This window comes from Ruegeria sp. HKCCD6604 (assembly GCF_013110635.1).
In the GTDB taxonomy this organism is placed as follows: Bacteria; Pseudomonadota; Alphaproteobacteria; order Rhodobacterales; family Rhodobacteraceae; genus Ruegeria.
On the sequence record NZ_WVQW01000001.1, the window covers coordinates 396003 to 452743 of the forward strand.

General features: G+C 58.0%; 56 protein-coding genes and 1 tRNA gene (2 of these 57 cut by a window edge). 20 read left to right on the plus strand and 37 right to left on the minus strand.

What is annotated here, in order from left to right:
• The 9 genes in view from GS614_RS01975 to GS614_RS02015 are tightly spaced (at most 50 nt apart) and all read right to left on the minus strand, a layout consistent with a single transcriptional unit that may run on beyond the window.
• Positions 1-538, minus strand: the beginning of a protein-coding gene (locus GS614_RS01975; protein ID WP_152458008.1) for a cysteine desulfurase. The gene continues 683 nt to the left of window position 1, outside the view; 538 of the gene's 1221 nt are visible here — the first part of the coding sequence; it begins with the start codon at positions 536-538; the stop codon falls past the left edge of the window.
• Positions 539-550: 12 nt separating this feature from the next.
• Entirely contained in the window at positions 551-1117 is a 567-nt protein-coding gene (locus GS614_RS01980) for a YIP1 family protein (RefSeq protein WP_171362847.1), read from the minus strand.
• Entirely contained in the window at positions 1114-1599 is a 486-nt protein-coding gene (locus tag GS614_RS01985; RefSeq protein WP_171328358.1) for a YIP1 family protein, read from the minus strand. The genes GS614_RS01980 and GS614_RS01985 overlap by 4 nt, the downstream gene beginning before the upstream one ends.
• Positions 1599-2879, minus strand: a complete 1281-nt coding sequence (locus tag GS614_RS01990; RefSeq protein WP_152458011.1) for a SufD family Fe-S cluster assembly protein — start codon at positions 2877-2879, stop codon at positions 1599-1601. The genes GS614_RS01985 and GS614_RS01990 overlap by 1 nt, the downstream gene beginning before the upstream one ends.
• The gene (gene sufC, locus GS614_RS01995; protein WP_152458012.1) at positions 2879-3634 is read right to left on the minus strand and encodes a Fe-S cluster assembly ATPase SufC; all 756 of its coding nucleotides are present in this window, start codon (positions 3632-3634) and stop codon (positions 2879-2881) included. Before sufC ends, GS614_RS01990 begins: the two co-directional genes overlap by 1 nt.
• Before the next feature lie 50 nt (positions 3635-3684).
• On the minus strand, positions 3685-3888 hold the full coding sequence (locus GS614_RS02000; protein ID WP_152458013.1) for a hypothetical protein: 204 nt from the start codon (positions 3886-3888) through the stop codon (positions 3685-3687).
• A complete protein-coding gene (gene sufB / locus GS614_RS02005) occupies positions 3888-5408 on the minus strand; it encodes a Fe-S cluster assembly protein SufB (RefSeq protein WP_171725382.1) in 1521 nt (506 codons plus the stop codon). Before sufB ends, GS614_RS02000 begins: the two co-directional genes overlap by 1 nt.
• Positions 5409-5426: 18 nt before the next feature.
• Positions 5427-6470, minus strand: coding sequence for a cysteine desulfurase family protein (locus GS614_RS02010; protein ID WP_171725383.1), 1044 nt, complete (start codon positions 6468-6470; stop codon positions 5427-5429).
• Positions 6471-6520: 50 nt separating this feature from the next.
• Complete coding sequence (locus GS614_RS02015) at positions 6521-6979, minus strand: Rrf2 family transcriptional regulator (RefSeq protein WP_152458016.1); 459 nt, start codon at positions 6977-6979, stop codon at positions 6521-6523.
• Positions 6980-7160: 181 nt separating this feature from the next.
• Here GS614_RS02015 and GS614_RS02020 point away from each other — a divergent pair, with 181 nt between their 5' ends.
• The 6 genes from GS614_RS02020 (at position 7161) to GS614_RS02045 (ending at position 12774) form a co-directional block, all read left to right on the plus strand.
• On the plus strand, positions 7161-7814 hold the full coding sequence (locus GS614_RS02020) for an alpha/beta hydrolase (protein WP_152458017.1): 654 nt from the start codon (positions 7161-7163) through the stop codon (positions 7812-7814).
• Entirely contained in the window at positions 7814-8059 is a 246-nt protein-coding gene (locus GS614_RS02025) for a hypothetical protein (RefSeq protein ID WP_171725384.1), read from the plus strand. The genes GS614_RS02020 and GS614_RS02025 overlap by 1 nt, the downstream gene beginning before the upstream one ends.
• Positions 8056-9219 carry an HD family hydrolase gene (locus tag GS614_RS02030; protein WP_171725385.1) on the plus strand — a complete coding sequence of 388 codons (1164 nt, stop codon included), beginning with the start codon at positions 8056-8058 and terminating at the stop codon, positions 9217-9219. The genes GS614_RS02025 and GS614_RS02030 overlap by 4 nt, the downstream gene beginning before the upstream one ends.
• Before the next feature lie 379 nt (positions 9220-9598).
• Complete coding sequence (locus GS614_RS02035; RefSeq protein WP_152458020.1) at positions 9599-9934, plus strand: multidrug efflux SMR transporter; 336 nt, start codon at positions 9599-9601, stop codon at positions 9932-9934.
• 76 nt (positions 9935-10010) lie between these two features.
• Entirely contained in the window at positions 10011-11828 is a 1818-nt protein-coding gene (gene typA / locus GS614_RS02040; protein ID WP_152458021.1) for a translational GTPase TypA, read from the plus strand.
• A 463-nt stretch (positions 11829-12291) separates the two neighbouring features.
• Complete coding sequence (locus tag GS614_RS02045) at positions 12292-12774, plus strand: hypothetical protein (protein WP_171725386.1); 483 nt, start codon at positions 12292-12294, stop codon at positions 12772-12774.
• A 74-nt stretch (positions 12775-12848) separates the two neighbouring features.
• Here GS614_RS02045 and GS614_RS02050 read toward each other — a convergent pair whose 3' ends face one another.
• From GS614_RS02050 to recA, 4 genes are all read right to left on the minus strand, one after another.
• The gene (locus GS614_RS02050) at positions 12849-13472 is read right to left on the minus strand and encodes a transglutaminase-like cysteine peptidase (protein ID WP_171362843.1); all 624 of its coding nucleotides are present in this window, start codon (positions 13470-13472) and stop codon (positions 12849-12851) included.
• 371 nt (positions 13473-13843) lie between these two features.
• Positions 13844-14131, minus strand: coding sequence for a DUF1330 domain-containing protein (locus tag GS614_RS02055; protein WP_171362842.1), 288 nt, complete (start codon positions 14129-14131; stop codon positions 13844-13846).
• A 1-nt stretch (position 14132) separates the two neighbouring features.
• A complete protein-coding gene (gene alaS, locus GS614_RS02060; protein ID WP_171362841.1) occupies positions 14133-16805 on the minus strand; it encodes an alanine--tRNA ligase in 2673 nt (890 codons plus the stop codon).
• 175 nt (positions 16806-16980) lie between these two features.
• Positions 16981-18048, minus strand: a complete 1068-nt coding sequence (gene recA, locus GS614_RS02065; protein ID WP_152458025.1) for a recombinase RecA — start codon at positions 18046-18048, stop codon at positions 16981-16983.
• 192 nt (positions 18049-18240) lie between these two features.
• Between recA and GS614_RS02070 the strand changes: the two genes are divergently transcribed.
• Positions 18241-18834, plus strand: coding sequence for a sulfotransferase family 2 domain-containing protein (locus tag GS614_RS02070; RefSeq protein WP_171362840.1), 594 nt, complete (start codon positions 18241-18243; stop codon positions 18832-18834).
• A gap of 5 nt (positions 18835-18839) precedes the next feature.
• On the opposite strand, the gene GS614_RS02075 is transcribed toward GS614_RS02070, so the two are convergent.
• From GS614_RS02075 to guaB, 3 genes are all read right to left on the minus strand, one after another.
• Complete coding sequence (locus GS614_RS02075; RefSeq protein WP_171725387.1) at positions 18840-21131, minus strand: ATP-binding protein; 2292 nt, start codon at positions 21129-21131, stop codon at positions 18840-18842.
• Between the two features lie 109 nt (positions 21132-21240).
• The gene (locus GS614_RS02080) at positions 21241-22398 is read right to left on the minus strand and encodes an RsmB/NOP family class I SAM-dependent RNA methyltransferase (RefSeq protein WP_171725388.1); all 1158 of its coding nucleotides are present in this window, start codon (positions 22396-22398) and stop codon (positions 21241-21243) included.
• Between the two features lie 92 nt (positions 22399-22490).
• Positions 22491-23939 carry an IMP dehydrogenase gene (gene guaB, locus GS614_RS02085; protein WP_171168056.1) on the minus strand — a complete coding sequence of 483 codons (1449 nt, stop codon included), beginning with the start codon at positions 23937-23939 and terminating at the stop codon, positions 22491-22493.
• Between the two features lie 216 nt (positions 23940-24155).
• Here guaB and GS614_RS02090 point away from each other — a divergent pair, with 216 nt between their 5' ends.
• Entirely contained in the window at positions 24156-26201 is a 2046-nt protein-coding gene (locus GS614_RS02090) for an ASKHA domain-containing protein (RefSeq protein ID WP_171725919.1), read from the plus strand.
• Between the two features lie 52 nt (positions 26202-26253).
• Here the strand turns inward: GS614_RS02090 and GS614_RS02095 are convergent, their stop codons facing one another.
• The 11 genes from GS614_RS02095 to GS614_RS02145 all read right to left on the minus strand — a co-directional run bounded on the left by GS614_RS02095 (position 26254) and on the right by GS614_RS02145 (position 35269).
• Positions 26254-27360 (minus strand): alpha-hydroxy acid oxidase, encoded by a 1107-nt coding sequence (locus tag GS614_RS02095; protein WP_171725389.1) that lies wholly within the window; start codon positions 27358-27360, stop codon positions 26254-26256.
• Positions 27360-27914, minus strand: a complete 555-nt coding sequence (comE, locus tag GS614_RS02100; protein WP_171228302.1) for a sulfopyruvate decarboxylase subunit beta — start codon at positions 27912-27914, stop codon at positions 27360-27362. Before comE ends, GS614_RS02095 begins: the two co-directional genes overlap by 1 nt.
• Positions 27911-28417 carry a sulfopyruvate decarboxylase subunit alpha gene (comD, locus tag GS614_RS02105; RefSeq protein WP_152458032.1) on the minus strand — a complete coding sequence of 169 codons (507 nt, stop codon included), beginning with the start codon at positions 28415-28417 and terminating at the stop codon, positions 27911-27913. Before comD ends, comE begins: the two co-directional genes overlap by 4 nt.
• 49 nt (positions 28418-28466) lie before the next feature.
• Positions 28467-28877, minus strand: a complete 411-nt coding sequence (locus tag GS614_RS02110; RefSeq protein WP_171115849.1) for a universal stress protein — start codon at positions 28875-28877, stop codon at positions 28467-28469.
• A gap of 23 nt (positions 28878-28900) precedes the next feature.
• Complete coding sequence (locus tag GS614_RS02115; protein WP_171725390.1) at positions 28901-29881, minus strand: zinc-binding dehydrogenase; 981 nt, start codon at positions 29879-29881, stop codon at positions 28901-28903.
• Complete coding sequence (locus tag GS614_RS02120; protein WP_171725391.1) at positions 29878-30639, minus strand: SDR family NAD(P)-dependent oxidoreductase; 762 nt, start codon at positions 30637-30639, stop codon at positions 29878-29880. Before GS614_RS02120 ends, GS614_RS02115 begins: the two co-directional genes overlap by 4 nt.
• On the minus strand, positions 30632-31939 hold the full coding sequence (gene hisD, locus GS614_RS02125) for a histidinol dehydrogenase (RefSeq protein ID WP_171725392.1): 1308 nt from the start codon (positions 31937-31939) through the stop codon (positions 30632-30634). The genes GS614_RS02120 and hisD overlap by 8 nt, the downstream gene beginning before the upstream one ends.
• Positions 31940-31951: 12 nt before the next feature.
• On the minus strand, positions 31952-33280 hold the full coding sequence (locus GS614_RS02130; RefSeq protein ID WP_171725393.1) for a TRAP transporter large permease: 1329 nt from the start codon (positions 33278-33280) through the stop codon (positions 31952-31954).
• 11 nt (positions 33281-33291) lie between these two features.
• Positions 33292-33804 carry a TRAP transporter small permease gene (locus GS614_RS02135; RefSeq protein ID WP_171115839.1) on the minus strand — a complete coding sequence of 171 codons (513 nt, stop codon included), beginning with the start codon at positions 33802-33804 and terminating at the stop codon, positions 33292-33294.
• 110 nt (positions 33805-33914) lie between these two features.
• Entirely contained in the window at positions 33915-35060 is a 1146-nt protein-coding gene (locus tag GS614_RS02140) for a TRAP transporter substrate-binding protein (RefSeq protein ID WP_171168041.1), read from the minus strand.
• Between the two features lie 23 nt (positions 35061-35083).
• On the minus strand, positions 35084-35269 hold the full coding sequence (locus GS614_RS02145) for a hypothetical protein (RefSeq protein WP_171115836.1): 186 nt from the start codon (positions 35267-35269) through the stop codon (positions 35084-35086).
• Between the two features lie 134 nt (positions 35270-35403).
• Here GS614_RS02145 and GS614_RS02150 point away from each other — a divergent pair, with 134 nt between their 5' ends.
• Positions 35404-36426 carry a LacI family DNA-binding transcriptional regulator gene (locus GS614_RS02150; protein ID WP_171231604.1) on the plus strand — a complete coding sequence of 341 codons (1023 nt, stop codon included), beginning with the start codon at positions 35404-35406 and terminating at the stop codon, positions 36424-36426.
• A 126-nt stretch (positions 36427-36552) separates the two neighbouring features.
• On the opposite strand, the gene GS614_RS02155 is transcribed toward GS614_RS02150, so the two are convergent.
• From GS614_RS02155 to GS614_RS02180, 6 genes are all read right to left on the minus strand, one after another.
• A tRNA-Gly gene (locus GS614_RS02155) sits at positions 36553-36626 on the minus strand.
• Positions 36627-36696: 70 nt separating this feature from the next.
• Positions 36697-37524 carry a polyphosphate kinase 2 family protein gene (locus GS614_RS02160; protein WP_171725394.1) on the minus strand — a complete coding sequence of 276 codons (828 nt, stop codon included), beginning with the start codon at positions 37522-37524 and terminating at the stop codon, positions 36697-36699.
• A 126-nt stretch (positions 37525-37650) separates the two neighbouring features.
• Positions 37651-38712, minus strand: a complete 1062-nt coding sequence (locus GS614_RS02165) for a methyltetrahydrofolate cobalamin methyltransferase (protein ID WP_152458043.1) — start codon at positions 38710-38712, stop codon at positions 37651-37653.
• A 9-nt stretch (positions 38713-38721) separates the two neighbouring features.
• Positions 38722-39648, minus strand: coding sequence for a methylenetetrahydrofolate reductase (locus GS614_RS02170; protein ID WP_171204792.1), 927 nt, complete (start codon positions 39646-39648; stop codon positions 38722-38724).
• Positions 39649-39673: 25 nt separating this feature from the next.
• Positions 39674-39970: a virulence factor gene (locus tag GS614_RS02175; protein WP_117868895.1), complete on the minus strand. Its 297-nt coding sequence runs from the start codon at positions 39968-39970 to the stop codon at positions 39674-39676.
• Between the two features lie 247 nt (positions 39971-40217).
• Positions 40218-42104, minus strand: a complete 1887-nt coding sequence (locus GS614_RS02180) for a PhoX family phosphatase (RefSeq protein ID WP_171725395.1) — start codon at positions 42102-42104, stop codon at positions 40218-40220.
• Positions 42105-42284: 180 nt separating this feature from the next.
• Between GS614_RS02180 and GS614_RS02185 the strand changes: the two genes are divergently transcribed.
• The gene (locus GS614_RS02185; RefSeq protein WP_171115826.1) at positions 42285-43397 is read left to right on the plus strand and encodes a Ppx/GppA phosphatase family protein; all 1113 of its coding nucleotides are present in this window, start codon (positions 42285-42287) and stop codon (positions 43395-43397) included.
• Positions 43397-44119, plus strand: a complete 723-nt coding sequence (locus GS614_RS02190) for an RlmE family RNA methyltransferase (protein ID WP_152458047.1) — start codon at positions 43397-43399, stop codon at positions 44117-44119. The genes GS614_RS02185 and GS614_RS02190 overlap by 1 nt, the downstream gene beginning before the upstream one ends.
• Here the strand turns inward: GS614_RS02190 and GS614_RS02195 are convergent.
• The 3 genes from GS614_RS02195 to GS614_RS02205 all read right to left on the minus strand — a co-directional run bounded on the left by GS614_RS02195 (position 44116) and on the right by GS614_RS02205 (position 47159).
• Entirely contained in the window at positions 44116-44307 is a 192-nt protein-coding gene (locus tag GS614_RS02195) for a hypothetical protein (protein WP_152458048.1), read from the minus strand. The genes GS614_RS02190 and GS614_RS02195 overlap by 4 nt on opposite strands.
• An 87-nt stretch (positions 44308-44394) precedes the next feature.
• Entirely contained in the window at positions 44395-46296 is a 1902-nt protein-coding gene (locus GS614_RS02200) for a cytochrome c3 family protein (protein ID WP_171725396.1), read from the minus strand.
• Positions 46293-47159, minus strand: coding sequence for a YihY/virulence factor BrkB family protein (locus GS614_RS02205; RefSeq protein WP_171725397.1), 867 nt, complete (start codon positions 47157-47159; stop codon positions 46293-46295). Before GS614_RS02205 ends, GS614_RS02200 begins: the two co-directional genes overlap by 4 nt.
• A 170-nt stretch (positions 47160-47329) precedes the next feature.
• On the opposite strand from GS614_RS02205, the gene GS614_RS02210 reads away from it, so the two are divergent.
• The 8 genes from GS614_RS02210 to GS614_RS02245 all read left to right on the plus strand — a co-directional run bounded on the left by GS614_RS02210 (position 47330) and on the right by GS614_RS02245 (position 55768).
• Positions 47330-48415, plus strand: a complete 1086-nt coding sequence (locus tag GS614_RS02210; RefSeq protein ID WP_171725398.1) for an AI-2E family transporter — start codon at positions 47330-47332, stop codon at positions 48413-48415.
• A 3-nt stretch (positions 48416-48418) separates the two neighbouring features.
• On the plus strand, positions 48419-49531 hold the full coding sequence (locus GS614_RS02215; RefSeq protein ID WP_171725399.1) for an acetoin utilization protein AcuC: 1113 nt from the start codon (positions 48419-48421) through the stop codon (positions 49529-49531).
• Between the two features lie 116 nt (positions 49532-49647).
• Complete coding sequence (locus GS614_RS02220) at positions 49648-50625, plus strand: MoxR family ATPase (protein ID WP_171725400.1); 978 nt, start codon at positions 49648-49650, stop codon at positions 50623-50625.
• Positions 50626-50642: 17 nt separating this feature from the next.
• On the plus strand, positions 50643-51590 hold the full coding sequence (locus GS614_RS02225; RefSeq protein ID WP_171725401.1) for a DUF58 domain-containing protein: 948 nt from the start codon (positions 50643-50645) through the stop codon (positions 51588-51590).
• The gene (locus GS614_RS02230; protein WP_171725402.1) at positions 51587-52060 is read left to right on the plus strand and encodes a DUF4381 domain-containing protein; all 474 of its coding nucleotides are present in this window, start codon (positions 51587-51589) and stop codon (positions 52058-52060) included. Before GS614_RS02225 ends, GS614_RS02230 begins: the two co-directional genes overlap by 4 nt.
• Positions 52060-53043, plus strand: a complete 984-nt coding sequence (locus GS614_RS02235) for a VWA domain-containing protein (protein ID WP_171362823.1) — start codon at positions 52060-52062, stop codon at positions 53041-53043. Before GS614_RS02230 ends, GS614_RS02235 begins: the two co-directional genes overlap by 1 nt.
• A gap of 2 nt (positions 53044-53045) precedes the next feature.
• Entirely contained in the window at positions 53046-54542 is a 1497-nt protein-coding gene (locus tag GS614_RS02240) for a VWA domain-containing protein (protein WP_171725403.1), read from the plus strand.
• Positions 54539-55768, plus strand: coding sequence for a BatD family protein (locus tag GS614_RS02245; RefSeq protein ID WP_171725404.1), 1230 nt, complete (start codon positions 54539-54541; stop codon positions 55766-55768). The genes GS614_RS02240 and GS614_RS02245 overlap by 4 nt, the downstream gene beginning before the upstream one ends.
• Positions 55769-55771: 3 nt before the next feature.
• On the opposite strand, the gene GS614_RS02250 is transcribed toward GS614_RS02245, so the two are convergent.
• Positions 55772-56452: a Crp/Fnr family transcriptional regulator gene (locus GS614_RS02250; protein WP_171204803.1), complete on the minus strand. Its 681-nt coding sequence runs from the start codon at positions 56450-56452 to the stop codon at positions 55772-55774.
• A 198-nt stretch (positions 56453-56650) separates the two neighbouring features.
• Here GS614_RS02250 and GS614_RS02255 point away from each other — a divergent pair, with 198 nt between their 5' ends.
• Positions 56651-56741, plus strand: the beginning of a protein-coding gene (locus GS614_RS02255; protein ID WP_253285273.1) for an arylsulfatase. Its footprint extends 1520 nt past the window's final position; only the first 91 of its 1611 coding nucleotides appear in the window; its start codon is at positions 56651-56653; its stop codon lies off the right edge, out of view.

The window sequence follows — 56741 nt, forward strand, 5'->3', positions numbered from 1 at the left end:
CGACGGTACCCAGAACATTGGAACATTGCGTCACGGCTACAAGTTTGGTTTTCGGGCCGATCGCATCGATCACCGCCTGCGGATCCAGCCCTCCGTCCGCGTCCACATCCACCCACTTCAGAACAACGCCCTGCCGTTCCCGCAGGAAATGCCAGGGCACGATGTTGGCGTGATGCTCCATGACGCTCAGGACGATCTCATCCCCGGCTTCCAGGCGCGGCATGGCCCAGCCATAGGCAACAAGATTGATCCCTTCGGTCGTTCCGGAATTCAGAACGATCTCATCCTCGTTCGATGCCCCCAGGAAACGGGCGATGATCCCCCGAACAGCTTCGTATTTCTCGGTCGACAGATTGGACAGATAGTGCAATCCACGGTGAACATTCGAATACTCTTCGGAATAGGCACGGGTCACCGCATCGATGACGACCTGAGGCTTTTGAGCAGACGCACCGTTGTCCAGATAGGTCAACGGCTTGCCATTCACCTGACGTGACAGGATCGGAAAGTCAGAGCGAATTTTCTGCACATCATACATGATACGGTTTTCCTAGACAGGCGCGGCCGGTGTTAAATACAGGACGAAGGGAACCGCAATCAGGGCTGACAACAGAATTACGGCGAAAGACTTCCAAAGGGATCCGAATTGATGCGCTTCGTTCAGGAAATGAAGCGTGATGTAAAGGCTCAGGATCGCCGTCGCGAACAGCATCATCATCATCAGAAACGGCATCGTCAGGCTTAGAATAAGGGTCATGACCAGGGCGACGATTTGCAGGAACTGCAACCACACCGTCAGGACCATCAGATCGTCAAAGCTTGCTTTGCCGCCTATCGCTTTTCCAACGACGAAGAACGCGAGGATGCTCAGCAGCATTGCTCCGGCGGATCGCAGCAAAACAACTGGGACACTTTCGGGTGGTGGTGCGATTTGACCTTGCGGCACAGGCACCGACAAATCGATTCCCAACTGCACGAGACAGTTCAAAACCACTGCCAGCGCAAAGGCCAACCACAACCCTTCCCGCCCCGGTTTCAGGGACAACAGCTGGCGGGCGGCTTGGTCGGGGCTTCTGATCGTCAGAACCGCCAGAGCGCCGAGGGAATTGATAGTCATGCAGCGGACCTTTGTACTTGTCTCAGACCGGATAACCAGAACCAGACAAAAACAGCAACCCAGACGATGCCCACAATTGTCAAAGCGGGCCCGGGCCCGATGAACCCGGCAACCAGACCATTCAACAAGACCAGGGGGGCGGATGCCAACAACGCCCAGAACAGGGCCAGTCGTGCGCCATAAGCAGTGCCCTGCCCGCCCGCCATCCGCGCTGCCCAATAGGAAATCAGCGCCAGCGTGTAGAAAAACAACGGCAGTATGAACACCGACCCCAGTAAAGCGCCGCCCAAAAGCATGTTCAGCTCGACGCCTTCAAGATGCGCTTTGCGGGCAAGGCTGGGCATTTGCGCGACAAAGGCCACAACGCAAAATGCCATGACAAACACCAGCGCCCTGTCTTCCCGCTGACCCATTTCAAGAAGCCGGCGCACCACGCGCCCCGGCCCCCGGTATGTGGCCAATATGTCAGACGAGACGGCCATCAGCTACGACGCGCCAGCCACCCTTCCAGACGGCTTACGATCTCTTCCGCCAAGGCGCTGTCTTCGATCTCATCCACCGCTTCGGCAAGAAAGGCCAAAGTCAGCATGTTGGTTGCGTCCTTGACCGGCACGCCACGGGACCGCAGATAGAACAGCGCGGTTTCGTCGATCGCACCCGAGGTCGAGCCATGCGAACACGCCACGTCATCGGCATAGATCTCAAGCTCGGGCTTGGCGAGGAACTGGCTGTCATCATCCAGCAGCAGCGATTGGCTGATCTGGTAACCGTCGGTTTTCTGGGCGCCTTCCTTCACGAGGATCTTGCCCTGAAACACGCCGGTCGCCCCGTTGCGCAGCACTTTCTTGAACACCTGACGGCTTTCGCAGTTTACCGCGTCATGGGTGATGAAAACCGTGTCATCATGATGGAAGTCTCCATCGCCAACACAGGCCCCGGCCACATGGGCGACCGCGTCATCGCCTGTCAGCTCAACGACCTGCTCATTGCGGGTCAGCACGCCATTCACTGTCAAAGTGAAGGATTTATAGACAGACTCCGTACCCAGACGGGTGAACATATGGGTCGCGGCCCGGCGTTCATGGTCCCTGCCCTGCGCGCGCACATGGTGCAGCGTGCCCTTGTCGGCGATGTCGATCTCCATGCATTTGTTGAAGCGTGACGCAGCCGGGCCGGTTTCCAGTATGGTGGCCTCGGCCCCGCTTTCCACGCGAATGACGTGGTGCAGGATCGCATCCGAGGTCGGCGACGCATGACGATAGATCAGGTTGATCGGTTTGGACGGTTTGCCGGTGACATGAATGGCCACACCATCCGACGCAAAAGCCGTGTTCAGCGCCGCCAGCGGACGCTGGACCGGAGACTGACCGCGCGTCTCAAGCACGCCATACAGGTCTTTCGCCCAATGAATGTCCTTGCAGCAGATATCCTCGAGCCGGTCGATGGTCACGCCTTCCAGCGTCAGGTCATCCGACTCTTCGGCGCTGAATTCACCGTCCACGAAGACGATGTTCAGCCGGTCGAGTCCGCTGAACATCAACGGCTCATCATCGGCAAACACCGCAGCCGGAGGCGCGTCTGGCGAGACCAGAGTGTCCGGTTGAGTGTATTTCCAATATTCGTCACGCCGTCCGGGCAGACCAGTTTCCAGAACACGGGCCAGCGCGTCTTCGCGCGCGGCGCGGGTGCATCCCGCGTCGGGCATGGTCAAGGCAGACAGCCGGGCCTCGGTCGCGGTTTGTTTGACTTCGGGCAAGGCCATCAGTTCACCTCGGCAAGAATGTCGGCATAACCGTTGTTTTCAACCTCAAGCGCCAGATCTGGGCCTCCGGTTTTGACAATGCGGCCATCGGCCATGATGTGCACGACGTCGGGTTTGATGTGATCCAGCAGGCGCTGGTAATGGGTGATGACCAGGAACCCGCGACCTTCATCGCGCAGCGCATTCACACCTTCGGCGACCAATTTCATCGCATCCACATCCAGACCCGAGTCGGTTTCGTCCATGATGCACATCTTGGGTTCCAGCATGGCCATTTGCAGGATTTCATTGCGCTTTTTTTCACCGCCCGAGAAGCCCACATTGACCGGACGCTTGAGCATATCCGCGTCGATCTTCAGCGTCTTGGCCTTGGCACGCACTTCCTTGAGGAAATCCGCGGCGGACAGCTCGTCCTCACCCCGCGCCTTGCGCTGTGCATTCACGGCGGTGCGCAGGAAGGTCATGTTGCCCACGCCCGGAATTTCGACCGGGTACTGGAAGGCCAGAAACACGCCGGCAGCGGCGCGCTCTTCCGGTTCCATCTCCAGCAGATCCTCGCCATCCAGCGTGGCGGAACCCTCGGTCACTTCGTACCCGTCGCGGCCCGACAGCACGTAGCTGAGTGTTGACTTGCCTGACCCGTTAGGCCCCATGATCGCGTGTACCTTGCCGGCTTCAACCGTCAGGTCCACACCCTTTAGGATCTGCTTGTCTTCTTCTTCAAGCTTCACGTGCAGATTCTTGATTTCCAGCATTTTTTATCCTTTTGCGTATCGCAGGGGGGCACCGTGGCCCCGAAACCTTTTTATCCCAGCAACTTGCGGATCAGACGCGCGACGATCCAGCCCAGGATCGCCCCTCCGCCAACCGCCCAAACCGGGTTGATGAATTCCATGTGGTTGATGTTGACGTAAGCCATACCCAGCAGACCGCCAAGAACCGGCAACGCGTAACCCAGCCAGGTCAGCACGTCTTCTTTCCGGATGCCGCTTCGTGACGCCCGCGTCATCAGCCAACCGACCCTTCCAGCGAGATTGCCACCAGTTGCTGCGCTTCCATGGCGAACTCCATCGGCAGTGCTTGCAGAACGTCTTTGCAGAACCCGTTGACCACCAAAGCCACGGCCTCTTCTTCATCCATGCCGCGCTGACGGCAATAGAACAGCTGATCGTCATCCACCTTGGATGTCGTCGCCTCATGCTCAACGCGGGACGAGTTGTTCTTGACCTCGATATATGGAACCGTATGCGCGCCGCATTTGTCGCCGATCAGCAAGCTGTCACACTGGGTGTAGTTGCGGCTGTCCTTGGCCTTCGGGTGCATCGAGACCAGACCACGATAGGTGTTCTGCGCCTTGCCCGCACTGATGCCCTTGGACACGATGCGCGACTTTGTGTTCTTGCCCAGATGAACCATCTTGGTGCCGGTATCGGCCTGCTGATAGTTGTTGGCAATCGCGATCGAATAGAACTCACCCTGACTTTCGTTGCCGCGCAGGATGCAGGACGGGTATTTCCAGGTCACGGCAGACCCAGTTTCCACCTGCGTCCACATCACTTTGGACCGATCACCTCGGCAATCGGCGCGTTTGGTCACAAAGTTATAGATGCCGCCCTTGCCGTTCTCATCCCCGGGGAACCAGTTCTGAACGGTCGAGTATTTCACCTCTGCATCTTCTTCGACGATGATCTCGACCACGGCCGCGTGCAGCTGCGCGGTGTCGCGCTGGGGCGCGGTGCAGCCTTCCAGATAGGACACGTACGAGCCTTTGTCAGCGATGATCAGCGTGCGCTCGAACTGGCCCGTGTTTTCGGCGTTGATTCGGAAATAGGTGCTCAGCTCCATCGGGCAGCGGACACCGGGCGGAATGTAGACGAAGGACCCATCCGAAAACACCGCCGAGTTCAATGTCGCGTAAAAGTTGTCCGACACCGGAACCACAGTGCCCAGATACTTTTTGACCAGATCAGGGTGTTCCTTGATCGCTTCGGAAATCGAACAGAAAATCACACCGGCCTTTTTCAGCTCGGCCTGAAAGGTCGTGCCGACGGACACCGAGTCAAACACCGCGTCCACAGCAACCTTGCGACCCTCGGCCGGAGCATCCTCAGCACCTTCGACGCCGGCCAGAATCATCTGTTCTTTCAGAGGGATACCAAGCTTTTCGTAAGTGGCCAGCAGCTTGGGGTCGACATCGTCCAGCGATTTGGGTTTCTCTTCCATCGATTTCGGACGCGCATAGTAATACTGGTCCTGAAAATCGATCTCGGGATACGTGACCATGGCCCATTTCGGTTCTTCCATCTTGGTCCAGCGCTCAAACGCGGCCAGACGCCACTCGGTCATCCATTCCGGTTCTTCATTCTTTTCCGAGATCAGACGAACGATGTCCGGGTTCACACCTTTCGGCGCGTACTCCATTTCGATGTCCGTGTCCCAGCCGTATTTATAGGTTCCGACCTCACGCACCGCATCCACGGTTTCCTGATCGACACCCTCTTTCACCTGGGTCTGGTCCAAAGCGGCCATAACTTACCCTCCGTCAGATCACGCGGCGCGCGCGCGATGCTTTTTCTCTTTCTCAAGCCACGTTTCGGCGAAACGCAGCACATCTTCTTCCGTTGTCCGAGGTCCCAGCGATACGCGGATTGCGCTGCTGGCCGTTTCCTCGTCAAATCCCATGGCGGTAAGCACCGCGCTGGAACGAACCTTGCCGCTGGAACAGGCAGAGCCCGCACTGACCGCAAATCCCGACAGGTCCATTTGCATAACCTGGGTTTCGCCCTTCCACCCGGGCGCAGCAAAACACAGGGTGTTCGGCAGGCGTTGCCGCCCTTTCCCGACAAAAATAGGTGATTTTACAGCGGCCTCAAGAGCGTTTTCTAGAATATTTCTAAATTCTTCGATCTGCTCCCAAACGCCATTGGCCAGATCCCGCATCGCAGCTTCAGCTGCGGCCCCGAACCCCACGATACCAATGACATTTTCGGTTCCTGACCTGCGGCCCATTTCCTGGCCGCCCCCCTTGATCTGTGCTGCCAGATCGGTTCCGCGCCGCATCACAACGGCCCCGACACCCTTTGGACCGCCCAGTTTATGCGCCGAGACCAGGGCCATCTGTGCATTCATCCAGTTGAACGCGACGGGCAGCTTGCCAAAAGCCTGTGTGGCGTCTGTCACGGCTAGGCCGGACGGCAGTGTTTGAACAATCCCCGTCTCTGAGTTTGCCAATTGCAATGTCGACATTTCGGGCGCGATTACCTGCACGTCTCCGGCCTCGGAAACCGTAAGATCCTCTTTGATCCAAGCTCTTACCGCGTCATGTTCAATCGCCGCGCCGTGCAATTGGCGCCCCGACAAGGCCAGCGCCGAACCTTCGGTTGACCCAGATGTAAAGACGATATCCGCTCCATCCGCCCCAAAGGCCGATGCAACCTGGGCCCGGGCGCGCTCGATCAGAGCTTTGGCGGCCCGACCTTCCGCATGAACCGACGAGGGATTGCCGCAGACATCCATCGCCGCAATCATCGCGTCCCTCGCTTCGGGGCGCAGCGGCGTTGTTGCATTGTGATCCAGATAAACACGTTTCATGGATACATCTTTTTGCCGACAGGCTTCATTTCATATCCCGCCCGTTCAGATCATTCATCTACAACGGAAAACAGGCTCGGAACGGCCGGGCACGGGGCGAGGTCGTTCTTGATCACATCTGACAAACGGGTTTGATGCAGGAACACATAGACATGCGCACTGAGACTTTCCCAAAGCCGATTGGTCAATGATTGAGCGCGGCTGCCGGACGAGGCCCCGGACGCTCCGGCCCCTTTTTGCAGCGCATCAACGGTTTCGTCCACGGCCGCCAGAATTTCGACGACACGAATTTCGGATGCCGGGCGTGCCAGTCGATACCCGCCGCCGGGCCCCCGCACGGAAGACACCAAGTCCGCCCGGCGGAGTTTGACGAAGAGCTGCTCGAGATATGGCAACGAAATGTCCTGCCTCTCGGAGATTTCCCCGAGCGTCACCAGTCGTTCCGTCGGCTGGAGCGCAATATCCGCCAGGGCGACCATTGCGTAACGGCCTTTGGTCGACAGCTTCATTCCATGTCCCCTTTCAGCAGGATTTGCGCGAAATCATTGACGCCGACGTTGCCAGTGCGTATCTCCGACTGACAGCGCTGGTATGCGCCAAGCAATATAATTAGAACCGTTCTAAGGTGCCCGACGATTATCGTCAAGTATATCCGGGCATCGGTACGAAAAAGACAGGACCAAAGCACACATGCCCGAGGTGATTTTTCCCGGACCCGAAGGCCGCCTGGAAGGCCGCTACCACCCGCAAAAGGAAAAAGACGCACCGATCGCCATCGTGCTTCACCCGCACCCTCAGTTCGGCGGGACCATGAACAACAAGGTGGTCTACAATCTGCACTATGCCTTCTACAACATGGGTTTCACCGTGTTGCGCTTTAACTTCCGCGGCGTCGGTCGCAGCCAGGGCGAGTATGATCAGGGCGTGGGCGAGCTGAGCGATGCGGCGTCGGCGCTGGACTACCTGCAATCGATGAACAACAATTCGAAACACTGCTGGGTCGCAGGTTTCTCGTTCGGTGCGTGGATCGGTATGCAACTGCTGATGCGCCGCCCTGAGATCACGGGGTTCATCAGTGTATCGCCCCCTGCAAACATGTATGACTTTTCGTTCCTTGCCCCCTGCCCGTCTTCCGGCCTGATCATCAACGGCACCGCTGACAGGGTGGCGCCACCGGCTGACACGACCTCGCTGGTGAACAAGCTGCACGAGCAGAAGGGAATCACCATCACTCACACCGAAGTGGAAGGTGCAGATCACTTCTTTCAGGATCGTCATATGGATACGCTGATCACCAATGTCAGCGACTATGTGAAACGCCGCCTGACCGAGAACACCCGCTGATGTCCGACACCATCACATCTCTTGCCGCCAAACTGGCCGAAGATACGATGAAGGTTATGGATGAGACAGGCGAAGACAGGTTCTTTGTCGAAGTTGGTGAAGTGCTCGGGGCCGCGTCTCAGTCTCTGGAAGAGGCGTTTCTGACGGAAATCCGTGTTCGGTTGGCTGAACGGAAAGCCAGGCAGTACGTGATCAAACGCTTGTCTGCGCATCGCGCAAAGCAGAAGGCGATCGAAAAGCAATGACCGACCGTCTGTCGGCGCAAATCGCATTTCTGAAACGGGCCGACGAACTGAAAATGGTCGAGCGGGCAAATGTCCTGCTTGATCAGTCCAGACCCGAAAAATCGGCCGAACACAGCTGGCATCTGGCCTTGTGGGCCCTTGTCATGGCCCCGTTGGCAGGGCCGGATGTCTCGATTGATCGGGTCATACGCATGCTGTTGCTGCATGACCTGGTTGAAATCGTTGTCGGCGACCATCCAATCCACCTTAAGACTGACTGGAACTTGGTTGCCAAAGCTGAGCAAGCTGCAGCCAAAGAACTGTTTGGGCTTTTGCCAAAGGATCAGGCCGATGCGTTTCACGCTGTCTGGCGTGAATTTGAAGAGGATCAGACCGCCGACGCCCGGTTTGCAAAGGTTCTGGATCGTTGTCAGCCACTGTTTCAGGTTCTGTGTGCCCCGAACCCAGATCCGGATCACGTGGACATAGCGCGTTCAAATCTCGAAGGCGGTCGCGCCGCCTATCTGGAAAAGGTTTTTCCACTGGCCTACGAGCACGCCGCAAACCTGCTGGCTGGTGCAGATTCGCAGGCCAACGCGTTTACGACACGGCTGGCGTTTCTGACCGAAGCTGATCAGCTGAAGTCTGTTCTCCGTGCCTCGCGGCTGATGGCGGGTGATCGTTTCGAAAACTCGGCAGAACACTCATGGCACATCATGCTCTACGCCTGGGTCCTGGCTGAAAACGCGCCCCCGGGGGTCAGTGTTGGTCGGGTCCTTCAGATGCTGTTGCTGCACGATATCGTTGAAATCGACGCTGGCGACAATCCGATCCACGGGCAGGTCGATCACGCAGCGCAAGCAGCCAAGGAACAAGCGGCCGCCAAGCGCTTGTTCGGGTTGCTGCCCGACACGCAATGCAACACCTTCACGACACTGTGGCACGAGTTTGAAGCGGCAGACAGCCCCGACGCCAGGTTCGCCAAAGCCGTTGATCGTTTTCAGACACCTGTCGCCAATCTGGAAACCGGTGGCGGATCGTGGGTCGATTACAAGGTAACATATGCCCAGCTTGAGGCACGCGTTCAGCCTGCGATTGCAGCAGGTTCTCCCGGGCTGTGGGATTGGCTGCAACCGCAACTGGCTGCACACTTCCAGAGCGTCGAGGCTGTACACCACTAGGCAGAAAAGAAAAAAGGAGCCCGACGGCTCCTTTTTCCCTGCTAAGCTCTACGTGGCGCTTAAAAAACACTACTACCATCAAACTGTTCAACCATGTTGGCTGCTTCAACTTCGACGGACCCCCCGTCAGCAAGCCACCCAATCGCCACTATCAGACCCGCAGCAAATATTACGGATTTCGAAAATGTCGTCATAACTCAAAACTCAATAACAAATCATAAAATACGTTGAGAAGACTACACCAATTCGATTCTCTGAATAGTCAGGTATACCTGACCTCAGATGGTATTCTCATATCCTCAGACCCAAAAAATCGCCTTGCCCACCCCTTCGGTTTCATGCTCAACGCGAGGGTATCTTTCCTGTTTCGAGGATCAAAATGCCCCAAGCGTATCTGTATCTGATGCTGGCTGTTGTTGCGGAAACCATTGGCACCACGGCCTTGCAGGCCAGTCAACAATTCACCCGGTTCTGGCCGTCCGTCCTTGTGGTCGTGGGGTACGGACTCGCATTTTATCTCATGGCGCTGACGCTGAAATACATGCCTGTCGGTATCGTTTATGCGATCTGGTCCGGTCTGGGCATCTTTCTGATCGCCGTGATCGGATTCATCGTGTTCGGCCAAAGGCTGGATTGGCCTGCGATCCTGGGGTTGACGTTGATCTTGTCCGGAATCCTGATCATTCACCTCTTTTCCAAGACTGCCGGTCACTGATCATCGGTTAGGGCTGGTATATTTTGTCGCGCCGCGCTATGCGCGCGGCAACTTCCCGTTCAAAGGCTGACCTCTCATGGACCTGCGCAACATCGCAATCATCGCTCACGTGGACCACGGCAAGACGACCCTGGTGGATGAGCTGCTCAAACAATCCGGCGCGTTCCGGGAAAACCAGGCCGTGGCGGAACGCGCCATGGACAGCAACGATCTGGAGCGCGAGCGTGGCATCACCATTCTGGCCAAGGCAACTTCGGTCGAATGGAAAGACACACGCATCAACATCGTCGACACCCCCGGCCACGCCGATTTCGGTGGTGAGGTCGAGCGTATCCTCAGCATGGTCGATGGCGTTGTCCTGCTGGTTGACGCCGCCGAAGGCCCGATGCCGCAGACCAAATTCGTGACGTCGAAGGCGTTGGCGCTGGGCCTGCGCCCGATCGTGGTTCTGAACAAGGTCGACAAGCCGGATGCGGAACCTGATCGCGCACTGGATGAATGCTTTGACCTGTTCGCAAACCTCGGTGCCGATGATGATCAATTGGATTTCCCGGCCATGTATGCCTCAGGCCGTTCAGGCTGGGCGGATATGGAGCTGGACGGCCCGCGCAAGGACCTGAGCGCACTGTTTGATCTGATCGTCGATCACGTTCCTGCCCCGAAACAGATCGCGCATAAGGGCGAGCCGTTCCGGATGCTGGCCACCACTTTGGGCAGCGATCCTTTCATCGGCCGCATTCTGACGGGTCGTGTGGAAAGCGGCACATTGAAAGCTGGCGACAGCCTGAAAGCCCTGAGCCGTGACGGATCGTTGATCGAAAACTTTCGCGCCTCAAAAATATTGGCATTCCGTGGGCTGGCACAGCAACCTATCGATGTGGCCGAAGCCGGTGACATCGTCACCATCGCCGGCATGAGCAAAGCCACCGTGGCGGATTCTCTGGTTGCTCCGCAGGTCGAAGAAGCCCTGCCTGCACAGCCCATCGACCCGCCGACGATCACCGTAACTTTTGGCATCAATGATTCTCCGTTGGCCGGTCGTGACGGCAAGAAGGTTCAGTCGCGCGTCATCCGTGATCGCCTGATGAAAGAAGCCGAATCCAATGTCGCGATTCGCGTCACCGACACACCCGGCGGCGAGGCTTTCGAGGTTGCGGGCCGCGGCGAATTGCAGATGGGTGTTCTGATCGAGAACATGCGCCGTGAAGGGTTCGAACTCAGCATCTCGCGCCCGCAGGTTCTGTTCCGCGAGGAAAACGGCCAGCGGCTGGAACCGATCGAGGAAGTCACCATTGACGTTGACGATGAATACTCGGGCGCCGTGATCGAAAAGATCACCGGGGCCCGCAAAGGTGAGTTGGTCGAGATGCGCCCGGCAGGTGCAGGCAAGACCCGCATCATTGCCCACGTACCGTCCCGTGGCCTGATTGGCTATCACGGCGAATTCCTGACTGACACCCGCGGCACAGGCGTTCTGAACCGCGTGTTCCATGGCTGGGCGCCGCACAAAGGCCCGATCCCGGGCCGCCGGGCGGGTGTTCTGATCTCTATGGAGAATGGCCAAGCCGTGGCCTATGCCCTGTGGAACCTGGAGGAGCGTGGCCGGATGTTTGTCGGTCCTCAAACGGATGTCTATCAAGGCATGGTGATTGGCGAGCATTCTCGTGACAATGATCTGGAAGTGAACCCGCTGAAAGGCAAGAAGCTGACAAACGTACGCGCCAGTGGCTCGGACGATGCGGTTCGTCTAACGCCGCATATTCAGTTCTCGCTGGAAGAGGCTATTGCTTATATTGACGACGACGAACTGGTCGAAGTCACCCCGAATGCAGTGCGCTTGCGCAAGCGTTATCTTGACCCGCACGAGCGCAAGCGGATGGCCAAGTCGGCCTGATTTACCCGGCAGACCGCTGCCGCAATCGGAAACAATTGCCCAAGTGTGGCAATTTTGCGTCCAAACGGACGAAAGATAAAAAACGGACAACCGGGCACTACGCCCGGTTTTCAATTGAAAAGATTAATATTTCTTCTTTAGGTTGCATTAATTCTCCATCACTCCCCCAATCCACATATTGTGATTGAGACCCGTTTAAGGTGAAATTGTGCCAGTTGTGTGACGTCGTTCATAAACACACTCGCTTCGGTGGTTCATATGAACACGTAGTAAAGTATCGAGTTTCGAGGAGTTCCAAATGGGTATCCGGTCCCGCAATATCCCGCTGTATTTTGTTGCTACGACGTTTTTGTTTTCGCCCGCGGGCGAAGCTTTCGCAGCCGGAACATGTACCGTTCAAACAGCCAGACAATCCGCAGCATCCGCACAGGTGTTATGTGAGTGCGACGCTGTGACATCGGGCATGATCCGATACATTCAACGCCGGCACGATTTCGATCAAATTCTGGCGCGTGTTGGAGCTGAATGTACACCACTTGCAGACTTGCTTTCTGATTTTCCCACGGCCTCGATCGGCGCAAGTGATCAGCGGTCCGGAGATGGTCCGTCCGATGAGACAGTCGACAGCAGCCCGGATTTCGGAGGAGGCGGCGGTTTAAGCGGTGGAACTGGCGGTACAAGCGGTGAAAATGGCGGCACCGGCGGCGGTGGCACTGGCCGAGGGGGCGAAGGCAGCGGCTCTGGCGGCGGAGGAGAAAGCGGCGGCGGCGGCGAAAACGAAGGCGGCGGTGAAAACGAAGGCGGTGGCGAAAACGAAGGCGGCGGTGAAAACGAAGGCGGCGGTGAAAACGAAGGCGGTGGCGAAAACGAAGGCGGCGGTGAAAACGAAGGCGGCGGTGAAAACGAAGGCGGCGGCGAAAACGAAGGCGGCGGCGAAACGTTCTGATTTGGAAGCAAAAATACCGGTGCAAGAGTCGATTGCACCGGTATTAAGCTTCTCAAAAAGATTTCCAGTTTTCCTCAGCTATGCCCGTAAACACCAACCCAACGTCCGGGCCGGTTCGGGTCTTGCATGCGAAGGAACAGGTACCGCGTTGCCGTCCAGGGTTTGATACGGTTTGTGAGGTTGTCCAAAACCAAATCACCGTTTGAAGAGCGATACACCAGCACCGCATGAGGCACCCGACGCGTGTCCAGAACCGTAGCGATCAACAATTTACTTGGATCGACCCCGGCATGGATCAAATCTCTTTTCTTCAACAGCGCGAAGTCTTCGCAATCGCCGCCCCTGGCCGTCGGAAGCGCCCAACGCTCGGTCATCTTGTACTGGGATTGATCGGTGACTTCTCGCGTCGATCTGTTCACGCGCCGATTTATCTGTTCGACAACCTTCAGTTCTTGCTGGCTGGACAGGGATACGGAACGTTTTTCGGCACAGGCCCATTTGTACTCAGCGCACAGGTTGGCCGCCCCTGACGGTGGCGGAGAGGCCGCGACACTTGGGATAAACCCGTTCCCGGACGCATGTGCTATGGGGGCTATGGCGATGGTGCAAACGCCCAAAAAACTGATGCTGAAAGCCCGCACTGAAACCGGCAGAAGTCTTGCACCAAACCGCTTGGCCAGATTTGTGAAGTGTTTCATGCCTGTACCCCAATCCGATGTTCTTCGTACGATTGCACGTCAAACAGGGTCGCATTCCGATTCGTGAAACTATCCGCGAACAACCCCGCTCAGGCAATCACCTAAAAAGTTGAAGGGGAAAAAGGGCGGAAATTCGTCCGTCAATCTGACCTTTTTGCGCAAGAATTTGGGTCACGCAGCCACAATTCAGGCGCTAAACGCGCAAATCCGCGATAGCATGGCAGTATAAGAGATTGAAATAATGCAAAAATAAACCCAGACCCCTGTTGACGGGCTGAGCTCCCTTGACCGATTGTTGGCATAAGCCAATGATTGCCTATTGGTTGCCCGTTCACCGGGCAAACCGCGCTACACTTCGTGAACGCAGACGTTCACTCCGTGATTTCAACCACAACCAATTCACGTTCACTGGCGTCGCGCGCATGACTCAATGCTTCTTGATACTCAACCGAGTTGTAGCATTCCACAGCCGCTTCAAGCGACGGGAAACGGGCAACAACGTTGCGTGGCCGTTCCTTGCCTTCCAACTGAACGTAACGCGCCGCACGGGCGATGAAAGTGCCCCCGTGCTTGGCAATGGTCGGCCCGGCCAATTCGGCATATTTTCCATACGCCTCGGCATCGGTCACCGTCACATGTGCAATCCAGAGTGCGGCCATCTTACCCTCCCAAAACCTGTTCTGCGGCCTTGATCGCCGAATCCGCGTTTGACGCATCCCGTCCACCGCCCTGGGCCATATCCGGGCGGCCGCCGCCGCCCTTGCCGCCCAATTCCACCACGGCGGCCTTGACCAGATCGACCGCCGAAACGGTTCCTGTCAGGTCTTCGGTGACGCCAGCCGCTACCGCGGCCTTGCCGCCGGTATCCGCGATGAGCAACACCGCCCCCGACCCAAGACGCGCCTTGTGTTCGTCGATCAATGCCGGAAGATCCTTGCCGGACACCCCGCTGAGGGCCTGCGCTATGAACTTCACGCCGTTCACATCACGCGCTTCGGCACCGCCGCCCTGCCCGCTCCCGCCGGCCATCGCCAGATCTCGACGCAGTTGAGCCACTTCGTTCTGCAATGACTTGCGTTCCTCCAGCAGGCTTTTCACGCGGGCCACCACATCATCCGGCTGCGCCTTCAGTTCCGACGCCACCTGCGCAAGACGATGATCCTGTGCCGAAAGGTAACGGAGCGCTTCATCCCCGGTCAGTGCCTCGATGCGGCGGACGCCTGCACTGCTTGCGCTGTCGCCCAGGATGACAAAGGTGCCGATGTCACCCGTCTGGCGCACATGGGTGCCGCCGCACAGTTCGATCGACCAGGTTTCGCCATCATGGCCCTTGCCCGTAGGAGCCTTGCCCATCGAAACAACACGCACCTCGTCACCGTATTTCTCGCCGAACAGTGCCTGCGCGCCCAGTTTGCGTGCGTCATCCGGTGTCATGACCCGTGTCTCGACAGCCGAGTTCTGGCGGATGAAACCGTTCACCTCACGTTCGATCTTCTGGATTTCCTCCAGGCTCAGCGCTTTGGAATGGCTGAAGTCGAACCGCAGACGATCCGCCGCATTCAGCGAGCCGCGCTGCGCCACATGGTCGCCCAGCGTTTCCCGCAGCGCTTCATGCAGCAAGTGCGTGGCCGAATGGTTGGCCCGGATTGCCGTGCGGCGCGCATGATCGACTTCCAGCTCGACAGAATCGCCTTTTGACACGGCACCGCTGAAGACCGTCACCTTATGTGCATAGACCTTCCCATCGGCGAATTTTCTGGTGTCCTCCACCCGGCTGAGGTGATCGCGATCTTCAAGACGCCGCAACTCGCCGGTGTCGCCCACCTGGCCACCAGCTTCGCCATAAAACGGCGTCTGGTTCACCACGACCCAGCCGCTGTTTCCCGCTTCGATCTTGTCAACCAAGGCACCGTCGACAACCAGTGCCACAACCTGAGCTTCGGCTTTCTCGGTGTCATAGCCAAGGAAGTCGGTCGCCCCGGCGCTGTCCAGAACATCGAACCATACCGCCTGATCCGCGGCTTCACCGGACCCGGCCCAGGCAGCCCGCGCTTTGGCCTTTTGTTCGGCCATCGCCGTTTCAAAGCCTTCGGTGTCAACTGTCCGGCCTTTTTCACGCAGAGCATCCTGTGTCAGGTCCAGTGGGAAACCGTAGGTGTCATACAGTTTGAATGCCGCTTCACCGGACAAAGGCGCCCCCTCGGAAAGGCCGGACACCTCATCGTCCAGCAGCCTCAACCCCCGGTCCAGCGTCTGCTTGAAACGCGTTTCTTCAAGCAACAAGGTCTCTTCGATCAATGGCTGTGCCTGGGTCAACTCGGCATAGTGACCGCCCATCTGTTGGACCAATGCCGGGACAAGCCGGTGCATGACCGGATCCTTAGCACCCAACAGATGCGCATGACGCATGGCACGACGCATGATGCGGCGTAGAACATAACCGCGGCCATCATTGCTGGGCATCACGCCATCCGCAATCAGGAACGAAGTCGAACGCAGGTGGTCCGCGATCACACGGTGGTGTACGTTCTGATCCCCGTAAGGATCCACGCCAGTCGCATCGGCCGAGGCCTCGATCAGTGCCTTGAACAGATCGGTGTCATAGTTGTCATGGCTGCCCTGCAACAATGCGCCGATCCGCTCGAGCCCCATGCCCGTATCGATCGACTGCATGTCGAGCTCGACCATCGAGCCGTCTTCGAACTGCTCGTTTTGCATGAAGACGACGTTCCAGATTTCAATGAACCGATCGCCGTCCTCTTCGGCAGAGCCCGGAGGACCACCCCAGATGTGGTCTCCGTGGTCGTAGAAGATCTCGGTACACGGGCCGCAGGGGCCGGTCGGGCCCATCTGCCAGAAATTGTCGCTGGTGGCGATGCGGATGATCCGGTCTTCGGGTACACCGACCTTTTTCCAGATTTCAAACGCTTCGTCATCGGTATGATAGACCGTTGTCAGCAGGCGGTTCTTGTCGATCCCAAATTCCCTGGTGATCAGCTCCCACGCGAATGGGATCGCTTCGTGTTTGAAGTAATCACCAAACGAGAAGTTCCCCAACATCTCGAAGAATGTATGGTGGCGCGCCGTGTAACCCACATTGTCGAGATCGTTGTGCTTGCCGCCGGCACGCACGCATTTCTGCGCCGTGGTGGCGCGCTTGTAGTCACGTGTTTCCAATCCGGTGAACAGGTTCTTGAACTGCACCATGCCCGAATTGACGAACATCAGCGTCGGGTCGTTGCGCGGCACCAGCGGGCTGGACGCCACGACCTCATGCCCCTGTTTTTCAAAGTAGTTCAGAAAGGTCGATCGGATGTCGTTCAGGGTTGGCATAGGGCTCTCTCGGCGCACAAAAAACTTGGTCCCCGCAGGTTTATCCCCCTGTCAAACGAGTGTCTACAGCAGAGGCGTGTCCGAACGAAACAAGGCGGCCCGGGGACCGCCTTGTTCATGGTGTTTTCAACACAACATGTAGGGTCGGGAACGTACCGCACCCCGTCAGCGATCGTCAGGCTTCAAGGATGTCATCATCCTCGGCTGCGCCCGGAGGCATGTCGAAATCCAGCCCGTGAGCCGCCCGAATCTTGTCTTCGATCTCAAAGGCAATGCGGCTGTTGTCGCGCAGATATTGTTTGGCATTCTCACGCCCCTGCCCGATCCGTTCGTCGCCATAGCTGAACCATGACCCTGACTTTTCGACCACACCGGCTTTGACACCCAGATCCAGCAGTTCGCCCATCTTGCTGATGCCTTCGCCGTACATGATGTCGAATTCCACCTGCTTGAAGGGGGGTGCAACCTTGTTTTTGACGACCTTGACGCGCGTCTGGTTGCCAACAACTTCGTCCCGGTCCTTGATCGCGCCGATGCGCCGGATATCCAGACGGACCGAGCTGTAGAATTTCAGTGCATTACCGCCGGTGGTGGTTTCGGGGCTGCCGAACATCACGCCGATTTTCATCCTGATCTGGTTGATGAAGATCACCATGCAGTTCGAGCGGCTGATCGAGCCCGTCAGTTTCCGCATCGCCTGGCTCATCAGACGGGCCTGAACGCCGACATTGCTGTCACCCATGTCGCCTTCCAGTTCGGATTTCGGCGTCAGCGCCGCAACCGAATCGACCACGACCATGTTGACCGCGCCCGAGCGCACCAGTGTATCGGTGATCTCCAGCGCCTGCTCTCCGGTATCGGGCTGCGAGATCAGAAGCTCATCCAGATCAACGCCCAGCTTTCGCGCATATTGCGGGTCCAGTGCGTGCTCGGCGTCAACAAAGGCGCAGACGCCGCCGCGTTTCTGCTGTTCTGCAATGCAATGCAGCGTCAGCGTCGTCTTCCCCGAGCTTTCGGGGCCATAAATCTCTACAATCCGCCCCATGGGCAGACCGCCGATTCCCAACGCAATATCCAGCCCGAGCGAGCCTGTCGAACTTGCGTCGATGTCCTGTTTGGCGCCTTCGCCAAGCTTCATGATGGAGCCTTTGCCGAACTGCCGTTCGATCTGGGCCAGCGCGCTGTCGAGCGCCTTTTGCTTGTCTGCGTTTTTCTTGTCGCTCATTGTCAGAAGATCCGCCATTGTCCTGTCGCCTTCCCTTTTGTCACACCCTTGATCGGGCGGCAATCGCTGCTTTGTTCGCCTCTTGTTCCTTATGGGACCAAAAGAAGAACATTTCAATAAAAACTTACGGGATTTAGTCTTCAGTAATTGTATTAAGAAGTCCTTTACGACAATCTGCGCGCATAGCCGGATGACAATTGGAGCAATTAAATGCTTGTTTTCTATGAGGAACGCCTTGCCTTCCTTGCCGTTCCGAAAACCGGCAGCACGGCTTATCACACGGCGTTGCGGGATCGCGCTGATATCGTTGTCACTCATCCGCCCGAGCTCAAACATGCTCCGGTGCGCAGGTATGATCGGTTTTTCCAGAACGTTTTTCGGAAGATGTACGATACCGAGATGGAGATCCTGGCAGTTGTTCGCGAACCCGTTGACTGGCTGGGCAGCTGGTATCGATTTCGCAGCCGCGCCGATCTGGTCGGCCACGTCCATTCGACCCGAGACATGAGTTTCGATGCGTTTGTGCAAGCCTATATGACAAACCCGCGCCCGGATTTTGCCGATGTTGGCAGCCAAAGCCAGTTTTTCCGTACCCGCAGCAATGGTCGCGGCGCCACGCATATCTTCAAATACGAAAACCAGGACAAAATTCTCGACTTCCTGCAAGCGCGACTGAATATGCAGATCGACCTGCCGCAAGAGAATGTATCACCTCCGGGTGATCTGACGCTGACGCCCGAGACACGGCAGAAATTTCGCAAAAGACACGCAGAGGAATTCGTTCTCCACGATGCAGCCTTGTAGGGAGTTCAGTTCAGCTGTTGGAAAACCGCCTCGGTCAACTGGGTGAGTGAAAACGGCTTGGGCAGGAAGGTCGAATAGGCGATCTCGGGTTCTGAATCGCCAAAGGCACCTTCCGTGTAACCCGATACGAAGACCACGCGGGCGTCCGGGCGTGTTTCCCGAGCTTTGCGCACCCACGTCGGCCCATCCATGCCGGGCATGACCACATCCGTTACGAATACGTCCACGTTCAAAGACGGATCGTCCAGAAGCCGCAGGGCTTCCTCGGCCGAATCCGCCTCCAGCACGGTATAGCCCTTGAGCCGCAGGGCCCGGGTTGCAAAGGCGCGGACCGGCGCTTCGTCTTCAACCAAAAGCACGACGCCCTCTCCTTGCCGGGCGCTTTGGGCTTCGGGCTGGGCCGGAGTGTCCTGTTCAGCCTCTGCCACCGTGGCGCAAACCGGTAGAAAGACAGTGAATTCGGTGCCTCGACCCACCGTACTGTCGACAAAGATGAAACCGCCCGTCTGCTTGACGATACCATACGCTGTTGAAAGCCCAAGCCCTGTCCCCTCGCCCGTACGCTTTGTCGTATAGAACGGCTCGAAGACCTTTTGCAGTTTGTCGGCAGGAATTCCCACACCGCTGTCCATGACCCTGACCGTAACGTATTCGCCGGGCTGGACGGTCGCCCTGTCCCTGCTGAGCGGTTGCGACAGGTTCAACACCTCGGTCTCGATACGGATCTCGCCCCCGTCAGGCATGGCATCGCGCGCGTTGACGACAAGATTCATCAACACCTGCTCCAACTGCCGTTTGTCCGCCCGAACCGGCTTTAACACCGGATCATGGCTGAGGGTCAGCAGAACTTTCTCGCCCACAAGGCGGTTCAACAAGTGAATGAGATCCGAGATCGTGTCGCGCAAATCCAAGACTTCGGGCCTGAGAGTCTGTTTGCGCGAGAATGCCAGAAGCTGGCTGACCAGCGCAGCGGCCCGGTTGGCGTTCTGATTGATCTGAACCAGATCCCCATAATCCGGGTCATTCTGATCGTGACGCAACAACAACAGATCGCAGTGCCCGGAAATGGCCGTCAGCAGGTTGTTGAAATCATGTGCAACCCCGCCGGCCAATTGACCCACAGCTTGCATTTTCTGCCCTTGGACGAATTGAGCCTCCAAAGTCTTCAACTCGGTCGCATCATTCAGAACCGCGATCAGACAGATCTTACCATCGACAGCGACACGGCTCAGCGTGACCTGTACGAAGACTTCCTTGTCTTTTCGGGTCAACTGAAGAAACTCGGATCGTTGCGCATCTTCTTGCGCGGCCGTCCGCGCAAGCCAATCCAGAATGGGGTGCCCCATACCCCGCATGATGTCGGCTATGTTCGTGCCTTCCAGGTTTTCATTTCCCAGCAGCTTATTCGCCAGCCTGTTGGCATTCAGAATGGCCCCCGCCGGAGACAGGGTGAGGACCGGAACTGGAAGATCTGCAAAAGACGTGCTGGCCCCGGGCGCCGGAGTTTCAATGAGCGGCACCAAACCAAGGCTTCGTTCCTTGCTGGATCGGGAAAGCTCCGTCACAGCGACCGGTATCATTCCGTCCTGTGACTTGATAATGTTTGAGGCTCCGATCCGGGGGTCGGCATCACCGAAGATGTCGCGAACCCGACCGGGACGCGGCCCAAGCAACTTTTTCGCCGCCGGATTCGGGCGCACCACGTCATCCGCGCATCCGATGGTCAGAACCGGCAGGTTGAGAGACTGCCAGCTTTCCTGTTCTGACTGTTGAAACCGCCAGCAAAAAATGTCGGGAGCCAATAGAAACACGGTTACACTGCTTGTGTTTCCCCTGATCACGCAGTCTTCGCGGGCCCGACCGAATGATCGGGCCTGAGATTGCAACCTCAACAAAATCACCTGAGGGGTCGAGAACGTCGAACTGAGGCAGTTTTCAAGGCTGGCTCCTTTCGCCGCACCGAACTGTTCCCGCGCTGATGCGTTGGACGCCAGAACGTCGCCATAGGTGTTTGCGATCAGGAAAGGTGACTCTTCCTGTTCTGCAAACGCGGCCATGACGGCAGTGGTTTGCTGCGCATGTCTGGCGTCGATCTGGCCTTTGATCACGACGCATAGTGCCACAATCAAAAGCGAAGTTCCCGCGACCATCATGCCCATGGTCCAATTCGGTGGCAGCAACCCAACCATGGGGGCAATGCTGATCAACAATGCCACCGCCACCAACGACCATAGACGAGATGCGGAAGGCGTGTGGACAAGAGATGGGTCGCTGAAAAATTCTGCTGTGTCAGACATAAACGGCTCGGGCGCAAAGTTATCCGCTATAACGGCAAAAATTGGTTAATTCCCGCTTAACGGCGTTCGGAAAGCAGCGATCTACCCAAGGTTGTTATTTGCCAAAAGCTCAGCGCGTCAAGTGCGACGTAAAGAACCCGTCAGATTCGTGTGTAACGTGCCACGTTTTCCGGAAGGTTTCCCGCCACTGGGAAAAATGATCCAGAAAATCGTCTATGATCGCGCCGTTTTCATCGTTCAGAACCGAACAGGTTGCGTAAGCCAGCAGGCCGCCCGGATGCACCAAAGGCACAATGTCAGATAGAATACGGGCCTGAATGGTGGTGAGGTCCCGCAAGCGATCCTCGGACAAGGCCCATTTCCCGGCCGGCGCCCTTCGCCACGATCCGCTGCCAGAGCACGGCGCATCAACCAAAACCACATCAAACGGATCAACACCTGTAAGGTCATCGGAGTTGAGGATGGTTATCTTTGCACCTGCTCGTTCCGCCCGGGTCGGAATATCCTTCATGCGACCGGCATTCACATCATGTGCAAACACTTCGACGCCCTCGTGCGCTGCAAGCGCCAGCGCCTTGCCGCCGCCACCCGCGCAATAATCCAGAACACGCATCCCCGGCCGCAGATCCAGCGCGGCCACGACCGCCTGGCTTGCAGCGTCCTGAAGCTCGACCAGACCCCGGGCATAGGCCTGGCTTTGGGCAATGCGCCGGGCCCCCTCTGTCACCTCGAGCGCGGTTTGGCATACCTGAACCGGATGGGCGATCACGCCCTCGGACTTCAAGGCATCGATGGCCCCAGCAAGATCGGTTTTTCGCAAGTTGACCCGCAGGTGAACGGGCGCCCGGTTCTGCAATGACATCACGCAAGGAACCAAGACATCCTTCAGAGAGTCAACGAACCGAGGCCACAGCCACTCCGGAATGTCATATCTCTCGGCCTCGGACGCGAAATCTCGCGCCGTTTCCGTTTCCTCAACCGGCATCGGAGCGTGACGGTCGCCGGTGAATAGGTCGGCCAGATCCCAGCCTGACGCACGGGTCGCACCGATCATCAAACCGCGCCCGGTGTCGGACCCTCCCAACGCAGCGTACGAGCGCTTACGTCGTAGCGCGTCGAATACGTGATCGCGAATGGCTGCCCTATCCTTGGATCCGGCAAAGCGACTGCGCCGCGCCCAGCCGGTAAGTGCTTTTTCGACCGGCGCGCCAGCCAGAACATCATCCAGAATTTCGATCGAGGCCTGAACACGGGCGGCGGGTGTCATTGTGGAATACCTCGGCGGAAATGGGCCCGGCTGGCCGATCCAAGTGGCAAGTAGGCACCCGTTCCCGGGTGCCTTGTGTCTTGCTGGATGGCTTACATGACCCGGTAGTTCGGGCTTTCGCGGGTGATCTGAACGTCATGCACGTGGCTTTCCTTCAGACCGGCGCCCGTAATTTTCACGAAATTGCAGTTCTTGCGCATCTCTTCGATGGTGGCGCAGCCGGTATACCCCATCGCCGCACGCAAGCCGCCAACCAGCTGGTGGATCACGGCACTGGCCGAGCCTTTGTAGGGCACCTGCCCTTCGATGCCTTCGGGCACCAGTTTGTCATTGGCTGCATCTTTCTGGAAATAGCGGTCGGCTGATCCGCGCGCCATTGCACCCAGGCTGCCCATCCCGCGATAGGATTTGAACGAACGGCCCTGATACAGGATCACCTCGCCCGGGCTTTCGTCGGTGCCCGCAATCATCGACCCGACCATGGCACAGGATGCCCCGGCCGCGATCGCCTTTGCAAAGTCACCCGAGAACTTGATGCCCCCATCCGCGATGACCGGCACGTCGCCCGCTGCCGCCGCACAATCGCTGATCGCGGTCAACTGAGGCACACCAACCCCCGCCACCATCCGTGTAGTACAGATCGATCCCGGGCCGATGCCCACCTTGATCGCGTCGGCACCAGCATCGATCAGGGCTTTGGTCGCTTCTCCTGTTGCAACATTTCCGGCAATGATCTGAACCTCGTTCGACAGGGTCTTGACCCGCTTTACAGCGTCCAGCACGCCCTGCGAATGACCATGCGCCGTATCGACGACGATGATGTCGACACCCGAATCCACCAATTGTTCGGACCGTTCGAACCCGGCATCCCCGACCGACGTCGCCGCAGCAACCCGCAGGCGACCCAGGCGGTCCTTGCAGGCGGTTGGGTTCAAAACGGCCTGTTCCGTATCCTTCAGCGTCAGAAGACCGGTCAGCTTGCCTTCGCCATCGACAACCAGCAGCTTTTCGATACGGCGCGCCCGCATCAGGCTTTTGGCTTCTTCCAGATCGGCCGGTTCCTGTAGCATCGCCAGGTTTTCCGAAGTCATCATCGCGTGTACCGGCGTATCGTCCGAGTTTGCAAAGCGCATGTCTCGGTTGGTCAGGATACCCACCACGCGGCCCTGCTCGTCGACGACTGGAAAACCGGTGAAGTTGTAGCGCTGTACCAGCGCATTGGCGTCGGCCAATGTCTGATCCACCCGCAACGTCACGGGGTTATAGACAATACCGGATTCGAACCGCTTGACCCGGCGGACTTCGCGGGCCTGTTCTTCCACCGAAAGGTTCTTGTGTACCACACCGATGCCGCCCGCCTGAGCCATGGCAATGGCCATGCGCGCCTCGGTCACGGTGTCCATGGCCGAACTCAGCAATGGGATGTTCATGGTGATTTCGCGCGTCACACGCGTGGTCGTATCCGCCGTTGCCGGCAGCACGGAAGATGCGCCCGGAACCAGGAGAACGTCGTCAAAGGTAAGTGCCTCACGAATCTGCATCTGAATACCCCATGCAAAAGCCCGTTTGGCGGTGACCCTATTACATGGATTGAACCAAAGGAAAAGCCCTTGGGGGCAACTCTTTGGCTCTGGTTGTCGATGCAGTGGAAGAAAACGACGCTCGTTATGCAGATCGTGCCGCTGATGGCCTTTCCCTTTTCGCGCAAACCCATATCTTGCACGGCATACGCGCGAATATGAAAAGGTATGTCACTGATGACCACCGACCCTCTTGTCGTCTTTACCCCGTCCGGCAAACGCGGGCACTTCCCCGTCGGCACCCCAATTCTGACGGCGGCCCGTCAATTGGGGGTGGATCTGGATTCGGTCTGCGGGGGCCGCGGCATCTGTTCAAAGTGCCAGATCACACCCAGCTATGGCGAATTTCCCAAGCACGGCGTCACGGTGTCAGAGGATGCGTTGAGCGAATGGAACGCCGTCGAACACCGTTATGACGACAAGCGCGGTCTGAAACCGGGCCGCCGTCTGGGCTGTCAGGCCTCGGTTCAGGGCGATGTGGTGATCGACGTACCGCCCGAAAGCCAGGTGCACCGGCAGGTCGTGCGCAAGGCAGCCGCCGCGCGTGCCATCACGATGGACCCGGCCACGCGCCTTTACTTCGTTGTGGTGGAAGAACCCGACATGCATTCGCCCACCGGTGATCTGGAACGGCTCGAGCGCGCGTTGCGCGAACAGTGGGACATCGAAGCCGTCACGGCGGACCTGACGCTGATGTCCAAACTTCAACCGGTTCTGCGCAAGGGCAAATGGGAAGTCACCGTGGCGCTCCACAAAGGTCACAAGGACAGCGTGGCGCGTATCGTCGAAATCTGGCCCGGCCTGCATGAAGGCGGGCTGTATGGTCTGGCCATCGACCTCGGTTCGACCACCATCGCCGCGCATCTGACCGATCTGGAAACCGGCGAGGTCAAGGCATCCTCTGGCCTCATGAATCCCCAGATCCGGTTCGGCGAAGACCTGATGAGCCGTGTTTCGTATTCCATGATGAACCCCGGCGGCGATCAGGAGATGACCAAGGCAGTGCGCGAGGCAATCAATGACCTGGCCACGTCGATTGCCGAAGAGGCAGGCATAGATGCCTCTCTGATCGTGGAAACGGTGTTCGTCTGCAACCCGGTCATGCATCACTTGCTGCTGGGGCTGGACCCGGTGGAACTGGGTCAGGCCCCGTTTGCGCTGGCAACGTCGGAAAGCATGTCCCTGCCCGCCCGCGAGATGGATCTGACAACCATGAACCCACGCGCGCAGGTCTATATCCTGCCCTGTATCGCGGGCCATGTGGGCGCGGATTGCGCGGCGGTGGCCCTGTCCGAAGAACCCGGAAAGTCGCGGGATCTGGTTCTGATCGTCGACGTGGGCACCAACGCCGAAATCCTGCTGGGCAATACCAGCCGCGTGCTCGCCTGCTCCTCGCCCACCGGGCCTGCCTTTGAAGGCGCTCAGATCAGTTCAGGCCAGCGCGCCGCACCCGGGGCGATCGAGAGAATCGAGATCGACCCTGTCACCAAGGAACCCCGGTTCCGCGTCATCGGGTCGGATAAATGGTCCGATGAAGACGGCTTTGATCAGGAGATCGCCACGACCGGGATCACAGGCATCTGCGGATCCGGTATCATCGAGGCAGTGGCCGAAATGCGTATCGCAGGCCTGCTGGACGAAGGCGGCCTGATCGGATCGGCGGAACAGACCGGCACTGCCCGCTGCGTGCCCGAAGGTCGCACACATGCCTATCTGATCCACGATGCCAGCGCCGAGGGTGGCCCCCGCATCACGGTCACGCAGGGTGACATCCGTGCCATCCAGCTTGCGAAATCAGCATTGTACGCAGGTGCACGCCTGCTGATGGACGAAATGAATGTCGAAAAGGTGGATCGCGTGGTTCTGGCCGGTGCGTTCGGCGCGCATATCTCGACCAAACACGCCATGGTGCTGGGAATGATACCCGACGCGCCACTGGATAAAGTCTCCAGCGCGGGCAACGCCGCAGGCACCGGCGCACGTATCGCGCTGTGCAATATCGAATCGCGCGCCGAGATCGAGCGCGTCGTGCGCGAGATCACCAAGATCGAAACCGCCATCGAGCCGAAGTTTCAGGATCACTTCGTGGCCGCCAATGCGATCCCGCACAAGACGGATCCGTTCCCGGAACTGGCCCAGGTTGTCACTTTGCCCAACCCAAGCTTCAACACCGGCGGCGAAACCGAAGCAGGTGGCGGTCGGCGTCGCAGGCGCCGCGGTTAAAGCGACAGCTCAGTGACCCGTGGGAAACCTCGGGTCATTGCCGTCATCCACATCAAGCGTTGCGTCGGACCTCGTCCAGCGACGTGACGCCCAGCTGGGCCATGGCGATGCTGATTTCTTCGCTGAGTACCGACCATAGCTGCGCCAGACCCTTTTCGCCTTCGGCCGCAATTGCAAACTGAAGGATACGGCCGAAAAAGGCAAAGTCCGCCCCGTTCGCAAGTGCCTTGAGGACGTCTTCACCAGAACGCAGCCCGCTGTCGTAGAAAAGCGGAAAATCCGGGCCGACGGCCTTGCGTATCTCGGGCAGAACCGTGATTGGCGCGGGAGCACTTTCCAACTGGCGTGCACCATGGCTTGAGACCTGAATGGCGTCCACGCCCGCTGACTTGAGCCTTTGCGCGTCGTCTGCATCCAATACGCCTTTGACCACCAGATTTCCGGTCCACTGGTCGCGCAGGCGGGCCAATGTCTCCCACGTGGCCTTGGCGCGGCTTTCAGTGCGGTCGAAATCGTAGCCATCCATCCGGAAATTCGCCATTTCCGGCTTGCCTTTCAGCAGGACCGGCAAGGACCACCGGGGGTGCAAGGCAAAATCCATCACCTGCTTTGGCCCCATTTTGAAGGGCATTTTGAACCCATGACGCAACTCGCGCGGGCGTCGGCCAACCTCGGGCACATCCACGGTCAGCACCAGTGTCTCGTACCCCGCCGCCTTGGCGCGATCGACCAGCTTGAATGTGCCGCTGCCATCGCCGCTGAAATACAGCTGGAACCAGGCATGGCCTTCCGCTTCGACGATCAGATCCTCCATCGCGGTCGAGGCCACAGTCGAAACCCCAAGCGGCACCTCGTGGCGTGCCGCAATGCGGGCCAGCATCATGTCGGCACCCGGCGCGGACAAATTGCACATGCCCATCGGCGCGATACCAAACGGGCGTTTCGCGGGCCGGTCGAACAGCGAACTTGCCAGAGATCTTTCACTGACGTCGCGCAGGATGCGCGGGCGCAAGGTCATTGCATCCAAAGCGGATCGATTGCGACCGGCACCCATCTCGGCCCCGGCTGCACCATCAATATAGTCGAACACCATCCACGGAAGACGCCGCCGCGCCAGGCGGCGGGCGTCCTCGGCGCTGTGGATGGCGCTTGCACCCATCAGGCCTGAACGGCCTTCATGAAGCGGTCGCGGATGACCACCGGATCCATCGTGATCGGCGGCATCTTGGCATTGCCGCTTTCGCACTTGCTGACGATGATGGTCATCTGTTTGGCATCCAGCGCCTCTTGCAGCACACGCCCGGTGTCTTCGGCGGCACATTCGATCACGCGCTCACACCCGGCGGCCTCGGCCATTTTGGCCAGCGAGGTCTTTTGCCCCGCATAGGTCGGCTGATCGCCGGTCGAGCCGTACGAGCCATTGTCCACGATCAGCAGGATGTAATTGTCCGCCACGTTGTTGGCGATCGTTGGCAGGGTGCCCAGATTGGTCAGGATCGAGCCGTCGCCGTCGATGACGATCACCGGCTTCGGCTGTGACAGCGCCAGCCCCAGACCGATCGAGGACGCAAGCCCCATGGTGCCAAGCATGTAGAAGTTGGTGGGCTGGTCGTCGATGGCATGCAGCTCCTGGCTGGGAATGCCGATGTTGCAGACAACCAGTTGATCACGCAGGATCGGGGCGATTTCCTTCAGAATTTCAGAACGAATCATTGGTCGCCATAGCCTCCCCAGAAATTGGCGTCGGTCAGGATGGCGACCGGCTTGTTGCACATGAAGGTGTATTTCAGGATCGCGTCGAGCTCTTCGACATCGGCCTGATGGTGGAAGTGGTAGGTGGGGATGTTCAGCTGAGCCAGCAGCGCCTTGGTGTGAACCGCCATTTCAACCTGGCAGGCAATGGGTTCGCGCAATTCCCCTCGGTACGATATCAGCATCGGCAGCGGCATCCGGTAATACTGGATCAGCGTGGCCAGCGTATTGATCGTTACGCCAATGGCTGTGTTCTGCATGATGATCGCGGGCCGCTTGCCGCCCATCCAAGCCCCTGCACACAGGCCCATCCCTTCGTCTTCCTTGTTGGACGGGATGTGATAGATGCCTTCGCGCTCGTCGATTTCCGCGATGACACCTGCCAATTGCTTGCACGGGACAGTGGTGACAAACGAGATATCGTTGGCCACCAGATCGTCGGTGATCTTTTTGTCTATGTTCATGATCCAGCTTTTGGTCCTGTTTGGGGCGCTAGATGCGCGATTGAGGAATTCAGGCCCTTCGGTGCACGTGTACGGCACAGGGGGCATGGCGGACGACGCGCGAAGCGGTCGATCCCAGGAAGTAGTCGCTCAGGTCCGGCTTGTGCGAGCCGATTACGATACAGTCGACATCCTTGCTGCTGGCATAGTCGATGATGGACCGCGCGGTATGGCCTTTGACGATTTCGGCCGTCACTCCTTCAAGCCCTTCGACTTTTTGCAACAGTTGCAAACGGGCCCGTTCGAACCCTTCGGCGACAACCGATTTGTCCAGATAGGCGCTGACCGATCCCTGAGGCATCTCGTAGACATGCAGCGCAATTATTTCTGCGCCCTCTCCTGACAAGGCCCGTGCGATTTCCAGTGTGTGTTGCGATATGCCGTGATCCAAAGCTAACGGGACCAGTATTTTTGTGTACATGAAGGTCTCCAGTTCTGTCAGTTCTATCCCCAGGGTCTCAGGATAATCTTCGGTGCGGCCACGGCGCCAGATCGGATATCGCAAAACGCTTGCGCGCCGTCGGCCAGAGCGCGTTCTTCTATCCAGTCCAGAGCCCCCAGCCGCCCGTCAAAGATCGCCTGAGCCGTCTGGCGAAAGTCTTTGGCGGTGTATGTGTAAGTCCCTATGAATGTGATTTCCTGCAAGGTCATCCGGCGAACATCCAGACCACCGGTATCCTCACCCAAACCCACATGCGCGATCACGCCGCCCGGTTCGGCCATGGCCGAGGCAACCGACCGCGTCGCAGCGTACCCCACGGCATCTATGACCAACGGGTAAGTCCCTTTGGCTGACTCCACCAGCGCAAAGCTTTCGATTTTCGCCAGGTAGTTGCGACGCAGCCGGTTTGGTTCCGCGATGGTCACATCGTCAACGCCCATTGCACGCAAGGCCAACGCCGCCGCAAGGCCTATGGCCCCACCGCCGATCACCAGTGCGCGACGGTCCCTCGCAGGATGCAGAGCCTCGATCGCCAACCGGACCGTATGCCAGCTGACGGCCAGCGGCTCCGCCAGCGCGGCTTTGGCAAACGAAACATCCTCCGGGACCTCAACAAGATTGCTGGCAGGCATGGTGACGTATTGAGCAAACGCCCCTTCCCGCGGAGGCATCGAGATGATCTGGCGATCCGGGCACAGGTTTTCCCGACCGGCAAGGCAGGCCGCGCATTGCCCGCAGCTTACCAGCGGATTGATCGTGACACGATCACCGGCTCGTATCCCGTCAACAATCACACCGGCCGCCTCGTGTCCCAGGATCAGCGGAGCCGGACGGCGGGCATCATGGCCCAGATAGGCGTGCATGTCCGAGCCGCAGATGCCAACCGCCTCGATCCGGATCAAATGCTCGGACGGACCCGCCTCGGCATCCGGCACCTCACCGAACACCATCTGTTCCACACCTTGGTAAACCAGCGCCTTCATTTGGCCGTGAACCCTCCATCAACCATAAGAACCTGCCCTGTCACGTAGTCGGACGCCTTCGAGCACAAAAACAGGATCGGTCCATCGATGTCCTGCATCTGTCCATTGCGCCCAATGCAGGTTTGAGCGGCGTTCCTCTCTGCGCGCTCGGGGTCGTCGAACACGGCCTGAGTCAGTTCAGTGGGAAAGAACCCCGGACCGATCGCGTTGGCGGTAATGCCAAAGGGCGACCAGGCCTCGGCCATCGCGCGGGTCAGTTGCCCGATCCCGGCCTTGGTGGCCCCATAGGCAATGCCGCCCGGAAACGCGCGCGTTGTTTGCAGCGAGGCGAAATTGACGATACGCCCCCAGCCCTTCTTTTTCATTTCGGGCACCATGGCCTGACTGAGGAAAAACGGCGCGCTGAGGTTCAGTGCAAGCGTGGTATCCCATCCTTCAGGAGTAACATCGTCGGCAGCCTCGCGTGTGTTGACCCCAGCCGCATGTACAATGATGTCCGGTGCTCCAAACTTCGAATTGATCGTCTGCACCAGCTCGCCCATTCCGTCACGATCCGAAACATCGGCGACCACCGCTTCTGCGTTGTTGCCGATTTCGGCCTGCATCTGCGCCAACGCGTCGCTGCGCCGGGCCACGCCGACAACACGCGCGCCGGCTGCGGCAAGTGTCCGCGCCACCTGCCGTCCCAGCCCCGAACTGGCGCCGGTGATGCAGGCCACCCGGCCCGTCAGGTCAAACAATGCGCGCGGGTCATCCATCGGCGGTCAGGTCGAACGTTTCATCCGGGAAATACTTGGCAAGACGCACATCCGCTGCACGGGCGTGACCCTCCATTCCTTCCAGTCGGGAAATCCGGGCGGTTGCTTCGGCGATCGATTTGGAACCTTCACGCGTGGCCCGCTGCCAGGTGACGATCTTCATGTATTTGTGAACACTCAAACCGCCGGTATAGCTGGCCGCACCGGACGTTGGCAGAACATGGTTCGTCCCGGTCGCCTTGTCTCCGTAGGACACGGTGGTTTCCTCACCCAGGAACAGTGAGCCATAACACGTCAGCCGATCCAGCCACCAATCCAGATCCTCGGCCTGAACCGTCAGGTGCTCGGGCGCATATTCATCGGAACAGGCGGCCATCTCTTCGCGGTCGGAACAGACGATGACTTCGGCATAGTCGCGCCACGCGGCCGAGGCATTTTCGCGGTTCAGTTCTGGCAGATCGTCGATCAAAACCGGAACCAGCTCCATCACTTTCCGCGCAAGGTCGCGATCATCCGTTACCAGCCAGACGGGCGAATTGTACCCGTGCTCTGCCTGACTGACCAGATCGGTTGCCACCACATGGGCGTCCGCGGAACTGTCGGCAAGGATCAGGCTGTCGGTCGGACCCGCGATCATGTCGATGCCAACCTTGCCGTACAGGATGCGCTTGGCTTCGGCCACGAACTGGTTGCCCGGCCCCACAAGGATATTGGCGCGCGGCAAACCGAACAAACCATAGGTCATGGCAGCCACGCCCTGTACACCGCCCATGGCCAGAATGCTGTCGGCTCCGCAGATATGCGCGGCATAGACAATCGCGGGCGCAACACCTTCGCCCGGTCGCGGAGGAGAACAGGCGGTGATATGACGGCACCCGGCGACCTTGGCCGTTGTCACCGTCATGATCGCGCTGGCGATATGGCTGTAGCGCCCACCGGGAACATAGCATCCTGCCGCATCCACCGGGATCGCCTTTTGCCCCGCAACGAAACCGGGAACGATCTCCATCTGTACGTCCGACACGGTAGCCTTCTGCGTCTCGGCAAAGCGTCGGACGTTGTCATGGGCAAAGCGTATATCGGCCTTCAGTTTTTCCGGCACCAGCGCGATGGCAGCATCAATCTCGTCCTGCGTCATCAGGACATTTCCTTCGAACTTGTCGAACTTGACGGCGTATTCCAGCGCCTTGGCATCGCCACCGGCCTCGATATCGGCAAGGATGGTCTTGACCGTATCATGCACCTCTGAGGCATGTGATTGAGCGGTTAAAGTCGCCTTTTTCAAATATTCACGAGGCATGTTCAGCAGGTCCTATTGGTAGATTTCAGGAAGCAGTGTGGTCGACACAGCAGGCACGTAGGCGATCAGGATCACCACGATCAGCATGGTCAGTACGAAAGGAATGGCCCGGGCAGCAATCTTCAGAATGGACTCACCGGTAATGCCAGATACGACGAACAGGTTCAGACCCAGCGGCGGCGTGATGAAGCCCACACCCAGCGCGGTGATCATCATGATGCAGAACTGGATTTCATTCATGCCGATATTGTCGGCCAGCGGCTTCAGGATCGGCGCCAGGATCACGATGTTCGGCGTTGTCTCCATGACGCAGCCCGCTGCGATCAGGATGCCGATCATCAGCAAGATCAACAGATACGGATCATCGGTAAGCGACGTGACCGAGGCCACGAAGCCCTGTGGCACGCCCATGATCGCCAGTGCTTCGGCCAAGGGTGCCGAGAAGGCGATGATCGGCAGGATGACTCCGTTCACCTTGGCCGAACTGACCAGCATCGATGGAAAGTCCGCCAGCGTCAGTGTGCGCAGGATGAAACCCATGATGATGGTGACGACGACGGCGGTTGCGCCGGCTTCGGTCGGGGTCAGGCGACCTGAGAAGATGCCGTAGAAAATGATCCCCGGCACGATGAACGCGTACCAGCCCGATTTCAGCGCCTTGCCCAGATTGGCCAGCCATTCCCCCATGGTCATCATGCCGCCGCCCTCATAGGCGTAAAGACGGTTCATGATGATGTTGGTGATCAGGATCGACACCAGAATGGCCAGACCCGGGATCAAGGCTGCTAGAAACAGGGTCGAGGCGGAAATACCCAGCACGAGGCCGATGATGATATAGGCGATCGAAGGCGGGATCAGGATGCCGGTACAGGCACCAGCCGCAACCAGAGCACAGGCATAGGGGCGCGGATATCCGCTTTCCACCAGCCGGTTGATGGTCATCCGACCAACCGCCGCCGCCCCGGCGGCATCCGACCCTGAAATCGCGGCAAACATACCGCAGACCAGAACCGTGGCCGACCCGAACCCGCCCTTGGCAAAGCATGTCAGCGCCTCGGCTACGTCCAGAAATTTGCGCGACAGACCGGTCCGCACCAGAACGTCCCCGGTCAGGATGAACAATGGCACAGCGGTCAGGGCAAATGCGTCGATACCTGTGAACAGGCTTTCTCCGACCAGGCTGAGAGGTAGATCACCGGACATGATCAGCATCACGATCGCCGCTGTTCCTATGGCGGCCCAAACGGGCACGGCCAAGGCGATCAGGCCTACGAACAGGATCACCGGCAGGTAAAAATCCCAGCCCAGTTCAACGGTTTGATTGAGGGTATTCCAAAGCATTCGTGTTCTCCTCAGTCAAACAGCTTGTCGCCTTCGAAGACGGGGGTGCCGTCACGAAGTGATTTCACGTCACGCAGGAAAGATTGGATCAGCCGCCATATCATCAAGGCGAATCCGGCGGGCACCGCCATAAGGAACCAGACTTTCGAGACCCGAAGCCCATCCGTGACCGAGCCGAACTTGGCCGAGACGTGAACCGCCTCATACGACCAGTAGAGCGCGATGATCGCCACGCCGAACATCACGAGATCGCCGAAAATATACAGCACCGCCTTGGGGCGTGGTCCGATGTAATGCATGATCACATCGATCCGGATATGCGCCCGCTCTTTCACCGCAGCCGCGGCACCGATCCAGGCCAGATAGATGAAGGAATACCGGACGATTTCCTCGCCCCAGATCGACGAATAAGCAAAAATCTCGCGCCGCAGCACTTCGATGGCCATGGTAATCACCAGCATCACGTAGAACACCAGCAGCAACCAACGCTCTGCGTTTCGGTCTATGTTTTGAAGAATGGTCATCTGATCCTCCGGCGCAGGGACAGCCTGACCCGCGCCTGATGTGGCGGGTTGTTGTCGGGCTGACTGAAAGTAAGGTTCGTGGACGCCCGTCAGGCGTCCACGGCTTGGGCTTACGCGTCGTGGACGTAGTATTTGCCCTGAGTACCGGCGGCTTCGACCAGCTTTTCGAAGTTTTCCATCGATCCAGCCAGTTCCATCTTGAACGGATCCCAATCGGCGTTTTGATACCCGCCGGCATCCTGCCATTCCGCTAGTTGGTCGTCACTGAGCGAGTGGAACTGCACCCCGGCCTTGTTCAGCTCGGCCATGGCATAGGCGCGGGCCGACGGAACCTTGGACAGGTTCTGATGGCTGGTCATTTCCGACCCCCACATGATGCCTTCCTGCACATCAGCCGGCATCGAGTTGAACCATTCCAGATTACAGGAATAAACTTGGCTGTCCGGCACCGCCTGCGTGAAGGTCACATGGCTGAGGATGTCCTTGAAGCCGAAGACATAGAGTGCGCCAACCGAAGGATCGAGCGCATCCGCAACGCCCTGCTTGATGGCCGAGGGGGTCTCGCCCCAGGCAACGGGCGTCGGGTTGGCGCCGACCATCCGGTAGTATTGTTGCAGCATCTTGGATCCCGGCACGCGGAACTTGATCCCGCTCATATCACCGGGTGTGAGCACGGCATTGCCGCCCTGACGAACCGCAACGACGCGCGGGTCGATGTTCACATAGAACAGAGCCTTGAACCCTGCCGCTTCGACCTTGGGGTGAACCTCACTTTTCCACGTGTCCGAATGGACAAGGTTCGTGAAACGCTGGTTCGAGCCGCACAGGTACGGCATGTTGATCAGGTCGACTGTCGACGCGAACGGCGCGAAATTCGACAGCGAATGCTGCGCCGCCTGAATGGTGCCGCCCTGCACCTTCTGGACCAGTGCGCCACCCGCACCAAGCTGACCGCCGGGGGCCAGTTTCACATAGACCTTGCCGTTTGTGGCGTTCTGGATGTTCTCTTTCAGATCCAGTTGCATGATGGGGTAGCTGCGCGATGCGCCCAGCACGTAAGCTGTGGCTACTGTCATTACATGGTCAGCGGCCTTTTCACGCTCGCTTTCTTCCTTCGCGGTCTGCGCGGCGGCCTCGGAAGACCACAAAACGCCCCCTGCCCCAGCGACCAATGCGGCCGTAAACGCGCCACTGGCGCTCAGTTTCAGAAAATTGCGGCGCTCGGCCGATGCCAGTTCGGTCTTGTCGGTTTTCATCAATTGCCCTCCCAAGCAAAAGTTCAGCTGCCGTCTTGTGCGTCCCGGTCAGCTTCCTTTTTCAGAATTGCGACAACGAACAGGATCGAAGCCGCGAACAGAACCAACATCTCTCCAACGTCGCCAAGAAACGCGCTGCTCGCAAAAGCACCCAAAGCGACATTTGCGAAATAGATCGCAAAAACGATGACTGATGCAGCGAGATACATTTCCGGGACTCCCTTCAGAATCGGCTCAAATACATTTGTAAGCGCTTACATCATAAATGCAAGCGCTTACATAAACGCTTTCATCCTTGGAAAAATGCGACTAACTTAGGCGAACCGGAATTGAGAGTTCGAGAATGTCAAAACATCGGTCCGCACCGACGCTGGATGACGTTGCCAAGGCAGCAGGCGTTTCAACTGCCACCGTGTCACGGTGCCTGAACACCCCGCAACAGGTGGTCGAGGCAACGCGGAAACGTGTTCTGTCTGCCGTAGACACCCTTGGCTACACGCCGAACTTTGCAGCCCGAGTGATGGCTGCACGGCGTTCTTTCACGATCGGCGCGATAATTCCGACGATGGAAAATGCAATCTTTGCAAGGGGGTTGCAGGCGTTCCAAGAAGAGATCCACAAACAGGGCTACACCTTGCTGGTCTCCAGCTCGGCCTACCAACCGGCCGCAGAAGAAGAACAGATCCGAACGCTGGTTGCACGGGGCGCCGACGGGCTGTTGCTGATCGGGCATGACCGGGACGTGCAAATCTACGACTATCTCGAAAGGCGTAAAGTGCCGGCTCTGGTCGCGTGGTCCTTCCTGCCAGACGAACCAATACCGTCCGTCGGGTTTGACAACAGACGGGCGATGGAGGCTTTGACAAGCAAGATCATCGAATTAGGCCATACGCGGTTGGCAACGATTTCAGGCATCAGCAAGGGCAACGACCGTGCGCGTTTGAGGATCCAAGGGATAAAAGACGCGATGTCCCGACATGGACTGTCGCAAGACGACCTTTCGGTGATCGAAACCTCGTACGAGATTGAAAACGGCGCCGATGCGTTCAAGCATCTCATGTCGAATGACAACCCGCCGACCGCGGTGTTGTGCGGCAATGACGTTCTGGCCGTCGGTGCGGTGCGGCAAGCTCAGCAGATGGGACTTCGGGTGCCCGAAGATGTATCGATCACCGGATTTGATGATATCGAGCTTGCGCGCATTGTCGCCCCTGCGCTGACAACTGTCCATGTTCCTCATCGTGACATGGGACGCAAGGCTGCTCAGGCGTTGATTCAGATGATCGAATCCAACGCACCGGGCAAATCTGTTGAACTGCCGACGCACATCGTTGGCAGAGAGTCCTTGCTTGGCCTCAACAGCTAGAACCGGCTTTCCAAGCCCGTTGAGCAGATCCGTGAAAACACGTGCCAGTCAGGCCCGTGAAGGTGGTGGCAAAGCCACGCAGCGCCACCTTTTTTGATGAAATAACAGCGCCTTACAGTCCGGTTTTGGAGCGGGTAGCGGGAATCGAACCCGCGCGTTCAGCTTGGGAAGCTGACAGGCTACCATTACATCATACCCGCCTTGTCAGATGAAATAACACCAGAACATCCAGACGTTCAACCCGGATCGCAACCAACCTTTTTCGGTTTCTTACTCGGTTCGGGCTCGCAGGCTGTCGATCAGGGACTGGTCGACTGCCAAGGTCTTGCCTGCCGCTTCCAAAGTACGGCGATCCAGATGCTGGGGGTTCAGATCAACCCCTTCCGAAAACGCCTCGACAATGGCCTTCATGGCCGTGATCCTCGCATATTTCTTGTTGTTGGACGGGATCACGTGCCAAGGGGCAACTTCTGTAGACGTCCGTGCCAGCATTTCATCCACGGCCACCTCTGCGACATCCCATTTTTCGCGGTTTCTGAAATCTTCATAAGTCAGCTTCCAGCGTTTCATCGGGTTGGTCAGCCGCTCAGTAAATCGGCGCATCTGCTCTTCCTGTGAAATGTGGAAGAACAGTTTCACGATTCGAGTCCCGTCATCGACCAGCATTCGTTCGAAATCATTGATTTCCTGATACGCGGCCCGCCAGCGTGTTTCCGGAGTCAGTTTTTCGATCCGCTCAACCAAAACCCGGCCGTACCAGCTGCGGTCGAAGGCGGAGATCGCACCCGAAGGCGGCAGGCGTTCCCAGAAACGCAACAGATAATGCCGGTTGAGATAGTAGTTCCGGGGCGCACCGATCGGCCAGACCTTGAAGCTGCGCGGGTCCAGGGCCTGACTGATCCGGCGAATGGTCCCCCCTTTTCCGGCAGCGTCCCACCCTTCGAAAACCAACACGCCCTTGAGCCCGTGAAACAGATAAGCTTGCTGAATTCTGGCCAATCGTGTCTGCAATTCGATCAGCTGATCGAAGTAGACCTTTTTGTTCAGTTTCCTGGTCAGATCCGTATCCGAGAGTTTTGGGGGGTGATGTTTACTCATGCTGCCACCTGATCAATGCATCCTGGATCGGGTTATTCTGAAACCTTCTGCAAATTTGACATTGATCAGGGTCAAATGCAAAAGGCCGGTCGCTGAGCCCGGCCTTTGCAGTCTGTGTCGTTCAGATCAGGCGCGGCGCCGACGGCCACCACCGCGACGGCCACCTACGGGTCCTGCGGCACCCGCTTCGTCCGGTGCTTTGTTGAACCGGATCCACTCACCGCCATGCGGGTCGTTGTTGGTCAGCAGGTTTGCCGCGCGGATGGCTTCCATTTCCTTGCCGGCGCGCGGCTTGGTCGATCCCAGACCGAACATCTGCACGAAGGTTTCATCGTCCATGCCTTCAGGCAGGATGATACCGGCTGCCGCCACGGCCTCTTTTTTCTCGGCGATCTTCTTCTGCGTCACGGGCAACGCCACCGGGTTCATGATGGCCGAGGTCATGCCCGCACCCATCGCCATCGGCAGGAACGCGTTGTTGATGCCGTGACGGTTCGGCAGACCGAACGAGATGTTGGACGCACCGCAGGTGGTGTTCACACCCAGTTCTTCGCGCAGACGACGGACCAGCGCGAACACTTGCTGACCGGCGGTCGCCATCGCACCGATGGGCATGACCAGCGGGTCAACCACTATGTCATGTGCAGGGATGCCGAAATCGGCAGCGCGCTCGACGATCTTCTTGGCGACGTCAAAGCGCACATCGGGGTCTTCCGAAATACCAGTGTCATCGTTCGAGATAGCCACGACCGGTACGTTGTACTTTTTGACCAGCGGCAGAACCAGTTCCAGACGTTCTTCTTCGCCGGTGACCGAGTTCAGCAGTGGGCGGCCTTCTGCGGCCTCAAGGCCGGCTTCCAGCGCGCCCGGAACCGACGAGTCGATACACAGCGGCACGTCAACCAGACCCTGCACCAGCTCGACGATCTTTCGCATCAGCGGTGGTTCGGTCTCGTTCGGGTTGGGGTTCGAGTTGTAGACAACGCCCGCATTGATATCCAGAACGGTCGCGCCTGCCGCCACCTGAGCCAAGGCGTCCTTTTCAACGGTCGAAAAGTCGCCCGCTTCCAGCTCGGCGGCCAGTTTCTTACGGCCGGTCGGGTTGATCCGTTCACCGATCACGCAGAACGGTTCATCAAAGCCCAGGACGGCTGTTTTTGTTTTTGATTCTACGACTGTTCGGGTCATGTCCGTTCCTTAGGAGTTTACAGGCTTTGCCGAAGCGCCGCCGTTATTGATCGCCCAGTTGGCGTTGGTCTTGATCCCGCCCAGCGGGAAGAAGTGCACGTTGGTGATGTTGAAATCCGGGTTGGCCGCCTTGTGGTTGGCCAGTTCGGTCACGACATCGGTCGGCTCGTAGGGCAGCAACAGCTTGGAGACATCCATGGCGCGCTTTTGCAGAACCTTCAGAGACGGCCCAACGCCACACGCGATGGCGAATTTGATCAGGGTTTGCAGCTTGGCCGGACCCGCGATTCCGATATGGATCGGCAGATCGATGCCCGCTTCCTTCAGGCTGTCGGCCCAGGCGATGATCGGCTTGGCGTCAAAGGCGAACTGTGTTGCCAGCGCCATTTCGGCATCCGTGGTCTCGTTGAACTTCTGCTTCCAGCGCAACGCGTCATCGACGTTCTTGGTCGAACCGTCGGGGTCGATGTCCTTGTTGCCTTCGGGGTGGCCCGCCACGTGCAGGCGCTTGAAGCCCGCCTTGTCAAACAGACCACTTTCCAGCAGCTGCATCGAGCTGTCGAACTCGCCGTGCGGGTTGGCGACACCGCCCGCCAGCAACAACGCCTGTTCAACGCCTGCTTCGCCCTGATACATGGCGATCCAGTTTTCCAACGTCGCCGCATCCTTGATGATGCGTGCCGGAAAATGCGGCATGACAGGGTAACCTTCCGCCGCAATTCGCTTGGCCGTCTTGACCATGTCTTCGATGGGCGTGCCCTCGATATGGGCGATGTAAACGCGTGTCCCCTCGGGCAGCAGCGCGCGGAAATCGTCGACCTTTTCGGCGGTACGCGGCATGACCTCGATCGAATAGCCTTGCAAAAAGGCTTCGACGGTCGGATTTACTGGGCCGCTTTCGACCGCATCACGTTTCTTGAAGTTCAGCAAAGCCATTTCGGCCTCCCATAAAGTCTGGGGCTCATGCCCAACCGTCATTTGCGATCAGCGCTTTGACGCGGTCCTGATCGTATTCCGTTTCCAGACGCACAGCCTCGGCTTCGGCAATCTCGGCAGGATCGCCTTCAACCGCGAAAGGTTCGGCTTTGCGCCATTCGGCCAGATAGGCATCACTGTCCTTAGCGTTCACCTTCATTGCGGCACGGTCGATTGCTTGTTCAAACCGTTCTTCCAACTGCCGCTTTGCGCCACGACGGCCTTTGCCGACGATGACCTGAGCGGGAATGTCGCGCCAATATACGATGGTGACGTCAGGCATTGCTGTGATTCCTCCTAACCCGATGGGCCGGTTCTAAACTTCAATGTAGGCCTGGGTCGGTCGATTTTCGACACACGACGCTTTCCAAACGACGTTTTGCGCCCACTGCTGTGTAGTGGCTTTTACCCAGTTTCCGGGAAAACGCGCATATCATAATTCTCATCGTCTCTATGAAAGCGCTGCATGAAAAAGAAAAACCCCGGACGGGAAAAACCGTCCGAGGCAAGAATTGATGGGGCAAATGGCCTTAGCCGACCAAACCGCCATCTTCGCGCGTAATGGCGATAATGGCCGAGCGTGGCACCGAGTCCCCGCCTTCAGGCCAATGGCTGTTGCCATCTTCGCCCGGGTGCTGAATGCCGACAAACATCGTACGACGGTCCGGCGACCAGCTGAGACCGGTGACCTCGCATTCGTTGGGGCCAACCAGAAAACGGCGGATTTCGCCGGTGACAGGGTCGCCTGCCAGCATCTGGTTGTTGCCCTGCCCGGCGAAGTCACCTTCGTTGCCATAATTGCCATCGGTCTGGATCCACAGCAAGCCGTTGCTGTCGAACTTCAATCCATCGGGTGAGTTGAACATATTGTCGGCGTTCACGTTCTCGGATCCGGCATAGGCGTCTTGGTGGACAGTGGGATTGCCTGCCAGAACGTACAGATCCCAGCCAAAGCCAGCCGCAGCATGATCGCCGCCATCCGGGCGCCAGCGAACGATCTGACCGTAGTTGTTCTTGTCCCGCGGGTTCGGGCCGTTGGCCGAGGTATCGTCGCCCCCTGCATTCGGCTTCACGCCACGGTTCTTGTTGTTGGTCAAGCAACAGTAAACCTCGGGCGCGTTTGGATTAGCCGCAACCCACTCGGGACGATCCATGGTGGTTGCTCCAACTGCCGAACCAGCCTGACGGGTGTGGATGCTGATCTCGGCCTGCGAGGCCATGCCAGTGCTTTCCGGCGTCAGATCAAGCCACTCGCCGGTTCCATCGTCGTTGAACTTGGCAACCGAAAGTGTGCCTTGTTCCAACAGCGCGTTTGTGTCCACACCAGCGGCATAAACACCTTCCGAGACAAAGCGGTAAAGAAACTCGCCGCGTTCATCATCGCCCATGTAAACGACGACGCGACCGTCATTGTTTACTATGACTTCGGCGTTTTCGTGCTTGAAGCGTCCCAGAGCGGTCAGTTTTCGCGGAGTCGAGGTTGGGTCAGTCGGATCGATCTCAACCACAAAACCAGCACGGTTCGGTTCGTTTGGGTTTTTCGAGACGTCGAACCGGTCATCAATTTTGGCCCAACCGTAACCCCAGTCTTTTGACGATACGCCATAACGTTTCAGATCAGCATTGACCTCGTGGTTTTCGTCTTCGGCCGAGAAGTAGCCATTGAAGTTTTCTTCACAAGCCAGGTAAGTGCCCCACGGCGTCACGCCATTTCCGCAATTGTTCCATGTTCCCTTGCACGTCGTTCCGGACGGATCGGCGGCCGTTTTCATCAAGTCATGACCGGCGGCCGGACCCGTAATGGACATTTCGGTCTGCGGTGTAACGCGGCGGTTATAGGGGCTGTCCTTCACAATGCCCCACTTGCCATCGGTGCTCGCGATTTCCACGATCGTGACACCATGCGCCATCATGCCCTTTGCGATGTCGTCATCGGATGCTGGCTTGGCGTCCGGATTGTTGCCCCACAGGATGTCACGATTGGTATATTCGTTGTTTACAACCAGCAGAACGTGACCGTCATGCAAGAAAATGTCCTGACCATCGGTATTGTCACCAAAGGCGCGTCCCTGGCTGGCAGCCGTACCACGGGTCGCGTGATCGAACTCTGGCGCGTCCGACCAAAGCGGATCGCCCCAGCGCACCATAACATCCGCCTTGTATCCAGCGGGAACAATGACCTCGTCCGCAGTCGACACGGGAATCGCCTCAAACGCGAAGCGGTTGGAAACCGCGTGAGCCCCTGAAGGAATCAGCGAGCCACCAACAGCTGTGAAACTACCCATCGCCAAAACGCCGCCCAAAAAACCGCGACGGGACAATGCGCGTTCGACAACGCGATCAAATTCACATTCTTCTGGGCGCGGATTTACGACTTCATCGAATTCGTCGAAGGAAAGGATGCGCTCATCTTTCATTGCGGTCTCCGTATCTGGCTGAGAGCTAATAGATAAACCCGAACGTGGGTTCGCCCATGGAGATCGCATCATTTTGTGAACGGCATGTGACATGCGCGTTAATTTCAAAATTGAAATCACTTGCACGTCAGCAATCCCCCGCCTAGGGTCGGGGTAACTCGAAAATCGGAGGGCGTAAAGATGGCGCCCAAGCGTCCCAAAGGTGCGGGCGCGTTCCCGAAAGCGGTCGAAAGCCCCGCGCCGGCAAGACCCGATCCGGATGCTCTTTATGCGGCACTGGATCTGGGGACAAATAGTTGCCGCATGTTGATAGCCCAGCCCAAGGGAAGTGGGTTCCATGTGGTCGACAGTTTCTCCAAATCCGTGCAGTTGGGCGCGGGTCTGGAACGCACCGGACGACTGTCGCGGGCGTCGATGTCGCGTACCGTTCAGGCTTTGCGAATTTGTCAGCAAAAGCTGAAACGCAACAAGGTCAAACGGATGCGTCTGATCGCGACCGAGGCGTGCCGCCGCGCCAAGAACTCGCGCGAATTCATCCGGCAGGTGAAGCGCGAAACCGGCCTGACGCTCGAGATCATTCAGCCCGAGGAAGAAGCCCGTCTGGCGGTGATTTCCTGTGCCCCACTGGTTTCGACCAAGACCGAGCAGTTGCTGGTCGTCGATATCGGAGGCGGCTCGACCGAATTGGTCTGGATCGACATCTCGTCCGTTCCACGCCGCGACCGACCCGCGGCCATCATGCGGCTGCATCACGGGTTTCACACTGTCGACAGCCCTTTTCCAGCGGCCAAGGTCGTTGACTGGATCAGCGTACCCTTGGGCGTCGCCACGCTGCGGGACCAGTTCAATGATGTCGAGGATGACGCGGCCCGTTTTGCGTTGATGAGTTGGTTTTTCGAGGAAAACCTTGCCGACTTTGCCCCCTACAAGGACGAACAGGCGCGCGAAGGGTTTCAGATCGTCGGCACCAGCGGCACGGTCACCACTGTTGCGGCCTCGCACCTGGGCCTCAAGCGCTATGACCGGACCAAAGTGGACGGGCTGCGCATGACCAGCGATCAGATTGACAAAGTCATACGCGGGTATTTAGAACTCGGCCCTCATGGGCGGCGCCGGGACCCTCGCATTGGTGAAGACCGGCAAGCCCTGATCATGTCCGGCTCGGCTATATTGCAGGCATTGCTCCGTTGCTGGCCCACTGACCGCCTTTCGGTGGCGGACCGGGGGCTGCGCGAAGGTCTGCTTTACGCACAGATGAGCGCGGACGGTGTATTGGAAGACGGACCGTTCTGATGGCGAAAACACCAAGTGGAAAAAACAACTCGGGCCGCGGGCAACGCGACCTGAAGGTCAAGGTCAAGACAGCACGCGGGCGCAAGCTCAGCTCGACCCGCTGGCTCGAGCGGCAACTGAACGATCCCTATGTCAAGCGTGCGCAATCCGAAGGCTATCGGGGGCGCGCAGCTTACAAGATTTTGGAACTGGACGACAAATTCCGCTTTCTCGTGCCCGGGGCGCGGGTTGTGGATCTGGGCTGTGCGCCCGGCGGCTGGTGTCAGGTGGCGGTCAAACGCGTGAACGCGCTGGGCGAAAAGTCAGGCAAACGGATCGGAACCGTGCTGGGCATCGACCTGCAAGAGGTCGAACCAATTGCCGGAGCCGAAATCCACGTACTGGATTTCATGGAAGATGACGCCGATCAGAAGGTCAAAAGCTGGCTGGGCGGCAAGGCAGACGTCGTGATGTCGGATATGGCCGCAGCATCCTCGGGGCACAAGCAGACCGATCACCTGCGCATCATGGCACTGTGCGAAACCGCCGCCTATTTCGCCTTTGACGTTCTGGAAGAAGGCGGCACTTTTGTTGCCAAGGTTCTGGCTGGGGGGGCTGAGGGCGATCTGCAAAAGTTGCTCAAGCAGAAATTCCAGAAAGTCGCCAATGTCAAACCGCCGGCGTCTCGCTCGGACAGTTCGGAAAAATTCGTTGTGGCAACCGGGTTTCGAGGCGGCTCTTAATCATCTAGCCGGATAAGATTTCCGCTCAGACGCTGTTCACGCAAGGACGTGGCAGCCATTCCCTGCAACATCAGCGTATCTCCGTGCGTCACGTATGATGGTTCCCGGTTACGCAGGTCTTCGATCCGCTGGGCTAGTGAAACCGAGCTTGAACCCGGCATCTTCCGCATTGTTGCTTCGTTGGACATGGCTCACCTCGGATCAGCACTATGTTCTTGGCTGTAACAAGGAATTCTGCCGTCAAAATGAAAGAATTCGGGCACGGATGTGCCGGATCAACGCCCGAACTGTTGCGACAATTGCAGCAGGTTCGGATCATCAGGCAACCTGTCCAGCGCCTCTTGCAGCACTACGCGCGCAGCTTCCGGGCCACGATTGATCTGCGCCAATTGCACCAGCATCGGCCACGCCTCTGCCCTCTGCGGGTCCAGCGTCACGACCTCTCTGAACGCCTGTTCCGCCGCCTGCGCGTTGCGAAGCGTCAAAGCCATGCCCCCCAGAACAAGATGGGTTTCCGGGGCGTCCAACCTGTTCGAAATGACCTGCTGCCATTCCGACATGCCCTGCCCAAGCTTGGCCCGCTGCTCAGCCGTCAAGCCCTGCGGCGGTATGCTCAGGAACTCTTTGGCGGCGGTGATGCGCACGTTTCGCAGAGGATCAGACAGCAACGGCTCGAGCATGCGCACCTGATCTGCCGGGCTGGCCTGACGTTGCAGCGCCGCTGCATTTGCTCGTATCAGCGGGTCGACGTCCTGCAAAAGCGGCGCTGTGTCAGCGGCGATCTGTGGCGACCCAAACGGTTGCAATAGATAAGCGGCGGTCGCTCTGACGATCCCGGGCTGCGACGCATCCATTGCGACCGCAAGCAAACCTTCGGGCGTGTCGAGCTGCCCTTCGGCCGCAGCTTTGAAAACTGTCCCGTAATGCGGGCGTCGATTTGGCGATCCCGGGAACCAGCCCTCTATCTGGCTTGCGGCCCAGGCCTGGTCCTGGTCTTGATGGCAGTCCGTGCAGGCATCAACGCCCAACCCAAGATCCGGTCGGGGTATGCGAAAGCTGTGATCGCGTCGACCGTCGACACCCATGTAGGTCCGCTGGATCATATGGCAGCTTTTGCATTGGGCCCCTTCCCCGCCTTCCGGGTGATTGTGATGCGCAGGCGTGTCATAGTCCTTTGCGGCAAGGGTGGCGAATTCCGGATTTCCGGCAGGCGAATGGCACTGTGTGCAAACCCCGTTTCCTTCGGCTTTCAATTCTGCGCTGTGCGGCTCGTGGCAGTTCATGCATCCGACGCCCTGCGCGTACATCTTGGATTGCAGGAACGAGCCGTAGACGTAAACCTCATCCAGTATCTGTCCGTCGGGATGATAGGTCCCGGGGCGCAGCACAGCCAGATTATACGCATCATGGTACGGAGTTCCCGGAACCGGGTTTCCGTTGCCATGCGCCTCGCGCCGGGAATGACATCCGGCGCATTGCTGTATTTCTTCTTCGGTCCGCCCCTTGCCCCAACTCAACAGAAAGCCGGCATTGCCAAGGCCATCTGAAGACCCCTGTTCCCGGACCCAATCGATATGTGCGGACCCCGGCCCGTGGCAGGCCTCGCACCCGACCCCGATTTCGACCTGCTGAGACGTGTAGGATCTGGTTTGAGGGTTGTAGTTCTTCTCAAAACCCGTGGCATGACATTCGGCGCAGCGCGCGTTCCAGTTCTTGTAGGGGCCTGTCCAATGCAACCCGTCATCAGGCGGCAGGTCCTGATCAGGGTACAGGTGATACCAGCGCTTTTGCTCTGTGTCCCAAACCACGTCGAAGCTTTGCAAACGGCCCGGTTCGGTCTCAAAAAGGTATTGCTGCAAGGGTTCGATTCCAACGACGGAATGCACGTCATATTCCGTCGTCGCATCGTCTTTTTCCGTTACGCGGGCCGAGTACCTGCCTGCCTCACGTTTGAACTGGACGGACATACCGTCATGATCGAACCGGGTACCGTTGAAATCGGCCGCAAGAGCGCCGTCAGTGGTATCTGTCCACGCGAGCGCATGATGTGACCCAGCCCAGGCTTCGGCTTCTTGCTGATGACAGTCTGTACACTGATCTGAGCCCACATATTCTGGGGTCTGCGCCTGAACTTCGCCAGCGATTGCAAGGCAGGCCAGTATCAGGGCAAATCTCATGCCGTATCTCCTTCTGAGGCATTTTGCAGATCAATCAATGCACCATTGTATTCGGCCCCCAGAATCAGGATCGCGGAATAGAGATACAGGAAAATCAATGCCGCCATGGCCCCCGCCAATCCTGCATAGGTGGCGCTGTAGGTGGCGAACTGACTGATATAAATCGAAAACGCCCATCCACCGGCCGCCCACAAGGCCAAAGTCAGCAGGACGCCGGGCAGAATTTGCATCAGGCTGTGCCTGCGGGTCGGCAGCACGAGATGTGCCAGAAGAACGGTGCCCGCAGGAACCGCCACCGTGAACGTCCAGCGCAGGCGATCCACGGAAAACCAGTTGGCAACGGCAACTTCTGTGTGTTCGGCCACCAGTTTCGTATAGACCGGCAAAACCACCTCGACGGCGGCGATGATCAGAATGGCCGACCCACCCAGAATGACCAGCACCAGGCAGAGCAGCCGGGTTTTCCAGAACGGCCAACTGTCTTCGTCATGGTAGGCCTGGTTCATGGCTGCACGTACGGCGGCAACGCCGTTGGAAGCAAAATAGATCGCCAGCAAACCACCCAAGGTGATGACACCCGAACCGGATCCGGCCAGAACGGCCCGTAGTTCGGCCACGATGGGATCTGCGACATCCTTGGGCCACGCTCCGAAAATCAGGTCAATCAACTCATCCGTGACATAGCCTTGCGACAACGCCCCTGCCAGCGCCACGGTGAACAGCACAAACGGAAACAGCGCCATCATCAGCGACATGGCCACATGGCTGCTCATGACAAAGCCGTTCTTTCTGCTGAACCGACGGATCGACAGCCAAAGCGCCTGAACAGGTCGGCCAAACAGGGGATTCGCGGCAGTGGACATGCTGCAACCCTAACCTGCCGAAATAGAACACAGAACCCGTCATGAATATCTATTTGGAGAATGAGGGCCAACAAACGCCTGAACGCATTGCATAAACAAGACCTCGCGTGCAGGATTGGGTCACGCAGGATGGGAAATGGGCACTGCTTGTGCCGCACACAGGATACCGAATGACCCCGGATCAAAAAGACATCACGGTTAGACCCAAGCTTCGATTGTCCGTTGTCCGGGATACATGCATCATCGCGACCCTGATCGTGCTGGGTCTCTATGCCGGTGCGAACTTCCTGATCCCGCTTGCCATGGCGCTGCTGGTCAATGTTCTGATCATCGCGCTGAGCGATCGCGTAGTAGCCCTGACCCGCGCTCCGGTCTGGCTGGCCAATATTGCCGGTGTGACAGTCGTACTGGCGGGTTTGTTCATGATCATGTACGTGCTGGGCAGTCAGGCGACGCAGTTTGCACGCTCCATCAGCACTTATGAAAACCAGTTTGATGGTGCCGTCGAGCGTGTAACGGGGCTGGTCGGCAACGACGTGACCACCTTCATTCGTGACAATCTGGTCAGTATCGACATGTCCTATGTCGCACGCGTGTTGCTGGGCAGCGCCACTTCATTGTTGAACCAGTTCTTCCTGATCAGCCTTTATGTCGCCTTTCTGATGGCCGAACGGCTTGCCTTTCGGAAAAAGATCCAACTGGCCGCCGGAAATCCTGTCGCCGCAGCAGAGTTTTCCACCATGCTCGATGCGATTTCGGTCAGCTTGCAGCGCTATGTCGGCGTCAAAACCCTGATCAGCCTGATAACGGCAACCATCAGCTATACGGTTTTCCGCTCGCTTGGTCTGGAATACGCGGAAACCTGGGCCGTATTGACCTTTGCCCTGAATTTCATCCCCTCGATCGGTTCGATCATAGCGGTGTTTTTTCCGGCCATGATCGCGCTTGTTCAATTCGAAACGATCCTTCCCTTCCTGGTGATCGTGCTGGGATGTGGAACGATCCAATTCCTGATCGGCAATTTCCTGGATCCGGCCATGCTTGGCCGATCCCTGAACATGTCGACCTTTCTTGTCATTCTGGCCCTGACCTTCTGGACAACGGTCTGGGGTCTGATCGGCGCGTTTCTGAGCGTTCCTCTGACCGTATGCATCCTGATCGTGTTCAGCCACATCCCGGCCCTTCGACCGGTCGCCATACTGATGTCATTGGATGGCAGGTTGGGCGGGGATAACAGTCAGGCCGCAGCAAGCTAGGTCATGAAGCGCCCCCTGTTCATCGGATCGGATATCTACCGCAACTCGACCTACGGTTCAAAACACCCGCTGGCCATCCCACGGGTTTCAACCGTCATCGATCTGTGTCGCGAACTGGGTTGGTTGACGCCCGAAAACTACCGCGTCAGCCCCTGCGCAAAGCCAAGTGTATTGGAAAGGTTTCATACGCCGGACTATATCGCCGCCCTGCAAAAGGCAGAAGCGGACCAGCATGTTACGGACGAAACACGGGATAAATACGGTTTGGGGACTCTGTCGAACCCGGTCTTCGCCGAGATGTATCGCCGGCCGGCAACCGCCGCCGGTGGTTCCATGCTGGCCGCCGAACTGATCCGGGATGGAGGGATCGTTTTCAACCCTGCGGGCGGCACCCACCATGGCCTTGCGGACCGGGCGAACGGGTTTTGTTATCTGAACGATCCGGTTCTGGCGATACAGACCCTTTTGAGCGCTGGCCTGGATCGCGTGGTCTATGTCGACATCGACGCCCATCATTGCGACGGGGTTGAACTTGCGTTTCACGGGTCGGACAGAGTTCGGATGATCTCGGTCCATGAAACGCGGCGATGGCCGTTCACGGGCCAACTTGAGGAAGACGCCGGTGGCGCGGCCTTCAACCTGCCGGTTCCAAGACATCTGAATGACGACGAATTCACCGCCATTCTGGATCAATTGATCCTGCCAGCCACCGAGGCGTTCAAACCGCAAGCGATTGTCCTGCAATGCGGGGCCGATGCCGTGGCCGAAGACCCGCTTTCGCGTTTGACCCTGTCCAACAACGCGCATTGGCGAACGGTCGCGGCGCTGAAGCCTCTTTCGCCTCGTTTTCTGGTTCTGGGTGGCGGCGGATACAATCCCTGGTCCGTAGGACGCTTGTGGAGCGGCGTCTGGGCCACCCTGAATGATTTCGAAATTCCTGACACACTTGACGTCGGTGCACAGAAAATCCTGCGGGATCTGACCTGGAGCAGGGCCGCGGGACAGGCGCCTCACCCTCACTGGCTGGACAGTTTGCGCGACGCGCCAAACACTGGGCCCATACGACAGGAACTGAGGAAAGATTTGCACCACCTCACCGCCAGGCATTCACGGTAGATCGGTCCGCCAAAGCCTGTTAGCATTCCGATATTTCGGGATATTCCTGACCGGCTTACCCCCTGTTCCGTTATCAATTCGTTTCTTCCAGCTTGGCACCGATTGGACCACCACCCATGAATGCACTTAATCAGATACTTGATCTCAAAACCCGCATGGGCCAGTCCATCATCGGGCAAACCGAGGTCATCGACCGACTGCTGATCGGGATGCTGGCCAACGGAAACCTTCTGATCGAAGGTCTGCCCGGATTGGCCAAAACACGTGCAGTCAAGGCGATGGCGCGCAATCTGGATGCAGACTTCAGCAGGATCCAGTTCACGCCTGATCTGCTGCCTTCAGACGTGACGGGAACCGAGGTGTTTCAACAAACTGATGAGGGCGGCACCTTTCGGTTCGAGCCCGGTCCGATCTTTGCCAATATCGTCCTCGCTGACGAAATCAACAGGGCACCGGCTAAGGTGCAGGCCGCTTTGCTGGAAGCGATGGAAGAACGGCAGGTCACGGTTTCCGGGACCACCCACAAGATGGAACCGCTGTTCATCGTGATGGCAACCCAGAACCCCATTGAACAAGAAGGCACCTATCCCCTGCCCGAAGCGCAGATGGACCGGTTCCTGATGCATGTTCAGATCACCTATCCGCCGGTCGAGGACGAGGTTGAAGTGATCCGGCTGGTGCGGGGCGAAGAGATTGCCGCCGGGAAAGGCGCGTCAAGCGAGCCACCACCGACAATCCCGCAGGACGCCGTTTTTGTAGCGCGTTCGGAAATTGGGCAGATCCATGTTTCGGATGCAATGGATCGCTATATGGCCGATCTGGTTCAGGCGACCCGGACGCCTGCGGCGCTCAGCGAAGAACTGGCCAGCTGGATCGAAGTCGGCGCCAGCCCGCGTGCCTCATTGGCATTGGACAAATGCGGTCGGGCGCATGCGTGGATGAACCAGCGTGACTATGTGGACCCTGCGGATATTCGAGCCATTGCACATGACGTGTTCCGTCACCGCATCACGCTGAGCTTCGAGGCGCAGGGTAACGCCAAAACGGCAGATGACGTGATCGCGGAAATCCTGCGTCTCGTCGCGCTGCCCTGACGGTTCGGGTTGGCCGGGTGCAGCGATCCTCAGCATATCCCGATGATCCCCGCATTCACGTCGATGCGGATCACCTGTTGCGTCTGGAACTGCATTCCCGTGCCCTGAGCTTTTTGCCACGTCAGCCTGCCCGGTCGATCCTGAATGGCAGACACGCATCGCGCCTGCGCGGACGCGGCCTGAATTTCGAGGAATTGCGCAACTACCAACCGGGCGACGACATCCGAACAATTGACTGGAAAGTCACGGCACGAACCGGTGAGCCCCATGTTAGGGTCTATACCGAGGAACGAGACCGCCCTGCCCTGTTGCTGGTCGATCAGCGCGTTTCGATGTTTTTCGGAACCGAAGTCTACATGAAATCGGTCATCGCCGCCGAAGCTGCCGCAATCACCGCGCATCGCGTTCTTGGTCAGGGCGATCGTGTCGGTGGTCTGGTATTCAACGAAACAAGCGTTGCTGAACACAGGCCGCAGCGCCGCGCGGCGGCGCTCATGCAGTTTCTGTCTTCCATCGGCGCTGCCAATTCGGCCTTGCATGCTGCCTTGAACCCGCAACCCACCGTAACTTTGAATGACATGTTGTCGGAAGCCGTGCGTATGCCCCAAACTAACGGGCTGGTTTGCCTGTTTTCCGACTGCGACGGGCTTGACGAAAAATCGGAATCCCTGCTGCGCCGCATTGCGGTCTCAAACGATCTGATCGTGTTCAATATCGCTGACAAGACAGCCAAGGGGCTGGCGCCCGATCTGAAACTCACGGTCTCGGACGGGCGCGACCAGATCGAAATCGACAGCGCCGACCCCGAATTGTCCGGCAAAATTCGCAAATCCATGGAAGACAGGTTGGACACCTTGCACACATGGTCCCGTCGATACGGTTTTCCGGTTGTTCCATTGACGACCGCGGAACCTGCCCTGGATCAGTTGCTGTATCTGTTCGGACATCGCAGGGGGCAGAAATGAGCATCGACACGACAGGGAAATCTCTGGTTGATCTGCTGACTATGCTCGAGCCGGCACCGGAACCCACGCCTGTTTCGATGTTTCCGCAGACATGGGGGTGGTTGGCGCTGGCCGTCATACTGCTTGGCCTTGCCGTACTGGTCAGTGTTCTTTTCGTCCGGCGAAGGCGGGCAAGCGCGTATCGCCGCCATGCGCTGGCAGAGCTGGCAGACCCGGATATCACATCGGCAAAAGTTGCCGAAATCCTTCGCCGCACCGCGTTGGTCGCATATCCGCGCAAGCAGGTTGCAGGGATCCACGGGGATGACTGGTTGAATTTCCTTTCACAAACCTCTGATGAAAAATTTTTTTTATCAGAGGTTGGGCAAACACTGATCGACGCGCCGTACAAGGACATGCCGCCAAACCGCGCCTTGACCCAGCTTGCTCGGCTTTGGGTCAAGTCCCATAAACGGAATCGGGGAACGTGATGTTTTCCTTTTCTGCGCCCTGGGTGTTTCTGCTTTTGCCGCTGCCGCTGCTGGTTTACGCCATTGCTCCGCCCCGGCGGGAAACAACCGTGTCCATTCGCATTCCGTTTTTCCGCCGCGTGGCCCAGGCGGCGGGCGTCGAGCCGCAATCCGGGTCAATGATCCGAACCCGGGCCCGGCTGCAAACAGCCAGCGCCGCCTTGATCTGGATTCTGTTGGTTCTGGCGCTGGCGCGTCCGGAGCGTCTGGGCGACCCCGTCGTGATGGAAAAATCTGCCCGCGATGTGGTTTTGGCGCTGGATATATCTGGCTCGATGGATCAGCGCGACTTCCAGACCGGATCCGGTGCCCCGATGCAACGGTTGGAGGCGGTCAAAGAGGTTCTCAAGCAGTTCATCTCTGAAAGAGATGGTGACAGGATGGCGCTGATCATCTTTGGAACACGCGCGTTCATTCAAGCGCCCTTCACGGAAGATCTGAACAGTTTGAATGGGTTCCTGGACCAAACTCAAGTTGGCATGGCGGGTCCGAACACGGCTTTGGGCGATGCGATCGGGCTTGGCATTCGAACTTTTGAATCCAGCGAGGTTGACCAGCGCCTGATGATCGTTCTCAGCGATGGCGCCGATACGTCCAGTCGCATGACACCCGTCAATGCCTCGGCCATTGCTGCGGAAAAGAACGTGGTTGTCTATACGATTGGTGTTGGAGACCCGAATGCCACGGGCGAAGACCGTGTCGATCTTCAGGCACTGAAGGACATAGCCGATCGCACGGGCGGAGAATATTTCTTTGCCGACGATGCAACGGCCCTTGAACAGACCTATGCACGCATTGATTCACTGAACCCCAGAATGGTGGAAACGCAAAGCTATCGCCCCAAGCAAAGCCTTGCCCATATTCCGTTACTCATCGCGTTGATCGTCATTTTGGTCAGCATGACCTGGTTCCATTTTTCACAGCGACACCAGGGGGCCGTCTGACAATGGATCTGGCTGATTTCCATTTTATCCGAGGCTATTACCTGCTGCTTCTCATTCCCATCCTTGTGTTGTGGTGGCGGATCAGACCCAGACCGATGGCAGACACCAAACTGCCATCAGGGATCGCCCCGCACCTTGCAGAGGCCTTGCTGCTGGGCAAGGAAGAAAACAGGCGCATCCAGCCCATTGATGTTGCGCTGATCATTGCGGCGCTTGTCACATTGGCGGCCTCGGGTCCGACATGGTCGCGCGCGCCCAACCCGTTGATCGCGGACACGGCCCCGTTGGTGATCGCTCTCAAAGTCACCGACAGTATGGAAAGCTCGGATCTTGCGCCATCGCGGCTGGATCGGGCACGGTTCAAGATTTCCGACCTGATCACCGAACGTGCCGGCGCACGAACCGCTTTGATCGCCTATGCAGGAACGCCGCACCGAGTTGCGCCTTTGACAGAAGATGCGAACATACTTCGTCCGTTGCTTGAGGGGTTGACGCCTGCGGTGATGCCGAAGAATGGCGATGCGGCAGCCGATGCGCTTGCGTTGGCTCAGTCCATTCTGGACGACAGCGACAGCCCGGGGGCGATTCTGTTTGTATTGGACGACCTTGATCCATCTCAGGTAATGGGGCTAAGCTCCTCTTCGTCTGATATTTTCTTTCTCACCATGTTGCCGGATGGTGGTCGTATCGCGCAGCTGGACAACATCCCAAACGCCTCAGTGGTCGCGTTTTCGGACGACGACCGGGACATCAATCAACTGATGCGCCGCATTCAATCGGCCTATACTGCCGCCCTGGATGACGATGATCGTCTGGACTGGCAGGACAAGGGCTGGATCCTGGCCTGGCCTGCTGCGGTGTTGTCTCTGCTGTGGTTCCGCAAGGGCTGGGTAATTCGTTGGGCGGTTCTGGTTTTGATTGCGCTGCCTTCATCCGGTGCGCGGGCAGAAGGATGGCGAGACTGGTTTTTCACCTCCGACCAACAAGGCCAGATCGCGATGACCCAAAAACGATTTGGCGACGCGGCCGAGATGTTCGAAGAACTATATCACAAGGGATATGCCTATCTCAGGGATGGTCAATACGAAAAGGCGTCGTCCGTGTTTTCCACACTGGACACGCCGGAAGCTGCGTTTGCCGAAGGTATGGCCCGCATAAAAAACCGCGAGTATCGCCCAGCCATATCGGCGTTCGAGACCGCCTTGGAACGTCGCCCCGACTGGCCCGAAGCCCAGCATAATCTCGACCTGTCCAAGGCCATCCTGGACTATGTCGAAACGACGCGTGAACAGTCTGACACAGGGGAAGAGGCTGGCATCGGTGCAGATGATACGGTGTTTGACAACGATGCAGCACGTGGCAGTGACACCACGGTTCAAGCCCCCAAGGACGGGCCACAGTCACTGTCCGCCGACCAGTGGATCAGTATGATCGACACCGACATGCAGGATTTTCTGAGAAACCGTTTCCTTTTGGAAATTCAGGAGCAAACAGAATGAGATACCTTGCTGTCTTCATCCTGTTGTTGCCGTTATCCGTGTCCGCACAGGAAAACTCAGCCTATCAACCTAGGGTATCAGTGGACGTCCCGAACGAGGCCGTTATCGTCGGCCAGCCCGCCATCGTCCGCGTCAAGGTTCTGGTTCCGACCTTCATGCCGCAGCCGCCTGTATTCCCATCATTGGAGCAACAAAATGTCCTTGTTCGCCTGCCTGAGAGGGCTTCTGGTCCGGTAAGCGAAACGGTAGACGGAGAAACGTGGTCCGGAGTACAGCGCAGTTATCGCCTGTATCCGCTGACATCAGGGCCGGTCGCGTATGATGCGCAAGAGGTTGTCGTGACATTTGCCGACCCTCAGTCCAATGACCCGGTCCAGGTTTCGGTGACGCTTCCTTCCATACAGCTGAACGCAGAGATCCCAGAGGGCGCTCAAGGTCTTGACCCGCTGATCATCGCAAGTGGTTTCTCTCTTGATCAGAATCTGGACGGTCCGACCGATATGCAGGCCGGTGATTCCATCACGCGCGAGATAAGCGCGCAAATCTCTGGCACCACGGCCCTGACAATCCCGGCGCTGACGCCGCAGGATCAAAGCCAACTGCTGCGTGCCTATCCCAAGGAACCCCGCTTTTCGGAAACAGAGGACCGGGGCATCTTGTCCGGGCAGCGGGTCGAAGAAACCGTGTACATCGCCCAAGATGGTGGCGAAACACAGTTGTCGGCCGTTTCCATCGACTGGTTCAATCTGGACACCGGTCAGATCGAAACGGCATCACTTCCCTCGACCAAGCTGACACTGGCACCACCCAGGCGACAGCCGCCTGACGCGCAAACCATCATCAAATCAGTTCTTTACCTTGTCATTGTTGTATTCGCATTGTGGACATTGGGAAGGTTTCTGCGCCCGCGCTACTCAACCTGGAAAACGGAACGGCGCCGCAGATATCTGGCATCCGAGAAATATGCCGTCGATGCCTTGCGATCCGCTTTAATATCACGGGATTTGCCCGCAGTTTATCAGGCATTGGGTCTTTGGAAATCGCGAAGCGCGCATCCAGAGTGTTCTTTGGATCTTGAGAAGAGCCTTATGAATATCGGTGCGGCGCGGTATTCAGCGACGGCTTGCAACAGCCCGGAAGACTGGGAAGCGGCCGTGCAACACCTAGGCGCACTGAAAAGCGCAACAGAACGAAAGAGCGGGTCTTTGCCCCCGCTCAACCCTTAGACTTCAACTTTGACAGTTGCTGATCAGCTTGCGCCGGTCGATCAACCGCAGCCGGCCATACCCCAATTCCACAAGGCCCAGATCCGCCAGATGATGCAGATGTCGATGCAAGGTCGGCTGAGATACCGCAACCATTTCAGCAAGTTCTTCCTGAGACACAACAATCCATCCGTCCGAACTCAAGGCGCCTTCGTCAAGATGCAGCAGACGCAGCACAAGGCGCTTTTCAGACCCCGTAACCGCAAGATTGGCCATGATGCGCAGAGCAGTCTTCATGTTTTCATGCGTCAACGCATAGAAATCACGGATGTATTCCGGGTTCTTCTGAACCAGGCGTTCTACCCGCGAGCCGGGAAAATACAAGGTGCGGGTCTTTTGCGTTGCCACGACGCTGACCAGGCGTTTGGCTTCGGCAAACAGCGCAAGATCCCCGATCCAGAATCCTGATCCATCCTGATGCAAAACGAATTCCTGTCCATCATCGGCAGGTGCCGTGATCTGAAGCGCGCCTGCGAGCACCGCATGAATACCGTTGGCGCGGTCACCGTGGTGGTACAGGGTTTCTCCGGAATCGAAGGTTCTTTGAATTGCGCACGTCATAAGATCGCTCTGAAACTTTGAATCGCGCGTGCCAAACCAGTCGGTCTTGGCCAGAATCCGCATATCGTCATCAGAATCAAACATTTGTATCTTTCAAAGTGATCATATGATAAGTTTTCGATACGTTTCATCGCGTAAAATAGCTGTGTTCACTGCCCGAACAAGAAATTGTTTTTATTCGGGCAATCAAGAACTTGCTTGCAGCTTCAAGTTATAAGCTAGCGGCTTCAATTAAATTTCAATTTTCCGGGTCATTAAGGCTCGACTGATCAGGAGCACTTCATGTCTTCTCCACGAATGATTGCAGATAATTGGCGTAGAACACTGCGCCGGTTCGCGGTGGCGACCGTAACTGTCGCCCTTGCCGTGCCCG

Coding starts and splice junctions, on each gene's coding strand:
- GS614_RS02120 (WP_171725391.1), bottom strand. CDS start 30,639: ATGGATGACCCGCGCGCATTGTTTGACCTGACGGGCCGGGTGGCCTGC.
- GS614_RS02245 (WP_171725404.1), top strand. CDS start 54,539: ATGAGATACCTTGCTGTCTTCATCCTGTTGTTGCCGTTATCCGTGTCC.
- GS614_RS02160 (WP_171725394.1), bottom strand. CDS start 37,524: ATGAGTAAACATCACCCCCCAAAACTCTCGGATACGGATCTGACCAGG.
- GS614_RS02045 (WP_171725386.1), top strand. CDS start 12,292: ATGATCCGATACATTCAACGCCGGCACGATTTCGATCAAATTCTGGCG.
- GS614_RS02050 (WP_171362843.1), bottom strand. CDS start 13,472: ATGAAACACTTCACAAATCTGGCCAAGCGGTTTGGTGCAAGACTTCTG.
- GS614_RS02025 (WP_171725384.1), top strand. CDS start 7,814: ATGTCCGACACCATCACATCTCTTGCCGCCAAACTGGCCGAAGATACG.
- GS614_RS01990 (WP_152458011.1), bottom strand. CDS start 2,879: ATGGCCTTGCCCGAAGTCAAACAAACCGCGACCGAGGCCCGGCTGTCT.
- GS614_RS02035 (WP_152458020.1), top strand. CDS start 9,599: ATGCCCCAAGCGTATCTGTATCTGATGCTGGCTGTTGTTGCGGAAACC.
- hisD (WP_171725392.1), bottom strand. CDS start 31,939: ATGCCTCGTGAATATTTGAAAAAGGCGACTTTAACCGCTCAATCACAT.
- GS614_RS02175 (WP_117868895.1), bottom strand. CDS start 39,970: ATGCCTGACGTCACCATCGTATATTGGCGCGACATTCCCGCTCAGGTC.
- GS614_RS02165 (WP_152458043.1), bottom strand. CDS start 38,712: ATGACCCGAACAGTCGTAGAATCAAAAACAAAAACAGCCGTCCTGGGC.
- GS614_RS02180 (WP_171725395.1), bottom strand. CDS start 42,104: ATGAAAGATGAGCGCATCCTTTCCTTCGACGAATTCGATGAAGTCGTA.
- GS614_RS02010 (WP_171725383.1), bottom strand. CDS start 6,470: ATGAAACGTGTTTATCTGGATCACAATGCAACAACGCCGCTGCGCCCC.
- GS614_RS02135 (WP_171115839.1), bottom strand. CDS start 33,804: ATGACCATTCTTCAAAACATAGACCGAAACGCAGAGCGTTGGTTGCTG.
- GS614_RS02215 (WP_171725399.1), top strand. CDS start 48,419: ATGAAGCGCCCCCTGTTCATCGGATCGGATATCTACCGCAACTCGACC.
- GS614_RS02140 (WP_171168041.1), bottom strand. CDS start 35,060: ATGAAAACCGACAAGACCGAACTGGCATCGGCCGAGCGCCGCAATTTT.
- GS614_RS02130 (WP_171725393.1), bottom strand. CDS start 33,280: ATGCTTTGGAATACCCTCAATCAAACCGTTGAACTGGGCTGGGATTTT.
- GS614_RS02185 (WP_171115826.1), top strand. CDS start 42,285: ATGGCGCCCAAGCGTCCCAAAGGTGCGGGCGCGTTCCCGAAAGCGGTC.
- GS614_RS02250 (WP_171204803.1), bottom strand. CDS start 56,452: ATGTTTGATTCTGATGACGATATGCGGATTCTGGCCAAGACCGACTGG.
- GS614_RS02095 (WP_171725389.1), bottom strand. CDS start 27,360: ATGGGTGCAAGCGCCATCCACAGCGCCGAGGACGCCCGCCGCCTGGCG.
- GS614_RS02210 (WP_171725398.1), top strand. CDS start 47,330: ATGACCCCGGATCAAAAAGACATCACGGTTAGACCCAAGCTTCGATTG.
- GS614_RS02000 (WP_152458013.1), bottom strand. CDS start 3,888: ATGACGCGGGCGTCACGAAGCGGCATCCGGAAAGAAGACGTGCTGACC.
- GS614_RS02170 (WP_171204792.1), bottom strand. CDS start 39,648: ATGGCTTTGCTGAACTTCAAGAAACGTGATGCGGTCGAAAGCGGCCCA.
- GS614_RS02075 (WP_171725387.1), bottom strand. CDS start 21,131: ATGTCTGACACAGCAGAATTTTTCAGCGACCCATCTCTTGTCCACACG.
- GS614_RS02230 (WP_171725402.1), top strand. CDS start 51,587: ATGAGCATCGACACGACAGGGAAATCTCTGGTTGATCTGCTGACTATG.
- GS614_RS02205 (WP_171725397.1), bottom strand. CDS start 47,159: ATGTCCACTGCCGCGAATCCCCTGTTTGGCCGACCTGTTCAGGCGCTT.
- guaB (WP_171168056.1), bottom strand. CDS start 23,939: ATGCAGATTCGTGAGGCACTTACCTTTGACGACGTTCTCCTGGTTCCG.
- GS614_RS02110 (WP_171115849.1), bottom strand. CDS start 28,877: ATGTACACAAAAATACTGGTCCCGTTAGCTTTGGATCACGGCATATCG.
- GS614_RS02115 (WP_171725390.1), bottom strand. CDS start 29,881: ATGAAGGCGCTGGTTTACCAAGGTGTGGAACAGATGGTGTTCGGTGAG.
- GS614_RS02055 (WP_171362842.1), bottom strand. CDS start 14,131: ATGGCCGCACTCTGGATTGCACATGTGACGGTGACCGATGCCGAGGCG.
- alaS (WP_171362841.1), bottom strand. CDS start 16,805: ATGCCAACCCTGAACGACATCCGATCGACCTTTCTGAACTACTTTGAA.
- typA (WP_152458021.1), top strand. CDS start 10,011: ATGGACCTGCGCAACATCGCAATCATCGCTCACGTGGACCACGGCAAG.
- GS614_RS02145 (WP_171115836.1), bottom strand. CDS start 35,269: ATGTATCTCGCTGCATCAGTCATCGTTTTTGCGATCTATTTCGCAAAT.
- GS614_RS01980 (WP_171362847.1), bottom strand. CDS start 1,117: ATGACTATCAATTCCCTCGGCGCTCTGGCGGTTCTGACGATCAGAAGC.
- GS614_RS02195 (WP_152458048.1), bottom strand. CDS start 44,307: ATGTCCAACGAAGCAACAATGCGGAAGATGCCGGGTTCAAGCTCGGTT.
- GS614_RS02015 (WP_152458016.1), bottom strand. CDS start 6,979: ATGAAGCTGTCGACCAAAGGCCGTTACGCAATGGTCGCCCTGGCGGAT.
- GS614_RS02090 (WP_171725919.1), top strand. CDS start 24,156: ATGACCACCGACCCTCTTGTCGTCTTTACCCCGTCCGGCAAACGCGGG.
- GS614_RS02240 (WP_171725403.1), top strand. CDS start 53,046: ATGGATCTGGCTGATTTCCATTTTATCCGAGGCTATTACCTGCTGCTT.
- comD (WP_152458032.1), bottom strand. CDS start 28,417: ATGAACATAGACAAAAAGATCACCGACGATCTGGTGGCCAACGATATC.
- GS614_RS02080 (WP_171725388.1), bottom strand. CDS start 22,398: ATGACACCCGCCGCCCGTGTTCAGGCCTCGATCGAAATTCTGGATGAT.
- GS614_RS02150 (WP_171231604.1), top strand. CDS start 35,404: ATGTCAAAACATCGGTCCGCACCGACGCTGGATGACGTTGCCAAGGCA.
- sufC (WP_152458012.1), bottom strand. CDS start 3,634: ATGCTGGAAATCAAGAATCTGCACGTGAAGCTTGAAGAAGAAGACAAG.
- GS614_RS02070 (WP_171362840.1), top strand. CDS start 18,241: ATGCTTGTTTTCTATGAGGAACGCCTTGCCTTCCTTGCCGTTCCGAAA.
- sufB (WP_171725382.1), bottom strand. CDS start 5,408: ATGGCCGCTTTGGACCAGACCCAGGTGAAAGAGGGTGTCGATCAGGAA.
- GS614_RS02220 (WP_171725400.1), top strand. CDS start 49,648: ATGAATGCACTTAATCAGATACTTGATCTCAAAACCCGCATGGGCCAG.
- GS614_RS02235 (WP_171362823.1), top strand. CDS start 52,060: ATGTTTTCCTTTTCTGCGCCCTGGGTGTTTCTGCTTTTGCCGCTGCCG.
- GS614_RS02030 (WP_171725385.1), top strand. CDS start 8,056: ATGACCGACCGTCTGTCGGCGCAAATCGCATTTCTGAAACGGGCCGAC.
- recA (WP_152458025.1), bottom strand. CDS start 18,048: ATGGCGGATCTTCTGACAATGAGCGACAAGAAAAACGCAGACAAGCAA.
- GS614_RS02020 (WP_152458017.1), top strand. CDS start 7,161: ATGCCCGAGGTGATTTTTCCCGGACCCGAAGGCCGCCTGGAAGGCCGC.
- GS614_RS02200 (WP_171725396.1), bottom strand. CDS start 46,296: ATGAGATTTGCCCTGATACTGGCCTGCCTTGCAATCGCTGGCGAAGTT.
- GS614_RS02190 (WP_152458047.1), top strand. CDS start 43,397: ATGGCGAAAACACCAAGTGGAAAAAACAACTCGGGCCGCGGGCAACGC.
- GS614_RS01985 (WP_171328358.1), bottom strand. CDS start 1,599: ATGGCCGTCTCGTCTGACATATTGGCCACATACCGGGGGCCGGGGCGC.
- comE (WP_171228302.1), bottom strand. CDS start 27,914: ATGATTCGTTCTGAAATTCTGAAGGAAATCGCCCCGATCCTGCGTGAT.